This window comes from Amycolatopsis circi (genome assembly GCF_003385235.1).
GTDB classification, from domain to species: domain Bacteria; phylum Actinomycetota; class Actinomycetes; order Mycobacteriales; family Pseudonocardiaceae; genus Amycolatopsis; species Amycolatopsis circi.
Map to the genome: position 1 here is coordinate 1 of NZ_PQIA01000045.1, position 57,671 is coordinate 57,671.

At 69.0% G+C, this 57,671-nt stretch carries 53 protein-coding genes (1 of these 53 running past the window's edge); 16 read left to right on the forward strand and 37 right to left on the reverse strand.

All coding sequences use genetic code 11. The features are described from left to right. Window positions 1-724, reverse strand: a 724-nt coding sequence (locus D0D37_RS20445) for an RDD family protein (RefSeq protein WP_162834351.1), incomplete at its 3' end; no start/stop codon positions are given. Between the two features lie 66 nt (window positions 725-790). On the opposite strand from D0D37_RS20445, the gene D0D37_RS20450 reads away from it, so the two are divergent. After that, window positions 791-1,795, forward strand: a complete 1,005-nt coding sequence (locus tag D0D37_RS20450; protein WP_116202165.1) for a stage II sporulation protein M — start codon at window positions 791-793, stop codon at window positions 1,793-1,795. A 71-nt stretch (window positions 1,796-1,866) separates the two neighbouring features. Here the strand turns inward: D0D37_RS20450 and D0D37_RS20455 are convergent, their stop codons facing one another. From D0D37_RS20455 to D0D37_RS48020, 5 genes are read right to left on the reverse strand one after another with little or no spacing between them, the layout of a single operon-like run. Then, entirely contained in the window at window positions 1,867-3,147 is a 1,281-nt protein-coding gene (locus tag D0D37_RS20455) for a DUF58 domain-containing protein (RefSeq protein ID WP_116202166.1), read from the reverse strand. Beyond that, a complete protein-coding gene (locus D0D37_RS20460; protein WP_116202167.1) occupies window positions 3,148-4,098 on the reverse strand; it encodes an AAA family ATPase in 951 nt (316 codons plus the stop codon). Between the two features lie 11 nt (window positions 4,099-4,109). Further along, a complete protein-coding gene (locus D0D37_RS20465) occupies window positions 4,110-5,249 on the reverse strand; it encodes a DUF4350 domain-containing protein (protein ID WP_116202168.1) in 1,140 nt (379 codons plus the stop codon). Then, window positions 5,246-5,881 carry a DUF4129 domain-containing protein gene (locus D0D37_RS20470; RefSeq protein WP_116202169.1) on the reverse strand — a complete coding sequence of 212 codons (636 nt, stop codon included), beginning with the start codon at window positions 5,879-5,881 and terminating at the stop codon, window positions 5,246-5,248. The genes D0D37_RS20465 and D0D37_RS20470 overlap by 4 nt, the downstream gene beginning before the upstream one ends. Beyond that, window positions 5,875-7,407, reverse strand: coding sequence for a hypothetical protein (locus tag D0D37_RS48020; RefSeq protein ID WP_244223588.1), 1,533 nt, complete (start codon window positions 7,405-7,407; stop codon window positions 5,875-5,877). Before D0D37_RS48020 ends, D0D37_RS20470 begins: the two co-directional genes overlap by 7 nt. A 198-nt stretch (window positions 7,408-7,605) precedes the next feature. Here D0D37_RS48020 and D0D37_RS20480 point away from each other — a divergent pair, with 198 nt between their 5' ends. Then, window positions 7,606-8,793 (forward strand): neutral zinc metallopeptidase, encoded by a 1,188-nt coding sequence (locus tag D0D37_RS20480; protein WP_244223589.1) that lies wholly within the window; start codon window positions 7,606-7,608, stop codon window positions 8,791-8,793. A gap of 255 nt (window positions 8,794-9,048) precedes the next feature. On the opposite strand, the gene D0D37_RS20485 is transcribed toward D0D37_RS20480, so the two are convergent. Together D0D37_RS20485 and D0D37_RS20490 are read right to left on the reverse strand one after the other, a co-directional pair. Next, window positions 9,049-9,468: a hypothetical protein gene (locus tag D0D37_RS20485; RefSeq protein WP_116202205.1), complete on the reverse strand. Its 420-nt coding sequence runs from the start codon at window positions 9,466-9,468 to the stop codon at window positions 9,049-9,051. Between the two features lie 357 nt (window positions 9,469-9,825). Beyond that, entirely contained in the window at window positions 9,826-10,908 is a 1,083-nt protein-coding gene (locus D0D37_RS20490; RefSeq protein WP_116202170.1) for a potassium channel family protein, read from the reverse strand. 106 nt (window positions 10,909-11,014) lie between these two features. Here D0D37_RS20490 and D0D37_RS20495 point away from each other — a divergent pair, with 106 nt between their 5' ends. After that, window positions 11,015-11,398: a DoxX family protein gene (locus tag D0D37_RS20495; protein ID WP_116202171.1), complete on the forward strand. Its 384-nt coding sequence runs from the start codon at window positions 11,015-11,017 to the stop codon at window positions 11,396-11,398. 3 nt (window positions 11,399-11,401) lie between these two features. On the opposite strand, the gene D0D37_RS20500 is transcribed toward D0D37_RS20495, so the two are convergent. Both D0D37_RS20500 and D0D37_RS20505 read right to left on the reverse strand, forming a co-directional pair. Further along, the gene (locus D0D37_RS20500) at window positions 11,402-14,776 is read right to left on the reverse strand and encodes an ATP-dependent helicase (protein WP_116202206.1); all 3,375 of its coding nucleotides are present in this window, start codon (window positions 14,774-14,776) and stop codon (window positions 11,402-11,404) included. Next, window positions 14,773-17,946, reverse strand: a complete 3,174-nt coding sequence (locus D0D37_RS20505) for an ATP-dependent helicase (RefSeq protein WP_116202172.1) — start codon at window positions 17,944-17,946, stop codon at window positions 14,773-14,775. Before D0D37_RS20505 ends, D0D37_RS20500 begins: the two co-directional genes overlap by 4 nt. A 116-nt stretch (window positions 17,947-18,062) precedes the next feature. Between D0D37_RS20505 and D0D37_RS20510 the strand changes: the two genes are divergently transcribed. Together D0D37_RS20510 and D0D37_RS20515 are read left to right on the forward strand one after the other, a co-directional pair. After that, a complete protein-coding gene (locus tag D0D37_RS20510) occupies window positions 18,063-18,392 on the forward strand; it encodes an MGMT family protein (protein WP_067585909.1) in 330 nt (109 codons plus the stop codon). A gap of 236 nt (window positions 18,393-18,628) precedes the next feature. After that, window positions 18,629-19,450, forward strand: a complete 822-nt coding sequence (locus D0D37_RS20515; protein ID WP_116202173.1) for a siderophore-interacting protein — start codon at window positions 18,629-18,631, stop codon at window positions 19,448-19,450. Here D0D37_RS20515 and D0D37_RS20520 read toward each other — a convergent pair. Together D0D37_RS20520 and D0D37_RS20525 are read right to left on the reverse strand one after the other, a co-directional pair. Continuing rightward, window positions 19,447-20,253, reverse strand: coding sequence for a uroporphyrinogen-III synthase (locus tag D0D37_RS20520; RefSeq protein ID WP_116202174.1), 807 nt, complete (start codon window positions 20,251-20,253; stop codon window positions 19,447-19,449). The two genes, D0D37_RS20515 and D0D37_RS20520, sit on opposite strands and share 4 nt — an antisense overlap. Window positions 20,254-20,472: 219 nt before the next feature. Next, window positions 20,473-21,450, reverse strand: coding sequence for a helix-turn-helix transcriptional regulator (locus D0D37_RS20525; RefSeq protein ID WP_116202175.1), 978 nt, complete (start codon window positions 21,448-21,450; stop codon window positions 20,473-20,475). A gap of 62 nt (window positions 21,451-21,512) precedes the next feature. Between D0D37_RS20525 and D0D37_RS20530 the strand changes: the two genes are divergently transcribed. From D0D37_RS20530 to D0D37_RS20540, 3 genes are read left to right on the forward strand one after another with little or no spacing between them, the layout of a single operon-like run. Further along, on the forward strand, window positions 21,513-21,908 hold the full coding sequence (locus D0D37_RS20530; protein WP_116202176.1) for a DUF3224 domain-containing protein: 396 nt from the start codon (window positions 21,513-21,515) through the stop codon (window positions 21,906-21,908). An 11-nt stretch (window positions 21,909-21,919) separates the two neighbouring features. Then, entirely contained in the window at window positions 21,920-23,038 is a 1,119-nt protein-coding gene (locus D0D37_RS20535) for a winged helix DNA-binding domain-containing protein (RefSeq protein ID WP_116202177.1), read from the forward strand. Window positions 23,039-23,059: 21 nt separating this feature from the next. Beyond that, window positions 23,060-24,010, forward strand: coding sequence for a squalene cyclase (locus tag D0D37_RS20540; protein WP_116202178.1), 951 nt, complete (start codon window positions 23,060-23,062; stop codon window positions 24,008-24,010). On the opposite strand, the gene D0D37_RS20545 is transcribed toward D0D37_RS20540, so the two are convergent. The 11 genes from D0D37_RS20545 to D0D37_RS20595 all read right to left on the reverse strand — a co-directional run bounded on the left by D0D37_RS20545 (window position 24,007) and on the right by D0D37_RS20595 (window position 38,656). After that, entirely contained in the window at window positions 24,007-24,612 is a 606-nt protein-coding gene (locus tag D0D37_RS20545; protein WP_425266960.1) for a formylglycine-generating enzyme family protein, read from the reverse strand. The genes D0D37_RS20540 and D0D37_RS20545 overlap by 4 nt on opposite strands. 16 nt (window positions 24,613-24,628) lie before the next feature. Continuing rightward, entirely contained in the window at window positions 24,629-25,756 is a 1,128-nt protein-coding gene (locus tag D0D37_RS20550; RefSeq protein ID WP_116202180.1) for a uroporphyrinogen-III synthase, read from the reverse strand. After that, entirely contained in the window at window positions 25,753-26,085 is a 333-nt protein-coding gene (gene nirD, locus D0D37_RS20555; RefSeq protein ID WP_425266959.1) for a nitrite reductase small subunit NirD, read from the reverse strand. Before nirD ends, D0D37_RS20550 begins: the two co-directional genes overlap by 4 nt. Continuing rightward, window positions 26,082-28,586: a nitrite reductase large subunit NirB gene (gene nirB / locus D0D37_RS20560; protein WP_116202181.1), complete on the reverse strand. Its 2,505-nt coding sequence runs from the start codon at window positions 28,584-28,586 to the stop codon at window positions 26,082-26,084. The genes nirD and nirB overlap by 4 nt, the downstream gene beginning before the upstream one ends. Window position 28,587: 1 nt before the next feature. Continuing rightward, window positions 28,588-29,925, reverse strand: coding sequence for a nitrate/nitrite transporter (locus tag D0D37_RS20565; RefSeq protein ID WP_244223590.1), 1,338 nt, complete (start codon window positions 29,923-29,925; stop codon window positions 28,588-28,590). A 26-nt stretch (window positions 29,926-29,951) separates the two neighbouring features. Continuing rightward, complete coding sequence (locus tag D0D37_RS20570; protein WP_116202183.1) at window positions 29,952-31,376, reverse strand: FAD-dependent oxidoreductase; 1,425 nt, start codon at window positions 31,374-31,376, stop codon at window positions 29,952-29,954. Then, on the reverse strand, window positions 31,373-33,409 hold the full coding sequence (locus D0D37_RS20575; RefSeq protein ID WP_116202184.1) for a molybdopterin oxidoreductase family protein: 2,037 nt from the start codon (window positions 33,407-33,409) through the stop codon (window positions 31,373-31,375). The genes D0D37_RS20570 and D0D37_RS20575 overlap by 4 nt, the downstream gene beginning before the upstream one ends. Before the next feature lie 115 nt (window positions 33,410-33,524). After that, window positions 33,525-34,322, reverse strand: coding sequence for a TIGR02569 family protein (locus D0D37_RS20580; RefSeq protein WP_116202185.1), 798 nt, complete (start codon window positions 34,320-34,322; stop codon window positions 33,525-33,527). An 817-nt stretch (window positions 34,323-35,139) separates the two neighbouring features. Beyond that, window positions 35,140-36,321, reverse strand: a complete 1,182-nt coding sequence (gene moeZ, locus D0D37_RS20585) for an adenylyltransferase/sulfurtransferase MoeZ (RefSeq protein WP_116202208.1) — start codon at window positions 36,319-36,321, stop codon at window positions 35,140-35,142. Between the two features lie 98 nt (window positions 36,322-36,419). Further along, a complete protein-coding gene (locus D0D37_RS20590) occupies window positions 36,420-37,589 on the reverse strand; it encodes a DUF3152 domain-containing protein (RefSeq protein WP_116202186.1) in 1,170 nt (389 codons plus the stop codon). 80 nt (window positions 37,590-37,669) lie between these two features. Continuing rightward, the gene (locus D0D37_RS20595) at window positions 37,670-38,656 is read right to left on the reverse strand and encodes an alpha/beta hydrolase (protein WP_162834353.1); all 987 of its coding nucleotides are present in this window, start codon (window positions 38,654-38,656) and stop codon (window positions 37,670-37,672) included. Between the two features lie 108 nt (window positions 38,657-38,764). Here D0D37_RS20595 and D0D37_RS20600 point away from each other — a divergent pair, with 108 nt between their 5' ends. Together D0D37_RS20600 and D0D37_RS20605 are read left to right on the forward strand one after the other, a co-directional pair. Then, window positions 38,765-39,388, forward strand: coding sequence for a TetR/AcrR family transcriptional regulator (locus D0D37_RS20600; RefSeq protein WP_067585865.1), 624 nt, complete (start codon window positions 38,765-38,767; stop codon window positions 39,386-39,388). A 4-nt stretch (window positions 39,389-39,392) separates the two neighbouring features. After that, window positions 39,393-40,067, forward strand: coding sequence for an alpha/beta fold hydrolase (locus tag D0D37_RS20605; protein ID WP_244223591.1), 675 nt, complete (start codon window positions 39,393-39,395; stop codon window positions 40,065-40,067). A 1-nt stretch (window position 40,068) separates the two neighbouring features. Here D0D37_RS20605 and D0D37_RS20610 read toward each other — a convergent pair whose 3' ends face one another. The 3 genes from D0D37_RS20610 to D0D37_RS20620 form a co-directional block, all read right to left on the reverse strand. Beyond that, window positions 40,069-41,649, reverse strand: a complete 1,581-nt coding sequence (locus D0D37_RS20610) for a P-loop NTPase family protein (protein ID WP_116202187.1) — start codon at window positions 41,647-41,649, stop codon at window positions 40,069-40,071. 111 nt (window positions 41,650-41,760) lie between these two features. Beyond that, window positions 41,761-42,663: an alpha/beta fold hydrolase gene (locus tag D0D37_RS20615; protein WP_116202188.1), complete on the reverse strand. Its 903-nt coding sequence runs from the start codon at window positions 42,661-42,663 to the stop codon at window positions 41,761-41,763. After that, complete coding sequence (locus D0D37_RS20620) at window positions 42,660-43,568, reverse strand: AurF N-oxygenase family protein (RefSeq protein ID WP_116202211.1); 909 nt, start codon at window positions 43,566-43,568, stop codon at window positions 42,660-42,662. Before D0D37_RS20620 ends, D0D37_RS20615 begins: the two co-directional genes overlap by 4 nt. A 101-nt stretch (window positions 43,569-43,669) precedes the next feature. Between D0D37_RS20620 and D0D37_RS20625 the strand changes: the two genes are divergently transcribed. Further along, window positions 43,670-44,482, forward strand: a complete 813-nt coding sequence (locus tag D0D37_RS20625; protein ID WP_116202189.1) for a TetR/AcrR family transcriptional regulator — start codon at window positions 43,670-43,672, stop codon at window positions 44,480-44,482. Window positions 44,483-44,496: 14 nt separating this feature from the next. Next, entirely contained in the window at window positions 44,497-44,817 is a 321-nt protein-coding gene (locus D0D37_RS20630) for a DUF4873 domain-containing protein (RefSeq protein ID WP_116202190.1), read from the forward strand. Between the two features lie 87 nt (window positions 44,818-44,904). On the opposite strand, the gene D0D37_RS20635 is transcribed toward D0D37_RS20630, so the two are convergent. Further along, complete coding sequence (locus D0D37_RS20635) at window positions 44,905-45,135, reverse strand: DUF3107 domain-containing protein (RefSeq protein WP_009072973.1); 231 nt, start codon at window positions 45,133-45,135, stop codon at window positions 44,905-44,907. 103 nt (window positions 45,136-45,238) lie between these two features. Continuing rightward, window positions 45,239-45,922 (reverse strand): ferritin-like fold-containing protein, encoded by a 684-nt coding sequence (locus D0D37_RS20640; RefSeq protein ID WP_208720060.1) that lies wholly within the window; start codon window positions 45,920-45,922, stop codon window positions 45,239-45,241. 501 nt (window positions 45,923-46,423) lie between these two features. On the opposite strand from D0D37_RS20640, the gene D0D37_RS20645 reads away from it, so the two are divergent. Next, entirely contained in the window at window positions 46,424-48,046 is a 1,623-nt protein-coding gene (locus D0D37_RS20645) for a DEAD/DEAH box helicase (protein ID WP_162834358.1), read from the forward strand. Window positions 48,047-49,140: 1,094 nt separating this feature from the next. Further along, window positions 49,141-50,406 carry an Rv3212 family protein gene (locus D0D37_RS20650; protein ID WP_244223594.1) on the forward strand — a complete coding sequence of 422 codons (1,266 nt, stop codon included), beginning with the start codon at window positions 49,141-49,143 and terminating at the stop codon, window positions 50,404-50,406. A gap of 5 nt (window positions 50,407-50,411) precedes the next feature. Here the strand turns inward: D0D37_RS20650 and D0D37_RS48025 are convergent, their stop codons facing one another. The 7 genes from D0D37_RS48025 to D0D37_RS20690 all read right to left on the reverse strand — a co-directional run bounded on the left by D0D37_RS48025 (window position 50,412) and on the right by D0D37_RS20690 (window position 54,802). After that, entirely contained in the window at window positions 50,412-50,636 is a 225-nt protein-coding gene (locus tag D0D37_RS48025; protein ID WP_244223592.1) for a hypothetical protein, read from the reverse strand. A gap of 347 nt (window positions 50,637-50,983) precedes the next feature. Next, window positions 50,984-51,289: a hypothetical protein gene (locus tag D0D37_RS20660; protein WP_116202193.1), complete on the reverse strand. Its 306-nt coding sequence runs from the start codon at window positions 51,287-51,289 to the stop codon at window positions 50,984-50,986. Between the two features lie 267 nt (window positions 51,290-51,556). Continuing rightward, entirely contained in the window at window positions 51,557-52,405 is an 849-nt protein-coding gene (locus D0D37_RS20670) for a RecB family exonuclease (protein ID WP_116202213.1), read from the reverse strand. A gap of 79 nt (window positions 52,406-52,484) precedes the next feature. Next, entirely contained in the window at window positions 52,485-53,117 is a 633-nt protein-coding gene (locus tag D0D37_RS20675) for a MarC family protein (RefSeq protein WP_116202195.1), read from the reverse strand. A 1-nt stretch (window position 53,118) separates the two neighbouring features. After that, entirely contained in the window at window positions 53,119-53,982 is an 864-nt protein-coding gene (locus D0D37_RS20680) for a PHP domain-containing protein (RefSeq protein WP_162834354.1), read from the reverse strand. A 66-nt stretch (window positions 53,983-54,048) separates the two neighbouring features. Next, window positions 54,049-54,609: a PH domain-containing protein gene (locus D0D37_RS20685; RefSeq protein ID WP_037353298.1), complete on the reverse strand. Its 561-nt coding sequence runs from the start codon at window positions 54,607-54,609 to the stop codon at window positions 54,049-54,051. Between the two features lie 22 nt (window positions 54,610-54,631). Then, window positions 54,632-54,802, reverse strand: a complete 171-nt coding sequence (locus D0D37_RS20690) for a hypothetical protein (protein ID WP_086024945.1) — start codon at window positions 54,800-54,802, stop codon at window positions 54,632-54,634. A 182-nt stretch (window positions 54,803-54,984) separates the two neighbouring features. Between D0D37_RS20690 and D0D37_RS20695 the strand changes: the two genes are divergently transcribed. Beyond that, a complete protein-coding gene (locus D0D37_RS20695) occupies window positions 54,985-55,386 on the forward strand; it encodes an NUDIX hydrolase (RefSeq protein WP_116202197.1) in 402 nt (133 codons plus the stop codon). A 269-nt stretch (window positions 55,387-55,655) separates the two neighbouring features. On the opposite strand, the gene D0D37_RS20700 is transcribed toward D0D37_RS20695, so the two are convergent. Both D0D37_RS20700 and D0D37_RS20705 read right to left on the reverse strand, forming a co-directional pair. Then, entirely contained in the window at window positions 55,656-56,768 is a 1,113-nt protein-coding gene (locus D0D37_RS20700; protein ID WP_116202214.1) for a DUF2332 domain-containing protein, read from the reverse strand. 32 nt (window positions 56,769-56,800) lie between these two features. Next, complete coding sequence (locus D0D37_RS20705) at window positions 56,801-57,304, reverse strand: MaoC family dehydratase (protein ID WP_116202198.1); 504 nt, start codon at window positions 57,302-57,304, stop codon at window positions 56,801-56,803. A gap of 330 nt (window positions 57,305-57,634) precedes the next feature. On the opposite strand from D0D37_RS20705, the gene corA reads away from it, so the two are divergent. Beyond that, window positions 57,635-57,671, forward strand: partial view of a magnesium/cobalt transporter CorA gene (corA, locus tag D0D37_RS20710; protein ID WP_116202199.1) — the 5' end (the start) only. It continues 1,052 nt past the right edge of the window; the window shows 37 of its 1,089 coding nt (coding positions 1-37); it begins with the start codon at window positions 57,635-57,637; its stop codon lies beyond the right edge, outside the window.

The following is a 57,671-nucleotide window of genomic DNA, read 5'->3' on the forward strand; positions in this document are numbered from 1 at the left end:
CGGCGAGCACCGCGGTGAGGAAGACCCACGGCGGCATCCCGTGCGGCAGCGGCACGCCGATCGCCGCCGAAATCTGCTGGGCCAAGCCGAAGCCGAGCGACGCGGCCGCTTCCGGGCGCAGCTCGTGGTAGCGGCCGAGGTACTGGCGGGCGGCCATGGCGAGGTCGTCGGTGAGGCCGCTGAGGTCGAAGTGCGCGGCCCACGCTTCCAGGCCCGGCGGGACCATGAGAATCGCCTGCGCGGACTGCGGCACGCGTTCGCGGATCACCAGGGTGCCCGCGAGGTAGTCGCCGACGCGGCGGCCGTTCGACGACGTCAGCGACACGATGACGGCCACCGCGCCGAGGAAGCCGAGCGCCCAGAAGTCGACGAAGAAACCGGCGAGCCCGCGGGTCAGCGCGTGCCGGAAGCTGATCGGGCCGCCGTCGAGGCGCACCACGCGCAGGCCGAGCGCGAGTTTGCCGAGCGAACGGCCGCGGCTGAGCGTTTCGAACAGCACCGGGTAGCCGATGACGACCAGCACGAACAGGGTCAGCATCAGCGCGAGGGTGAGCGCCGAGTCGAACGACCCGGCGGTCAGCATCAGCGCGACGAAGACCAGCAGCAGCAACGCGGCCTGGACGAGGACGTCGAGCAGCATCGCGACCGCGCGGCTGGCGAGCTTCGCCACCCGCAGGTCGAGGACGACGGCCTCACCGGTGACGAGATCGGACTCTTCCTGCACGAGGCCAGCGTAGAGCGCCGACGCGTGCGCCGGTGGCACTATCCTGGCGAGCGAGGGAGGTGGCCGGTGGACGTCGATGTGTTCGTCGCGGCGCACAGCGCTGAATGGAGCAGGCTCGGCGACCTCGCCGGGCGGCGCAGGCTGACCGGCCAGGAGGCAGACGAGCTGGTCACGCTGTATCAACGCGCCGCGACGCATCTGTCGATGATGCGCTCGACCGCACCCGACCCGGCCCTCCTGGCGAGGCTGTCGGCGCTGGTGGCCCGCGGCCGTTCGGCGGTAGCCGGTTCGCACAGCCCGGCGTGGCGCGAGGTCGGCCTGTTCTTCACCCGCCGATTCCCGGCCGCGGTGTACCTGAGCCGCCGCTGGTGGATCCCGGCGGCGCTGCTGTCGGTCGCGGTGATGGCGGTGCTGGCCGTGTGGATCGCGGGCGACCCGGAGGTGCGCGCTTCGCTGGTGTCGCCGGACGAGGTACACGCGATGACCGCACCAGGCGGCCAGTACGAGACGTACTACTCGACCGGCCCGGCGGCGTCCTTCGCGGCGAAGGTGTGGACGAACAACGCGTGGGTGGCGGCGACGTGCCTGTTCCTGGGCGTCGCGCTCGGCTTGCCGGTGATCGCCGCGCTGTGGATGAACTCCCTGAACGCCGGGATCGCGATCGGGCTGATGTCCTCAGCCGGCCGCGGCGATGTCCTGCTGGGACTGCTGCTCCCGCACGGCCTGCTGGAACTGACGGCGGTGTTCATCGCAGCCGGGACCGGTCTGAAACTCGGCTGGACCGCGGTGGACCCGGGACGGCGTTCGCGAAGCGCCGCGCTGGCCGAGCAGGGCCGCTCGGTGGTGGTGATCGCGCTGGGGCTGGCGTGCGTGCTGCTGGTGTCGGGCGTGATCGAGGCGTTCGTGACGCCGTCGGGCTGGCCGACGTGGCTGCGAATCGGCATCGGGGCGGTGGTGGAGCTGCTGTTCCTGACGTACGTGTTCACGCTGGGGCGGCGAGCCGCGCGGGACGGGGAGACCGGCGACGTGGACCGCCGGGCCGCCGGAGACGCCCTCCCCGAAGCTGGCTGACCCTGCTAGGCGAGAAGTCCGTGAGGGGAACCCTGAGGGACTCAGAGTCCCTCAGGGTTCCCCTCACGGACCTACAACCGGCCCGCCGCCTTGAGGGCTAGGTAGCGGTCGGCGAGGGCGGGCGGGAGGTCCTCCGGAACCGCGTCCACCACGCCCACTCCGTGCTTGGTCAACCGCGCCGTCGACGACTCCCGGTCAGCCAACGCCCGCTCCGCCGCGGCAGCGTCATAAACCGCCTCCGCCGACCCTCGCGAGGCCGCCATCTCCGCCACCCGAGGGTCCGCCACCGAAGCGACCAGCACTTCATGCCGAGCCGTCAACGACCCCAGCACCGGGAACAATCCCTCCTCCAACGGCGCCGGTTCCAGCCCGGTCAACAACACCACCAAAGCCCGCCGACGCGTCCGTCGCAGCACTTCCGCCACCATCCCCCGCGCGTCCGTCTCCACCAGCGACGGTTCGATCGTGGCAAGGGCGTTCACCAAGGACGGCGTCGAAGCATTCGGAACCGAAGCCCGCACCCGACGGTCGTAAGCCACCAGATCCACCCGGTCCCCGGCCCGGGAAGCCAGCGCGGCCAGCAAAAGCGCCGCATCCATCGCCGCGTCCAACCGTGGCGCGTCACCGACCCGTCCGGCCGAGACGCGGCCGGTGTCCAGCACCAAAACCACCTGCCGGTCGCGTTCCGGACGCCACGTCCGCACCATCACATCCGACGCGCGGGCCGTCGCGCGCCAGTCGATCGACCGGACATCGTCGCCGATGACGTACTCGCGCAGAGAGTCGAATTCCGTTCCCTGGCCCCGAATCAACACCGCATTGCGACCGTCCAGCTGCTGCAACCGAGCCAGTCGCGAAGGCAGATGCTTGCGGCTGTGGAACGGCGGCAGCACCCGAACGCTCCACGGCACCTCGTGCGAACCCTGCCGCGCGGCCAACCCCAACGGCCCCACCGAGCGCACGGTTACCCGCGCGGCGAGGCGGTCACCACGACGGGTCGGGAGCAGCGTGGTCGTCAACGCACGCCGTTCGCCGGACGGAACGGCCAGCGGATGCCGGTCATCGGCACCGGCGCTCGGCGGCCAGGCGTCGCGCAGCGAACCGCGGACGGTGCGCCCGCCGGGATTCGTCACGGTCAGCGTGACCTCGGCGGGCTCCCCGAGCCGGACGGAAGTGGTGCCGCTGCGCGAAAACCGCAGCGCCCGCACACTCCCGGCCAGGACGAGGTCCACGACGACCAGCACGAGCAGCACCGCGACCGCAATCGCGACGCCGGTGCCGGACGGGAACAGCAGCCCGACCACCAGCGCCCCTAAGAGCGCCAGCAGCCCGAGCCGCCCGGTGATCGCCATTTAGCGCGGCACCGGCACGGAGGCCAGCACGCGGTCGAGGACGCCGTCCGCGGTCACGCCTTCGAGTTCGGCTTCGGGCCGCACGTCGAGGCGATGCCGGAGCGCGGGCCGGGCGAGCGCCTTGACGTCGTCGGGCGTCGCGTAATCCCGGCCGGACAGCCAGGCCCACGCGCGCGTGACGGCGAGCAAAGCCGTTGCGCCACGCGGAGAAACGCCGATGCGCACCGCCGGGAGTTCCCGGGTAGCACGGCAAAGGTCGACGACGTAGCCGATCACTTCCGGCCCAACGGTCACCTTCGCGACCGCCTCCCGCGCAGCAGCAAGCTCCGCCGCCCCAGCGACCGGGCGCACGCCTGCCGCAGCGAGGTTGCGCGGGTCGAAACCCTGCGCGTGCCGCCAAAGAATGCCAATCTCGTCCTCACGCGACGGTGCCAGCATGGTCAGCTTCAACAGGAACCGGTCCAGCTGGGCCTCGGGCAACGGATAGGTGCCCTCGTACTCCACCGGGTTCTGCGTAGCGACCACCACGAACGGATCCGGCAGCGGACGCGAGGTGCCGTCGATCGACACCTGCCGCTCCTCCATCGCCTCCAGCAGCGACGACTGCGTCTTCGGCGGCGTCCGGTTGATTTCGTCCGCCAGCAGCAGATTCGTGAACACCGGGCCCTCGCGGAAGGAGAACTCGCCGCTGTGCGCGTCGTACACAATGGACCCGGTGACGTCGCCCGGCATCAGGTCCGGCGTGAACTGCACGCGCGTCGTCTTCAGGTCCAGCGACGCCGCCAAAGCGCGCACCAGCAACGTCTTCGCGACGCCCGGCACGCCCTCCAGCAGCACGTGCCCCCGGCAGAGCAGCGCGAGGATGAGCCCGGTGACGGCCGCGTCGTTGCCGACCACGGCCTTCCCGACCTCGGTGCGCAATGCGATCAGGGCCGCCCGCGCGTCCTGCATCTGTTCGGTACTCAAGAACGCTCCACCTCTCGTTCCACCGCGTCCAGTTCGTCAGCCAGCCGCACCAGCGCCGCCTCGTCGGACGGCGACGGGCCGTACAGCACCGCCCCGACCTCGTTCGGCGCCTGGCCGGTCCGCGCGCTCACCGTCTCCACCACCGCGGGCGGGCCGGCGTCGCGCGGCAATCCCAGTCTCTTCCGCAGCCGCGTCCTGGCCGCCTCGCGCAAGGTTTCCGCCGCGTGCCCGCTCGCGCCGCCCCGCCGGTACAGCCGGGCCCGGCCCTCCGCCGTTTCCGCCGACCGCACGACCACCGGCAGCGGTTCGCGCACCACCGGCCCGAGCCGCCGCGCACGCCACAGCGCGAAAAGCACGATCGCGATTCCCGCGGTCAGCGCACCGTATCGCCAGCCGGGCGGGATCAGGTCGACGAACGGCTTCTTCTCGCCGGCCAGCCCGGGGTCCTCTGTGGACGGTACATACCAGACCAGCTGCCGGTGATCGCCCAGCAACCGCATGCTGAACGAGGCGTTGCCTTCCTTGGCGATCTGGTCGTTGGTGAACGCGTCCGCGGCGCCTAGCACAGTCACGGTGCCAGTCCGGTCCGCCAGCTGCACGAAACTCGGTTCGGCACCGTCGCGGTAGCAGGTACGCGCCGTCTTGTCGTCGGTGCTGTAATGCCGTCCGCCGAGCGTGACCGAACCTGCGCTGACCGCCGCGCCGACCGTGCAACCCGGTTGCAGCGTACGGACATCTCCCTCGCCCGCCGGGGAAACTGTCGGCGCAGTCATGCCCAGCGCATTCGATCCAGGCGCGACGAGCACGAGGTGCGCGACCCGGCGTCGCAGGTCGGCCAACCCGTCCTTGGGCACCAATTGCGGGTTAGTGATCAGCAGAGTTCCACTGTCGGCGGCCTCGCGTGCCTCGGCGAGCGTATGCACGGCGCGGATCTGGACGCCTTCCTGCTCCAGCAAATGCGCGAGAGCGTGGCTGCCGCGTGGTTCGTAGGAGCCGGGATCGAATTCGCCGCTGGTCTGCTTGCCGAGGCTGAGCACGATGGCGATCGCGACGATCACGATCAGCAGGAGAAGCGCGAGCGGAACCCTGACACCACGCCAGATTCGGCGCAGATCCGGCGAAACGGCTGTGCTCATGCGTCCGCCAAAACCGGTCGGGCACGACGGACGCGTTCGTCCAATTCGGACAAAGTGCGGTAACCGGCTTCGGTGCCCGGCCGCCCGCCGTAGTGCACGTCGTCGAACTGCCGCGCGGCGGCCGTGAGTTCAACCGCCAGGTCCGGCAGGAACCGCCCGGCTTCGGCAACGGCTTCGTCCGCGGTCCGGCCGGAACGGGCGTCGAGCAGCGCGCGCTCTTCCATCCCCCGCACGAGCGCGCGGAACCGATCGCGCACCGCGTCGGCGAAATCACCGCGAGCAGCGGCTTCCTCGGCGGCTTTCCGGTACTCGTCCGCGGTTTTCCGCCGTCCGCTGAACACCTCGCCTGCCGTCTTCGCGGACCGGCCGACCTTGCCCACCCGCAGCCGCACGACCACGATCAGCACGATCAGCAACGCCAGCACCAGAAGCAGGCCGAGTGGTCCGCCGGGCACCCCGGACAACGCGTTGAACAGCTTGGCGATCATCCGCCCGAGCCATTGCCAGAACTGTTCGAGCGCACCGGGCTGCGCGGCCGCGTAACCCGGGTCGGTCAGTTCCTGGACCGCCCGCAGCCGGGCGGGGTCCCGGTCGATGTCGACCGGGACGTCGGCGAGAAAACCGATCACCACGCCTGCTGCGGCGGTTTCGGCGGCTGGATGCCCGCCGCCCTGGCCAATTCGATGTCCATGCCCTCGCGGCGCATCCGCTGGTCGATGTAGAGCACCACGGTGACCAGCGCGGTGAACGGCATGACGATCGTCTCCGCAATCACCTTGCCCACCGACTGCAGCACCAGGCCGCCGGTCGTCACCTTCGGGATTGTCGCCTGCGGGTTGAAGAGGCCGCTGAACGCGCCCGAGCCGAGGCTGAACGGAACGCTGACGATCGCCGAGATCAGCCAGCTGATCACGGCCGCCAGCAGCAGAATCCCGAACACCCGCCAGAACATCCCCGACACGAGCTGCCGCGACCGCGTGAACGCCTGTCCGATCGTGCCGCGTTCCAGCACCAGCGCGGGACCGGCGAGCGACCAGAACACATACGGCAGCACGGCGGGAAGCAGGCAGAACGCCGCGGCGACGATCGTGGCCAGCGTGTAAAGGATGGTGACGGCCAGCAGCGGCAGCAGGCGCGGCGCGGCTTCGCGCATCGCCGAACCGAAGTCGACCGGACGGCCGAGCACCGCCTTGCCCATCACCACGGTGAGGAAGCCGGTGAGGAAAGTCTGCGCCAGCATGGAGATCACGAGCGTCGGCAGCAGCGCGGTGAGCGTGGAGCCCAGGACGCTGTAGAGCGCGTCGAGCTGCTGTTGCTGCGTCGCGGCCGGGCCGAGCTGGGCGACCCGGTTGAAATCGGGCACCAGCCACAGCGACACGACGAGGTTCAGCCCCGCCGAGATCACCGCGACGACCGCGGCCACCCCGAGGATCAGCAACGGATACCGGCGGATCGCGGTGATCGCGCCGTCGAGGATGTCGCCGACGTTCAACGGGCGCAACGCGATCACGCCCGGTTTGCCCAGTCCGTTCGGGCTCCAGCCCGGGCCGGGACGGCCGTGGCCGCCGCCGGGGTACTGCGGAAGCGGTTGCTGGCCCGGGGATTGCTGGCCTGGGGATTGCTGGCCTGGGGATTGCCAGCCGCCTGCCGGAGGCGGGGTAGCACCTGGCGGCGGGAACGCGCCGGGCTGCGCCGGAGTGGTGCCAGCCGGGTTCTCGCCGCCGGGAGACGAGGACACCCCGGGCGAGGTCCCGCTGCCCTGCTGCGGCGTCGCGCCTGCCGGGTTTGCCCCGCTCGACTGCGGCGTCGCGCCAGCCGGGCTTTCCCAGCCCTGCGGCGGCGTCGCGCCAGCCGGAGACGCGCTTGCCGGACTTCCTCCGGTCGGCCGCGATGCCGCGCCAGCCGGGTTTTCGCTGGCAGACGACGGATTCGCGCCGGTCTGGCTTCCCCCGGCAGGCGAAGTCGCTCCGGACGAAGCGGCGTTTTCGCTGCCGGGCGACGAAATTCCGGCGCCGGAACCGGAGGGCGAGGACGAGGTGTCCGTTTCGCCGGTCTCCTGCGGAGTGGCGGCGGACGCGTCCGGGTCGGGGCTCGCGAAGCCCCGGCTCGGCGTTGGCGTGTCGTCCCCCGGCCCGGGCGAACCGGGTGAATTTGTCATCGGAGCCCCTCGTCTGCACGACCCTGCGGTTGCTGCCGTCACTCTTCCAGAGCCGTCCGCACCCGGCCAGACCTGGGGGGACGTCCGGACGAGGAGCCAGTCCGGCGAAGTGCTGCGGCGGGCCGGGCGTCCCCCGATATGCTGAACGGCAAGCCGGGGGACGCCCGGCCCGCGCCGAGACCCACCGGGACTGCCCTGATGACGCAACCGCCCTACGGCCAGGTGCCGCCACGCGGGACCGTTCAACCGCCGCCGGTGCCGGGTCAAGGACCGGTGCCGCCGGGCCAGTACCCGGGTCAGGCGCAAGGTCCGTACCAGGCCCAGCCGGGACAGGCGCCGTACCAGGGACAGCAGCCGCCGTATCAGGGTCCGCCGCCGCAGGGTCCGCCGTGGCAGCAGCCGCCGCCGTCCTATCCGGTGCCGCCGCGCAAACCGACCGGTCTGATCGTCGGGCTCTGCCTGGGCGCGGTCGCGGTGCTGGCGCTGGGCGTCGTCGCGATCGTTTCCCTGAACCGCGGGTCGGGGCCGAACAACGCGGGCTACCAGGCCGCGCCGCCGACGCCGTCGTCCGCCTACGAACTGCCTCCGACCAGCGGCTCGTCCACTGCTTCGAGTGCGCCGTCCAGCCCGTCGGAAAGCCCGAGCACCTCCGTCAGCGCGGGCCCGCACAAGATCCTCAAGCTGGCCGACCACCCGATCCTGCAGGACCGCAATGCCGGCCTCCAAAACCTCGCCTGCAACCTGCCGCCGTGGACGAGCACGCAGGACGGCGCGGAAGCGTTCTTCACCGCGGCGAGCAAATGCCTCGACGCGGCGTGGGGCCCGTTCCTCGAGTCCTACAACCTGCCGTTCACGCCGCCCGCGCTGCACTTTCCGACCGGCCCGAGCTTCGACACCGAATGCGGCACCATCCAGGTCGGCATCGCCACCGCGGCGTACTACTGCGAGAACAACCTGTATGTCCCGTTCAAGGGCCTGCAGACCGACCAGTACGGCAACAACCCCGGCGTTTACCTGGCGCTTTTCGCCCACGAGTACGGCCACCACGTGCAGGAAGTCGCGGGCATCATGGACGCCGCGTGGCAGAAGATCTACGCGGCCGGCCAGAACAGCCCCGAGGGCCTCGACATGTCGCGCCGCAAAGAACTACAGGCGCAGTGCTTCTCCGGAATGTTCCTGGGCGCGCACGTCGACCGCGGCGGCACGATCACCCGCGACATGTACAACAAGGCCTGGAACGACCAGGAAACCCGCGGGGACAACACTTCCCACAGCCACGACCACGGCACCAACGCGCATTACGCGCAGTGGTGGCGGGCCGGGGCGAAGGACAACCGGATCGCGAACTGCAACACCTTCGCCGCCTCTGCTGCGGACGTCAGCTGAGCTGGTCGCCACTGCGTTCGTAGTGGTTCGCCGAGAACGGTTGGGCCGGCACTACGGTTGCAGTGGTTTGCGTATCACTGCCGCGTTCAATGCAATATCGGCACTACGTCCGTCGTGGTTCGGCCTGCCTGGCTGAATTCTGGCACGGATTGGCGCTGCGGCCGTAGTGGTTCCGCAGCGCGACCGCATCCGGTGAGGTTTCTGGCGGTACGGCCGCAGTGGTCCGGTCAGCGGGACCGCGGCGGGTCGTGCGCGTCAGCTGAGCAGCGCGAGCTTGCCCGAACCGCGGATCACCAGGTAGGCGTACATCCCGCCGCAGAAGCAGGCGAACACCAGCAACGCGAGCGCGATCGGCGCGCGCAGGTCCTGCGAACCCGCCGAGGTGTCCGGTGTGGTGACTGAGACGACGCCGTTGTCCGGGGCGTCGTCCGGGACCAGCACCTGGAGGTGCTCGTCCTTGCCGTGCCCGCAGCTGTCGAGGGTGCCCTGCCGCGGTTTGCCGCCGAGCTGGAACGAGACCGATTCGGCCGCTCCCGGCACCGAACAGTCGACCGCCTTGGTGATCTGGGCGTCCACCGGCGCACCGGGGGACTTCACCTGGATGCCGAGCAGCCCCGGGCCGGCGAGCCACGCCAAGACCACGACGAGCACCCCGACCGCGACCGGGATGCCCACCTGCAGCCACCGTTTGACGGGGCTCTTATGCGGAGGGTCGGAAACCTGCACGACGCCATGCTTCCAGATGCCGGGGGCAAAACCCAGTGAGGTGCCCGCGCGCGGGGGACCCCGCCCGAGGCCGCGTGTGCCATCGCACCCATCACCGCACCCGCCGACCGGCCTGGCCCGGAAGCTGGCGAGACGGGGCTGTGTGGCTCCGTTCCCGCGAAAGTCCGTGAGGGGAACCCTGAGGGAATCAGATTCCGTCAGGGTTCCCCTCACGGACCTCGGCATCGCGAGCATCGCGCGCATCGCGCGCGCCAGGCCCGTTGACGGGCGCGAGAGGCCCCGGAACCAGTCCGAACCAAGCGAACCTCAGCGTTCGATGTGGTCGACCTGAGTGACCTTCTTGACGTACAGCAGCCGGTCCCCCGGCTCCAGCGCGTCCGCCTGCGGAGCGTCCACCCGGTACAGCACCCCGTCCCGCACTACTCCGAGCACGATGTCCGGCAGGTGCCGGGGCGAGCCGCCTTCCTCGCTCGGTTCGATGGCGCGTTCGGCGATCGCCAGGCCGGATTCCGGCGTCAGCAGGTCCTCGACCATGTCCACTACAAGCGGAGTGGATGTCGCCATCCCGAGCAACCGCCCGGCCGTCTCGCTCGACACCACGACCTGGTTCGCCCCGGACTGCTTCAGCAGGTGCACGTTCTCCGCCTCGCGCACCGACGCCACGATGTGCGCCTTCGGGGCCAGTTCACGCGCGGTGAGGGTGACCAGCACCGCCGTGTCGTCGCGGTTCGGCGCGACCACTACGGCGCGCGCGTGCTGTACGCCCGCGACGCGCAGGACGTCCGCCCGGGTCGCCGATCCGTGCACGGTCACGAGGCCGAGCGCGCTCGCCGCGTCCAGCGCCTGCTGGTCGGTGTCGACGACCACCACGCGGTTGGCCTGCACCTCCTCGTCGCCGAGCAGCGCGTTGACCGCCGAGCGGCCCTTCGTGCCGAAACCGACGACGACGGTGTGGTCACGCACCTTCGTCCTCCACTTCTGGATTTTGAACGCCTGCCGGGAGCGCTCGGTGAGCACTTCCAGGGTGGTCCCGACGAGGACGATGAGGAAGAGCACCCGCAGCGGCGTGATCACGATGACGTTCACCAGGCGCGCGGACGCGGTGGCCGGGGCGATGTCGCCGTAGCCGGTGGTCGAGAGGGAAACTGTCGCGTAATAGAGCGAGTCGAGGAGCGAGAGGCCGTCGCCGTTCGCGTCGCGGTAGCCGTCCCGGTCGAGGTAAACGATCAGCACCGTGGCAAGCAGCGCCAGCAGCGCGCCGATGATCCGCTTGACGATCGCCCGCATCGGGCTGACGGTCAGCTCCGGCATCCGGATCACGCCGACGAGTTCGTGGTCGGGCCGGTCGTTCAACCGGACGTTCAGGGGCAGCCGTTTCAAGGCCTTCATGCACCGGCTCCCCGCGCGCGTTCGGCGTCACTCACAGGCGGGAGGATAACCCAATCGGAGCACCCGCACACCCGTCGCGGCGATCATGCTGTGGCAGGCTTGCCGCATGTCCGAGCCCCGCGCGTCGCAACGTCCGGCCCATTTTCTCGCTGCTCTCCTGGCCGGGGCGGGGATCATGCACTTCGCCCGGCCAAAGCAGTTCGACGCGCTGGTCCCGAAGGAATTGCCCGGTGACCGGCGCACCTGGACCTACGCCTCGGGCGTCGCCGAGCTGACCGTCGCCGCCGGGATCGCCTTGCCGCGCACGCGTCGGCTGGGCGGGCTGGCGGCGGCGCTGCTGTTCGTCGGAGTTTTCCCGGGGAACGTGAAAATGGCGCTGGACTGTCAGCGGCGCGGCCGTCCGGCACGGGACCGTGCGGTGGCGTGGCTGCGGTTGCCGATGCAGTGGCCATTGGTGAACTGGGCGTTGACCGTGCGCGATCGGGCCTAGCTCTTACTCCCGCGGAACGTTGCGCAGCAAGGCACGCAGGCCTTCCGCGTCCAGCAGATCTGCCGGGCGCAGCGTGTGTCCAGGTCGGACATAATGGAACGCCGCGCGTACTCGTTCCACTGGGACTTTCTTCAGCGCCGCCCACGCCAATCGGTACGCGCCGAGCTGAACGGCCAATGCTGGCAACCGTTCTTCGGACGGGACGGAGCCAGTTTTCCAGTCCACCACTGTCCAGCCGCCGTCGGGATCCGCGTACACCGCGTCCATCCGGCCGCGCAGGGTGATGCCTTCGACGTCCGCGGAGAACGGCACTTCGACGGCTGCTGGGACTCGGTCGGCCCATTCGCTGTTCTCGAAAGCTTCTTGCAGGACTTCGAAATCCGTGTCCGGGGCCTCGCCGACGTCTGCCGCGCCGGGGAGGTCGTCGATCTCCAGCAGGCGGTCGCCGGAGAAGCGTTGTTCCAGCCAGCTGTGGAACGCGGTACCGCGGCGGGCAAACGTGTTGGGCGGCAACGGAAGCGGTCGGCGCAGGCGTTGCGCGAGAGCGTCCGCATCGGACGCCAGGTCCACCAGCTGACTCACGCTCAGCTGCGCTGGCAAAGCAACTCGATCCACTGTGGACTGTGAGCGGGCGCGTTCGGCGAGGAGGACGTCGGTGTCGGCGGTCCAGCCGTCCGGGTCTTCCGGGTCGATGACGTCTTCGTCGTCTTCGAAGTCGTCTGGCAGGTACTCTTCTTCGTCCTCGGGTTCCGGCGGCAGCGGGATTTCGTCGTCGTCGGCCGCGGGGAGAGGTTCTGATTCAGGCTCCGGCTCGGGTTCTTCTTCCAGGGTGGCCATTTCCGCCAGCAGCAGATCCACCCCAGTGGCCACGCCGGACCGCCGGTCGCCCAGCGGATCCACCGGCCACTTCGCCGTCCGCGAGTCCGCGACCAGCGGGTTTTCCTCGCCCTCCTCCGGTTCCTCCGCCCAGGCATCCACCACGCCCAGCGGCGGATCGGACTCGCCCATCACCTCGGCGATCTCGGACAGGAAGATCGACGGCCCTTTAGCCCGCGTGCTGCTTTCGTTCCACCAATGCCCGGAAACGAGCAGTGCCCGCTCAGAGCGGGTCAGCGCGACGTAACACAACCGTCGCTCCTCATCGGCTTCGCGCGCGACGAAACCTTCCTCGTGCAGTTCCAGCGCTTCCTGCACTTCCTTGCGGTCGTAGCCTTCCGCAACCTGCAGTTTCGGCAAGTCCGCCGCGTCACCGCGCAAATGTGCGGGCAGCGCAGTGGAAGTGCGCAGCCACGACGACGAACGACGCTTGCCCGGGAACACCTCAGCGACCAAATGCGGGATAGCCACCACTTCCCACTCCAGCCCCTTGGCGGAGTGCACAGTCAGCACCTGCACGCGATCCGGAACTACCTGCACCTCACCGGGAGTGAGGCCGTCTTCCGCATGTGCCGCGGTGTTTAGATAGTCCACAAAGGACAACAGGGTCGCAGTCGGTGCGGTTTCCGCGTAGTCAGTGACGACCTCAGCGAACGCGTCCAGATGCGCGCGGCCCGCCGATCCCGGCCGAGCGAGTGATTCGACATCCAACAGCATCGTGCGTTCGACATCCGCCACCAATTCCGGCAACGACTGATCCAGCCGACGACGCAACGCGGTCAATTCCGCGCCGATACGGCGAATTCGGCGATACCCCTCCGCGGAATAACGCTCGGGAGCGCCGGGTTCGTCGACGGCGTCGATCAGCCCGGCCTGCTCCGCGCGTTCGGCGACCAGCTCGGGTTCCTCGCCCTCCTGCGCGCGCGGCTCGGGCGAGGTGAGTTCGTTGGCCCGCCGCCACAACGCCGCGACGTCCGCCGCCGCGATCCGCCAGCGCGCACCGGTCAGCAGCCGCGCGGCCGCGCTGCCCGCGAGCGGATCCGCGAGCACCCGCAGTGTGGACACGAGGTCGGCGACCTCGGGCTCGTCCAGCAATCCGCCAAGCCCCACGACCTCTACCTGCAGCCCGCGCATCCGCATTTCCGCCGCAATCGGCGCCATGTCCGCCCGCCGACGCACCAGCACCGCAGCGGTCGGCGGCTTACCGGATTCCTCCTTCTCCGCGTGCCAGCGCTGCGCCATCGCGTCGGCGACCCATTCGCGTTCCGCGCGCACATCCGGCAGCAACGCGACCGCGATGTCCGCCGGACCGGCACCGTCGCGCGCGCGCAGCCGTTCGACGCCAAGTCCGCGCTGCCGCAACGGTTCCGAGATCGCGTTGGCTAGTTCCAGAATTTCCGGCGGATTGCGGAAGCTCGTGAGCAGACCGAATTCGTGCGCGGTTTCGAGTCGTTCCTCGCCGCGCCGGGGGAAGTCCGTGGTAAAGCGGGGCAGGTTCGCCGCGCTCGCGCCGCGCCAGCCGTAAATCGCCTGCGCGGGGTCACCGACCGCGGTGACCGGCATCGGCGGATGGTCAACGCCGCCGAACAATGACCGCAGCAACACTCGCTGGGCGTGCCCAGTGTCCTGATACTCGTCCAGCAGCACGGCCCCATAACGCTCGCGCTCCCCGGTGATCACCGCCGGATAGCCGTCCGCGAGCTGCGCGGCCAGCGACATCTGGTCCGCGAAGTCAAGCGCGCCTTCCGCCCGTTTGCGCCGGTGGTAATCCTCGACCAACGGCAGCAACGCGAGTCGAAACCGTTGCGCGGCCAGCACTTCCTGCAGCTTCACCGGCAGCGACGCACGCTGGCCTTTAGCGCGCGGAGCGTTTTCGATGACCTCGCAGAGCCACTCGGTGTACCGCGCGAGCTTCTCCGTCGAGATCAAATGCTCGCCAAGTTCACCGGCCAGCGCGAGCAGCTGCGCGGTGACGGTCGGCGGCACCCGGTCCGTGTCCAGGTCATTGTCCCAAGTGGACACCACCCGATGCGCCAGCTGCCACGACGAAGTCTCCGACAACAACCGGACGCCAGGCTGCACCGGAAGCCGCAAACCGTGTTCCGACAACAACCGTCCGGCATACGCGTGATAAGTCAGCACCGTCGGTTCGCCCGCGACCACTGTGGACCGCAACGCGCCCGACGGGTCGATCCGCTCCAGCAGGCCCGATCCAGCGAGCCGACGCAGCCGCGCCCGCACCCGCTCGCCGAGTTGACGCGCGGCTTTCCGGGTGAAGGTCAGGCCGAGCACTCGCTCCGGGCTCACGATTCCGTTGGCCACCAACCAGACCACGCGCGCGGCCATGGTTTCGGTCTTCCCCGCGCCCGCGCCCGCGACGACCAGCGACGGCTCGACCGGCGACGCGATCACGGTCGCCTGCTCGGGCGTCGGGCGGTGCAATCCCAGTGCGTCGGCGATTTCCGCGGGCCCGACGGGGTTGGCGAGCACTACCGGGCTCACGGTCCGGTCACCTGGCGGCCTTCCGGCCGCAGCGGGCAGCAACCGCGCGCCGGGCACCGGTCGCAGTCGGCGTTCTCGTGCGCCTGATAGTCCGGACCGACCGCGGCAGCCGCGGCGGACCGCACGAGTTCCAGCCACTCGCGTCCGCTGTCCTCGTCCATCGGCGGCTGATCCCGTTGGGTAGCCCCGGTTTTGTTGTTCCCTTTCGCGACGTACACGAGCTTCGCGCCACCGGGCGTGTTCTTGCCCTCGACCGCACCCAGCAGCACCGCCAGCTGATAAGCCGCAAGCTGCGGGTGCTTTTCCGCGTCCGTACCGGACACCGGGACCTTGCCGGTCTTGATGTCCACGATCACCGGGCGGCCGTCTTTGTCCATTTCGACCCGGTCGACGCGTCCGCGAAGCAGCACGCGCACCTCTTCGTCGCCCATCGGCAACTCGACCTCGATGTCCTGCTCGACACCGGCCTCGATCAGCTCCTTGCGCGACATCTCCAGCCACGACACGAAGTTGCGCAGCATTTGCTCCACACGGGACCGTTCGCGCCGGGAAAACCACGGCGCGCCAGCGTCCACGCGCACCCATGCTTCTTCCAGCGCGGCCTGGATCTGCTCTTCGGTGCTGCCGCCCGCGATCGCCTGCGCCAAACCGTGCACGAGAGTTCCGGTAACCGCCGCCAGTTGCGCCGGGTCGCTGCCGCCGTGCCGTTCGATGAGCCAGCGCAGCGGGCACTTCACCAGGATTTCCACCGTGGACGGCGAGATCCGCATCAGATCGCCCGGCCCGTGCACCGGATCCTCTGTGGACGCTTCCATCAACCCGTACCAGGTGTCCGGATGCGCCCCCGGAACCCCGGCCGCAGCCAGCCGGGCCAGTTGCTTCGCCGCCCGCTTCCGGCGCTCCGGATCGGCCTTGTCGTCGCACACGACCTCGCGCAGCTCGCCGACCAATTCGGCCAGCACGAGCGACCGGCCCGGCGGCTTCATTCGCGAGTCGAGCATGCCGTCGTCCGCGCCGTTCTCCTCAAGGTCGTCGAGGAATCGGGACGGCTGCTCGTCTTCCCCGGCCACTGCGGTCACCAGCAGCGTCCTGCGCGCCCGGCTCGCCGCGAGGTAGAACAGCCGCCGTTCCTCGGCGAGAATCGGCGCGATCGCGGACACCTTGTCGTGTTCGTCCACTCCGGACAGCAGGTCGACCAGACGTTCCACGCCCAGCAACGATCCGCGCAGCCGCATATCGGGCCACGCGCCCTCCTGCACTCCGGCGACCGCGACGACTGTCCACTCGCGACCCGCCGACGCGTGCGCGGTGAGCAACGAAACCCCTTCGCCCGGAATGGCTGCCGGAGCGAGCGTGTCCCCCGCGATGTTCTGCGACGACAGGTAATCCGCGAACGCCGCGACACTCGCCTTGGGCAACCGGTCGGCGTACCGGCCCGCCGAATCGAACAACGCCACCACAGCGTCCAGGTCACGGTCAGCCTGCGCACCCAGCGAACCACCGCGATCCACCAACCGCAGCAACCGTTCCTGCAGCCCGCTCGCCTGCCACAGCTCCCACAGCACCTGTTCGACACCGTCACCACGGCTCACCGCCTGGTGCGTGACGCTCAGCAGATTGCCGACCCGACGGACCGGCAGCGCTTCGTTGTCAGCGAGACCGACGAGAATGTCCCCGCCCCGCAACGCTTCCACGAGCAGTTCGTCACTCGACCGCTGTCCGCCGCCAGCCAACTCCAGCCGACGAAGACCACGCCGCAACCGCCGCAACGCCAACGGATCGGCCCCGCCAAGCGACGACGACAGCAGTATCTCCGCGATATCGACGTCCAGCAACTCCGGTTCCGCCGCGATCCGCAACACCGCCAGCAGCGGCCGTACCGCGGAATGCTTCGCCAACGGCAATTCCTCAGTGGCCGATCCGATCGGCACTCCAGCGGCACGCAAGGCACGTTGCAACACAAGGAAAGTTCGCGTCGGAGACCGCACCAGCACGGCCATCTCCGACCAGGGCACGCCGTCGACGAGATGTGCGCGACGGAGCTGGTCAGCGATCCAGCTGGCCTCCGCCGCCGGAGTCGGCATCAGCCGAACCCGCACTTTGCCGCCGCGTTTCCCTTGCGGCGTAACCAACTTCCGATGCGCCGAGGCACCCGGCAACGTGGCACCGAGCTTCGCGACCGCCACCCGCACCGTCGGGGCGAGCCGGTGCGACGTGGTGAGCATGACGGTCCGGTCGCCGTCATTGTCGGAATCGGCGAACAGTTTCGGGTCCGCGCCGCGGAAAGAAAACACTGACTGATCCGGATCGCCAGCCACCACGAATTCCTCCGCGGTGTGCCCGATCGTGCGGATCAGCTGGACCTGCAACGGATCCAGGTGATGCGCGTCGTCCACGAACAAATGCCGGACCCGGCCTCGCTCTCGCTCGCGCAGTTCCTCGTCGTCCTCCAGCGCGAGCAACGCCGACGTCACCAGCTCAGCGGCGTCGAGCGCGGGCGCGGCAGGCAGGCCGAGCGCGTTTCCGCCAGCCCCCTGCAGCTGGGTGACCTCCTCGTACTGCGCCCAGAAGTGCCCCGCGGCGACCCACTCCTCGCGGTCCTGGCGGTGTCCGAGTTCGGTCAGATCCTCCGGACCGAGCCCGCGCTCAGCCGCCCGCATCAGCAGGTCGCGCAGCTCCTCGGCGAATCCCGGCACGGTCAACGCCGGACGCAACTGCTCCGGCCACCCGGTCGCGCCCTCCTCCAGGTCGCCCTCCAGCAGCTCGCGCACGACGACGTCCTGCTCCGCCCCGGCCAGCAACCGCGGCGGCGGCAGTTCCTCGGCGCGAGCTTCCAGTCGCAGCAAGGAAAACGCGTACGAATGCACTGTGCGCACGAGCGGTTCACTCACCGTGCGCGGCAGCGGAGACTCCTGGTCCGGGTCCGAGGTGAGCCGCCGCGTGAGGTCGGCCCGCAGCGCGTCCGCCGCCCGGCGGGACGTCGTGAGCAGCAGCACGCTCTCCGGATCGGCCCCCTCCGCGATCCGGCGCGCGGCGGCGGTGGCGAGCAGCGCCGTCTTGCCGGTGCCCGGCCCGCCGAGCACGCGGCGGAATCCCGAGGGCGCCGACAGCAGCCGGCGAGCGTCCTCGTCCCAGGTGAACGTGGGTGCGACGGGGACCGGCGGGCGCACCAGCCGCGCCTGCCCGTTCCCTGCTCTCCGCACGTGCACATCAGCGATGGAACCATGCCCGCTCACCCGGGTGGCGCACCGGCACACCCCTCGGCGGGACTATCATCTGCCGGGTCATGAACGACGAACTGCACGAGCGGATACGCGCAGTCATCGCCGACGTACCCGCGGGGACAGTCGCGACGTACGGCGACGTCGCAGCGCTCTCCGGTGCTCCCTCTCCGCGCATGGTCGGCCGCGCCCTCGCCGAGGACGGCCACGACCTCCCCTGGCACCGCATCCTCCGCGCCAACGGGACTCCCGCGCCGCATCTGCTCCACGAACAGCTGGAACGGCTGCGCGCCGAGGGCGTGCTGGCCGACGGCGAGAAGGTGGACCTGCGGAAGTACCGCTGGCGTCCAGACGGGGACGAACCCGGCGAGGACGAACCGCCCGGTCTGTTCTAGAGCTTCCGCACGACGCCGCGACTCGGCAGGCGAGGCGGCTCTCCCGTCCGGCAAGGTCCGTGAAGGGCTCCTTGAGGGAATCTGATTCCCTCAAGGAGCCCTTCACGGACCTCCGCATCGCGGGCCCGGCCAGCATCGCCAATGGCGGCCGAGCACCGCCCGAGCCGGACAAACGTGGCGTCCGCCATCCTCCCCAGCCATAGCCCGGCACGCGAATTTTAGGTTAGCCTCACCTCATGAGCGTCCTCACCTATCACCCCGGCAAGGTCACCGCGGTCCGGCGGGTCACCCCGCACATGGCTCGGATCACGTTCGACTGCCCGGGTCTCGCGGCGGCGGGCCCGGCGGCGCCGGACGCGTACGTGAAGGTGTTCTTCCCGCTCCCCGGCGACGAGGAGCCGAACCTGCCGCCCGCCGAGACGGGCGAGGACGACGTCCTGTCCTGGTATCGCCGCTACCTCGCGATGCCTGACGACGTCCGGCCGCCGATGCGGACGTACACGGTGCGCGCGGCGCGTCCGGAGAGCGGCGAGGTGGACGTCGATTTCGTGCTGCACGAGGAGAGCGGCGGCCCGGCGTCGACGTGGGCCGGGCAGGCGGAGGTCGGCGGCCGGGTCGCGTTCCTCGGGCCGCACGGGCTGTACGACGTGCCGGACGGGACGACGTGGCAGCTGCTGGTCGGCGACGAGACAGCACTGCCGGCGATCGGTGGGATTCTTGAGCGGCTGCCGCAGTCGACGCGCGCTTCGGTGTACGTCGAGATCCCGGACCGCGCGGAGCGACAGACCTTCGAGACCAACGGTGCGGTCGAGGTGCACTGGGTGGTCCGCGGTGCGCGTACGCACGGCGAAGCGCTCGTCGACGCCGTACGCGCAGCCGAGTTGCCCAACGGCACGCCGTACGCGTGGGTCTCCGGCGAAGCAGGCGTCGTGAAGCTCGTTCGGCGCCACCTTGTCCGCGAACGTGGCTTCGACAAGACCGCTATCTGCTTCACCGGCTACTGGCGGCAAGGTCTCAGCGAAGAAGCCGCGGGCCGACAGCAGGCCGAAGCGTCCTAACCGAGCTTCGCGACCACCAGCTTCACCAACGCGCCTAGCCGCTGACGCTCCGGCTGTAGCGTGTCGATTCCGGCTGCCTCCAACGGCGCCGCGGTCACCGGACCAACGCACGCGCAGACGACCGTGCCGCCGCGCAGGGTTTCGCGCAGCTCCGCGCCGCGGCCGGATTCGTCCGCCAGAGTCAGGAAGTTCGTCGCGGCCGGGGCGCTGGTGAACACCAACGCGGCCAGTTCTCCGGACAGCACTTCGTGGATCAACGAGAAGACCGGCTCCGGATTCGGCGGCGTGTGCCAGCGGTAGGGCTGCACGGCGAGCACCGACGCTCCGGCCGCGGCGAGCGGATCGGTGAACTCCGGCAGCGGTGCGCCGTGCAGTTGCAACGCGACTCGCGCGCCGTCGACACCAGCTTCGGTGAGCGCGCCGAACAACTCGTCGTTGGTCTCGCCGGGCGCGGAGTACTCCTCGCGCAGCCCGACCCCACGCACCGCGCCAACCGCTTTCGGCCCGCGCGCGAAGATGCGCGACCCGGCCAGTGCGTCCAGCAGTGCGTCGCGAAGACCCCAGCCTTCGGCGGCGTCGAGCCAGCCGCGGAACCCGGCTCCGGTGGTGACCGCCGTGAGGTCGATAGGCGCGGCAAGGACGGCTTCGGTGCCTCGGCGCAGTTCCGGATCGTCGGCCAGCGGGACGATCGTGATCGTCGGCGCGTGCCGCACTTCCGCACCGTGCCGGACCAACGCGCCGATCAGGTCGTCCGCGCGCCGTTCGGCAGTGACGCCGATTCGCACGCCGTCCAGCTCACCCATCCGCTTGTCCCATCTCCGGCGAAGTTGTGCCGGGCAGCCAGCAGAACACCGCCAGCGAAATCTCCGCACCACGCCGCAACAACTCACCCGAACACTGCCCCGCCGTCGCCCGGCCCAGCTCACCCATCCGCCTGTCCCGCCTCCCGCGAAGATGCGCCGAGCAGCCAGCAGAACACCGCGCGCGAATCCGCGCCACGCCGCACTATCGCGCCGTCCAGCTCACCCATACGCCTGTCCCATCTCCCGGATCGCCCCCGCCAGTTCCGTCCGCAGGTCCTCCGGCGCGAGCACCTCCAAATGCGGCCCGAACCGCAGCAGTTCGCCGATCGCCGGTTCTCCCGGTTCGACCGGCAGCTCCATCGTCAACCATCCGTCGCCGTCCGGTTCCGCTCCGGCGGCGACTGCCTCGCGAAGCGCCCGGGCGCCGACACTGCCCGCGTAGAACGGTACGAGAGCTTGGGCTCGCGGCGAGAGGCGCACTGTCGCCTTTCGGGGGTACATCCGGCGTTCGAACTGCTCGGACCACTCCCGCCAGTAACCGGCGAGGTCGAAGTCCGCCGGTCGCTCGAACTCCTCGCCGAGGTCGGTCAGCTCGCGGATGCGCGAAATCCGGTAGGTGCGATCGGTCCCCTCGCACCGGGCGGCGAGGTACCAGTTGCCCGCTTTGAGGATCAGCCCGAGCGGCTCCAGCACCCGCTCGACCTCGCGTTGTCCCCACCGTTCGTACCGGACGCGGATCCGCCGCGCGGCCCACACCGCGTCGGCGACCGCGGACAGCGTCGGCAGGCTTTCGATGCCGCGATGCCAGCCGGGAACGTCGAGGTAGAACCGTTCCGCGACGCGGCCGGCGCGGCTGCGCAGTTCCTGCGGCAACGCCGCGTAAAGCTTCAGCTGCGCGGCCGCCAGCACCGTGCCGAGCCCCAGCTCCGCGGCCGCCACCGGCAGCCCGGCCAACGCCAGCGATTGGGCTTCGTCCTCGTTGAGGCCGGTCAGCCGAGTCCGGTAGCCGTCGACGAGCTGGTAGCCGCCGCTGCGGCCGCGGTCCGCGTACACCGGCACGCCCGAGGCCGACAGCGCGTCGATGTCCCGGTACACCGTCCGGACCGAAACCTCCAGCTCAGCGGCCAGTTCCTCGGCGGTCATCCGGCCGCGGTTCTGCAGCAGGAGAAGCACGGTGAGCAAACGGCCGGCACGCATGCGGCAAGTATGACCGAAATACCTGACACAAGATGGCAGGTATGGCTGATTAGGTAAGCGGCATGAACACGTTTGGCATGACGAAGTGGGAAGAGCACGTGGCGAGCGGCGAGGAGGGCAGCCCCCGCGTCGCGTATGTGCACGCCGCGATGGAGTATTCGGGCGTGATCCAGGGTGCGGCAACCGGCGATTACCTGCTGTACTACCCGGGCGAGGGCTACGACGGCGGCGCGACCACGTCGCCGGGCTACGACCGGTTCGAGGGCACTGTCGACGGCCGCCGCGGCACGTTCGTGGTCCGCCAGGAGTGGGGTTTCGACCCGAAGAGCATCCGCTCGGAATTCGAGGTCGTGCCAGGCTCCGGGACCGGCGAACTGGCGGGCATCACCGGCACCGGAACGGTGCGCGGCGTGCTGGGCGAGCCGACCGTGTCGTACACCTTCGACTACACGCTCTGAAGGAGGCCGGGATGCTGGAGGTGTCGCGCAAGCAGGCGTTGGCGTACCGGATCGCCGAGCAGGGGCTGCACCGCTCCGTCGCCGATCCGTACGACCTGCCGCTGCTGGACCTCGGTCTGCAGGACAGCATGCGCGACACCGCCGCGCTCTCGCTGACCGCCCGGATGCCGGAGCCGGTCACGCCCGAGTCTCTTGTGGACGATCAGCGGCTCGCCCTGGTGTGGTCGCACCGGGGTGCGCCGCATTTCCACCGGCGCACGGATCTGCCGGAACTGGTGTCCGCGTTGGTGCCGGTCGACGATCCGGACGCGCTGGCCCGGATGTTGTGGCAGAAGAAGGACATTCAGGCCGCTGACGTGTCCCCGGTGGACATTATTTTCACGACCGCGCGGGCGATTCGCAAAGTGGTCACCAAGCCGATGACCAAGGGCGCCGTGAGCGGGGAGATCACGAAGCTGTTGCCGCCCGCGTTCAGCCGGTGGTGCCGCGGCTGCAACGCGACCCATGTGCACGAACAGCTCATGCGGCTCGCTTCCCTGCATGGCGGTGCCCGGCTCGAAGCCGGGCAATCTCCGGCGACGCTCGCTCCGTTGGAGGATCGCGGACGCATGTCCACCCGTCCGGTTCCGGCGGCGGTTTCGCGAGTGATTGAGCAGTACTTGCGTTTCAACGGACCCGCGACGTCGGGTGACTCGGCTGGTTTCCTCGGCACCGCAAAGACTTGCGTAAGCGAGACTTGGCCTTCCGCGGTCACCGAGGTCAAAGTGGACGGTCGGCGGGTCTTTATCCCGACTGATCGGTTGCCCGCGTTGGAGAATCCGCCGTCGGCTGCCGGGGTACGCCTGTTGCCGCCGCTGGATCCGTACACTCAGGGCCGCGACAAAGCTGTCCTCGTTCCGGACAAAGCGCGGGCGAAAGAGGTGTGGAAAATCCTCGGCAGCCCGGGCGCGCTATTGGTCGACGGCGAGATCATGGGCACCTGGCGGATGAAAGCGTCCGGCAAACGGCTGACGGTCACGTTGACCGAATTCGATCCGCTTCGCCGTTCCGACCGCGAGACCGCCGAGGAGGAGGCGGCCCGGGTCGCCGCCGCGCGGGGCTGCCCGGACTTTTCCGTGACGTGGGCTTGACCGGCGGGATAAAGTCCTGACGTGCTGAAATGGCTGCTCGACTCAGACCCGACACTGCGCTGGCAGGTCGAACGGGACTTAGCGGACGCGCCGCCCGAAGTCTGGACGGCCACCCGGCACAAGATCGCGACCGAGGGCTTCGGTGCACAGCTCCTCGCGCGGCAGGATCCGGACGGACAGTGGGCCGGCGGCGCGTTCTTCCCGGCGCGATTCGAACCGGGCCCGGACGCCGGACAGCCGTGGACGGCCACCACCTGGTCGCTCAACATGCTGCGCGAATGGGGCATGGATTCGGCGGTGCTGCGCGCCAATCGCACGGCCGAATTGATCGCCGAGAATTCCCGGTGGGAATACCACGATTTGCCGTATTGGGACGGCGAGGTCGACGTCTGCATCAACGCCTGGACGCTCGCGAACGGCGGCTGGCTCGGCGTCGACGTCTCCCGGCTCGCCGAGTGGTTCCCCGAACATCAACTTGCCGACGGCGGCTGGAACTGCGAATGGGTCGACGGCTCGAAGCGCTCCTCCTTCCACTCGACGATCAACGCGGTCAAAGGCTTGCTCGCTTACGACATCGCCACCGGCGGCACTGACGCGACGCACGCCGCCCGCCGCGCCGGCGAGGAATACCTGCTGGAACGCCGTCTGCTGTACCGGCTTTCGACCGGCGAGCAAGTGGCCCCGTGGGTGGACCACTTCGCCTACCCGGTGCGTTGGCATTACAGCGCGATCAATGCGGTCGAACACTTCCGTGAAGCGGCGATCGTGGACGACATTCCGCCCGACCCGCGCCTCGCGGACGCGGTGGAACGGGTTCGCGCCGCCCGGCAGCCGGACGGAACCTGGCTGCAGGACGGACGGCTGAGCGGCGACATGTGGTTCGAGGTCGACGTTCCGGCCGGGGAACCGTCGAAGTGGCTGACGCTGTACGGAACCCGGATTCTGTCCTGGTGGGACTCCGCACAGTCCTAACTGGACCGTGCGACCCGAAAGCCGACGTCGTCCACGCGGAATGTCGGGTGGCTCCGGCGGCGCACCGACACTCGGACGCTCCAATGCTCGTCCGCCCAGCCGCCGCCCTTGAGGACGCGGTACTCGCCGTAGACCGCCGGGTCGTAGAGGTCCCAGCACCAATCCCAGGTGTTGCCGAGCAAATCGTAAGCACCCCAGGCGTTCGGACGTTTCTCACCGGACGGGTGCAGTCGTCCGCCGGAGTTCCCTTCATACCAAGCGATTTCGTCCAGGTTGCCGTACCTCGGGCCCTCGGTGCCCGCGCGACAGGCGTGTTCCCACTCGGCTTCCGTAGGCAGACGGTAGCCAGCCGCGGACCGGTCCCACTCCACCTCATCGCCAATCAGGTACGCGGGCGGCAGTCCGTCGCGTTCGGACAGTGTGTTGCAGAACCGCACCGCGTCCAGCCAGGACACTTCAACGGCGGGCAGATTTCCGCCGCCGTCGTATTGTTCTTGAGTGACCGGGATCGCGCCTAGCTCGAACGCGGGCACGTCGACTGTCCAGCTACGTTCTGTCCGCCGGTCGGTGAGCGTCACCGTTCCCGGCGGGATAGGGACCATCCGCACCGCGCCGAGGTTAGCCGATCGACGCTGGGGTGTCGCCGGGATTCACCGCCAGCCGGTAGCCGCGCTTGACCACCGTCTGCACCACGCCAGTGCCGCCGAGAGACGTCCGCAACCGACCGATCGCGGTCTCCACCGCGTGCGCTTCGCCGCCGGACGGAAGCTCGGCGGACAATTCCCGGCGCGCGACCACCCGGCCGGGTTGCCGCGCGAGAGCGCGCAAGAGCGCCATCGGGGCCGGGGCGATCTCGCGCCATTCGCCGTCCACGAGCGCGCCGGTGCCGCGGACCTGCAGCACATGACCGGCGGCATACAGCGTCGGGGAGGCGGTGACCAGCGAGTCGGCGACGGTTCGCGCCAGTGCACCGATCCGTGACCGTCTCGGTTGGACAGTCGGAATGCCCAGCGAAGCGAGCGGCGCGGCCGCGATCGGACCCACGCACGCTACGACCACCCGACTGCTTAGGGCCTCGATCAGCGCGCCGAGACGACCGGTCCGCCGCGCCATTGCGACGGTGGACGCGGCAGCGGGCGCGCTCGTGAACGGCAGAGCGTCGATCGTTCCTTCCAAGACCGCGTCCAACAGCCGGTCGAGCGGCGCCGGATCGGCCGGAGCCACCCAGCGGTACACCGGGATCTCGATCACTTCGGCACCCGCCTGCCGAAGTGTCTCGGCGAAATGCGGGAGTGGCTCGCCGTGCAACTGCAGCGCGATCCGCCGTCCGTCCACTCCGGACTTGGTGAGGTACTGCAGCAGCTCGGCGCTACTCTCCGACGCGGGCGAATAGTCCTCCGCCAACCCGGCTGTCCGCACCGCCCCGGCCGCCTTCGGACCGCGAGTCAACAGCGAAGCGTTCGACAGGTGATCGAGCACCTTCTCGCCGAGGCCCCACCCTTCCGCCGCCTCGATCCAGCCACGGAAGCCGATCCCCGTCGTCGCCACGACAATGTCCACAGGGGACTCCAGCAGCCGCATCGTCGCCGCGTGCAGCTCGGTGTCGTCGGCCAGCGGCACGATCCGGATCGCCGGTCCATAACGGACGGCCGCACCCTGGCGCACGAGCAGCGCGCCCAGCTCTTCAGCTCGGCGCGCTGCCGTGATTCCCACCGTGAACCCGGCCAGTGGCCGGACATCCGTCACGGTGATCCCACCTCGATCACCCCGTCCCGTACGCGAACCGGATACACCGGCACCGAAACCTCGTCAGCGTCGAGGCACTGTCCACTTCGGAGCGAGAACCGTTCCTTGTAGACCGGCGACGCGACCACCGGCTCTCCCCTGGCGTCGCCGACAATCCCGCGCGACAACACGGCCGCACCACTGCACGGATCCCAATTGGACAGTGCGTACCAACCTTCGCCGGCGTGGAACACCGCAACCTGCTGGCCGTCGACCAGCGCCGCGGCTCCGGAGAACTCCGGAATGTCCGCGGCCGCGCACACCGCGGTCCAGGATGAGGTCATCGTCATCGCCGCACCTCCGGAACTCCCAGCAGCACCGGGATCTTCTGCTCCCGCTCCTCGCGGAACGAGATGGACGGATCCGGGGTCCCCGGAGCGTTCACAAACGAACTGAACCGCGCCAGCTTGTCCGGATCCTCCAGCACCCCGCGCCATTCGTCGGTGTAGCCCTCGACGTGTTTCGCCATCGCCGCGTCCAGGTCCTCGCAGATGCCGAGGCTGTCGTCCACGATCACCGCGCGCAGGTGGTCGAGTCCGCCGTCCAGCTCCTCGATCCACGGTGCCGTTCGCTGCAGCCGATCCGCCGTGCGCACGTAGAACATCAGGAACCGGTCGATCGTGCGCACCAGCGTTTCGGTGTCCACATCAGACACCAGCAGTTCCGCGTGCCGAGGCGTCGCCCCGCCGTTGCCGCCGACGTAGAGGTTCCATCCGTGTTCGGTAGCGATCACGCCGAAGTCCTTGCCGCGTGCTTCAGCACATTCCCGCGCGCACCCAGACACTCCGGCCTTGATCTTGTGCGGCGACCGCAGCCCGCGATACCGCAGCTCCAGGTCGATCGCCAGCCCGACGCTGTCCTGCACGCCATAACGGCACCACGTCGAACCGACGCAGGATTTGACCGTCCGCAACGATTTGCCGTATGCGTGCCCGGACTCGAAGCCCGCGTCGACCAGCCTTCGCCAGATCTCCGGCAGCTGGTCCACAGTGGCCCCGAACAGGTCGATCCGCTGTCCGCCGGTGATCTTCGTGTACAGCCCGAAGTCCTGTGCGACCTGTGCGATCACCATCAGTTTCTCCGGCGTGATCTCGCCGCCGGGGATCCGCGGCACCACCGAATAGCTGCCGTTGCGCTGCATGTTCGCGAGGAATCGGTCATTCGTGTCCTGCAGCGGCGCCTGCTCGCCGCCGAGGATGTGCCCGTTGCCGAGCGTCGCCAGGATAGATGCCACCGCAGGCTTGCACACCGCGCAGCCGGTCCCGGTGCCGTAGCGGCTCACGACCTCACTGAACGTCGTCATCCGCGTCGCCCGGATGATCTCGAACAGTTCCGCACGGGACTGCGTGAAGTGTTCGCACAACGCCTTCGATTGCTCGACGCCGCACGCGTTCAGCAGCTTCGCCAGCATCGGCACACACGAGCCGCACGACGTCCCTGCCCGCGTGCACGCCTTCAACTTCCCGACCGAATCGCAGCCGTCCTCGGTGATCGCCCGGGTCAACGCGCCCTTGGAAACCCCGTTGCAGGAACAGACCTGCGCCTCGTCCGGCAACGCGTCCACACCGACCGCCGCGCCGCCACCGGCCGGTGCGAGCAACGCACCGGGGTCGGCGGGCAGCGGGCGGCCGACCAACGCCCGCAGCGTGTTGTATTCCGCCGCGTCGCCGACCAGAACCCCGCCCAGCAGCGTCCGGCCGTCGTCGGTCACCACGAGTTTCTTGTACGTCCCGGCCACGGCGTCGTTCACCGCGACTTCCAAAGCTCCCTCGGTGGCCGCGTGTGCGTCGCCGAAGCTGGCGACGTCCACGCCCATCAGTTTCAGCTTCGTCGCGGTGTCCGGTTCAGGGAAGCTCGCCGTGGTGCCGGTGAGTTGTGCCGCGACCACCTCAGCCATCGCGTATCCCGGCGCGACAATGCCGTAGACCCGGCCCTCGACCGCCGCGCACTCGCCGATCGCATAGACGGCCGAGTCGCTGGTCCGGCACGTCGCGTCGACCAGCACGCCGCCGCGCTCGCCAACGTCCAAACCGGACTCTCGCGCCAGGTCGTCACGAGGCCGAACGCCAGCGGAGAAGACCACCAGGTCGACGTCCAGCTCCGTGCCGTTGCCCAGCTTAGCCAGCAGCCGCGAACCATCAGCCTCGATCGCGTCCGTCGAAGTTCCCGTGTGGACGGTCACGTCCAGGTTGGCGATCAGCCGCCGCAACAGTCCACCGCCGCCATCGTCGACCTGCAACGGCATCAACCGCGGTGCCATCTCCACGACGTGCGGCGACAAGCCCATGTCCCGCAACGCCTTCGCCGCTTCCAGCCCGAGCAGACCGCCGCCGATGACCATCGCCGCCCGACGTCCGCGGCCCTGTCGTTCAGCCGCCGCACGAATCGCGTCGAGGTCTTCGATCGTCCGGTACACGAAGACGCCCGGCAGGTCCCGACCCGGCACTGGCGGCACGAACGGACGAGAACCGGTCGCCAGCACGAGCGAGTCATACGGCTGTACGTGCCCGGCCGCCGTCGTCACCGTCTTAGCTTCGCGATCCACCGAAACGACGACCTCACCGAGGCGAAGTTCGACCGCGTCGTCTCCGGCGTAGTCCGAACCCGGCAACGCGAGCGCTGCCGGATCCCAACTGTCCACATAGGAGGTAAGCGCGACCCGGTCGTAAGCGGGACGGCTCTCCTCGCCGAAGACGACAACCTGCCACTCGCCCGCCGCGTCCGCCGCGCGAAGTGCCTCCACAAACCGGTGCGCGACCATTCCGTGCCCGGCGACCACCACTGTAGGCATTTCAGACCTCCGCTCCTGCCAACGCCACCTGCGCGCGCACCGCCGGCTTGCGCAAGTAGCCGAACCACGTCACGCCCACGCACACCGCGTAGAAGTCCAGGAATCCGACGAACGCCGGAACACCGCTGTGCGCGGTGGCGAACGACTGCCGGAACGCGAGGTTGATGAACAACCCGCCCAGCGCGCCGAGCGCACCGGCCAGTCCGATCAACGCACCGGACAGCCGACGTGCGTTGCGCAATTCCGTCGCCTCGTCCGCACCGGCCTGAATCGCCGCCCGCGCCTTTACCTGGAAGATCGACGGAATCATCTTGTACGTCGAACCGTTGCCGACTCCGGTGAGCACGAACAAAACGATGAACGCGGCGGTGAACGTCGCCAGCGAGTCAGTCGAGGAGGCCAACACCAGCACCACGGTCGCCAGCGCCATCGCGCCGAAGGTCGCGAAGGTGACCCGGCCGCCGCCGATGCGGTCCGACAGCCAGCCGCCGATCGGCCGCGACAGCGAACCCAGCAGCGGACCGAGGAAGGTCACCGCGGCCGCCTGCAACGGCGTTCGGCCGAACTGGTTCTGCAGCACCAAACCGAAGGCAAAGCTGTAACCGATGAAGGAACCGAACGTGCCGACGTAGAGCAGCGACATTACCCAGGTGTGTCCATAACGGACTACCTCGCGCATTGCCTTGGTGTCACCGCGAACGCTGGCCAGGTTGTCCATGAACAATGCGGCGCATGTCGCGGCGATGACGATCAGCGGCAGGTAGATGTAGAGCACCAGCCGCGGTGCCGTTGCACCTGCGGTGCCGATGACGAGTAGCCCGACGAGCTGAATCACCGCAACGCCAAGGTTTCCACCACCGGCGTTGAGTCCGAGAGCCCAGCCCTTGTGCCGCTCTGGGTAGAAGGTGTTGATGTTCGTCATCGAGGAGGCGAAGTTCCCGCCGCCGACACCGCCGAGCGCCGCCATCAACAAGAACGTGCCGAGCGAGGTACCCGGGTGCAACACAATCGCGGTCAGCACGGTCGGAATGAGTAGCAGTAGCGCGCTGATGACAGTCCAATTGCGACCACCGAATCGCGCGATCGCGAAGGTGTACGGGATCCGCATGACCGCACCGACCACCGTCGGCGTGGAGACCAGGAGGAACTTGTCCGCCGCGCTGAACCCGTACGCCGGACCCATGAACAGCACCACGACTGACCACAGTGTCCAGATCGAGAAGCCAATGTGCTCGGAGAACACGGAAAACCACAGGTTGCGCCGGGCGACGCGCTTGCCGGTCGTGTCCCAGAACTCGTCGTCCTCGGGATCCCAGTGCTCGATCCAACGGCGGGTCATGGCGTCCTCCTCGTTGCCGGGGGCGGTCATTGCGCGGCCAGCCAGTCCGCGACCGCGCCGACCGTGTCGCGGCAGCTGCCGCATCCCGTGGTGGCGCGGGTGGTGCGGGCGAGTGCGGCAGCGTCGGTGGCGCCACCCCGCCAGGCTTCGATCAGCCGGCCTTTCGTCACCGCGTTGCAGCGGCAGATCACTGTGGACGAAGGAAGATCGGCCGGGCTCGCCGCTGTCGGCGCACCCGCGGGGAACGCGCGGCCGAGCAGAACCGCGAGCCGGTCTTCGGGAACTGGCGTGCCTCGGTCGTGCAGCTGAGTCACGGTCGCCGCCGCGTCCGGCAAGCCCAGCAGAATCGCGCCGGTCACGCGGTCGCCGCGGACGACGAGCTTTCCGTACCTGCCGCCGGACGGATCGTCGAAGGTCACGACCTCGGCGGCGGCGTCCTCACTGGTCACCTGCGTTTCGCCGAGCGCGGCGAGGTCGATGTCGCGGGCTTTGAGCCGGGTTACCGTGCGGGTGCCGCGATACCGCGCCGTGGCATCCGCGCCGGTGAGCAGATCCGCCAGCACCACGGCCTGCTCCCATGCGGGCTGTACCAATCCCGGCGGGGCACCTGGGTGCCGTGCGCAATCGCCCAGCGCGTGGATCCGGCCGTCGCTGGTCCGGAGCAGGTCGTCTACCAGGATCCCTCGGTCCACCGCGAGTCCGGCGGTTTCGGCGAGCGACGTTTCCGGCCGTACCCCGGCCGCGACGACCACGAGGTCAGCGGGTACGAAGCTGCCGTCGTCGAGTTTGAGACCATCTCCGGGAAGGTGCCGGGCGGCCGTTACCTCGAACCGGAACGTCACGCCCAACTCCGCCAATCGGCGGGCCAGCACTCGGCCCGCGCCGGAGTCCAGTTGCCGTTCCAGCACATGCGGCTGCGGATGCACCACTGTCACGTTCGCGCCGCGACCCGCCAGCCCTCGTGCAGCCTCCAGTCCGAGCAACCCGCCGCCGAGTACTGCGACCGGCGCGCCCGGACGAGCTGCGTCCACAATGCGCGCACAGTCGTCCAGCGTCCGGAACGCCACGACCTCAGGCCCGAGTTCAAGTCCCTCAACTGGCGGTAGCCAAGGCGCGGCTCCCGTCGCGAGGACTACTGAGTCGTATGGGAAATCCTCAGTCTCAGTGCAGACAACTCGCCGCGTCGGATCGATCCGCGTGACCCGAGTTCCGAGCCGCAGATCGACGTGCGCCTGCGCGGCCCACTCGGAATCGTGCAACCGCACTGTTTCCGGGCTCATCCCACCAGCGACCACAGTGGACAGAAGCACTCGGTTGTACGCCGGATGCGCCTCTTCACCGAGCACCGTAAGCCGTATCCGAGCCGCTTCCGGATCACGTCGCCGGATCTCGTCCGCGAGGCGCGCTCCGGCCATCCCGTATCCGATGATGACGACGTTCCGCGCGCTCATGCTTCCGCCCTCGCCAACGAGACCGCGCACACCTTGAACTCCGGCATCCGGCTCACCGGGTCGAGCGCCGGGTTGGTCACCAAGTTCGCCCGTGCCGCACCGGGAAAGTGGAACGGCATAAAGACCAGGTCCGCTCGCATCGACGGCACACACCGCACCAGCGCGACCGTCTCCCCGCGCCGCGACCGCACCACCGCACGGTCGCCGTCGGCCAGTCCAGACCTCGCTGCGGTGTCCGGATGCACCTCGACGAACACCTCCGGCACGACCGCCGTCAGCTCGGCGATCCGTCGGGTTTGGGCACCGGATTGGTAGTGCTGCAGCACTCGTCCGGTGGTCGCCTGCAACGGAAACACCTCGTCCGGAAGCTCGGCGGGTCCACTGTGGTCGACCTCGGCGAATCGCGCTCGGCCGTCCGGATGCGCGAACCCGTCGAGGAACATGCGCGGCGTGCCCGGGTGTTTGTCGTCCAGAACCGGCCAGTGCAATGCTTCCCCGGAGCGCAAACGTTGATAGGTCACGCCGGAGTAGTCCGCGGCGCCGCCCTTCGACGCGGCGCGCAACTCCTCGAAGACCTCCGCTGAGTCGTCCGGAAACCTCTCGGCTGGCTGTCCAATTCGGACTGCGAGATCTCGCAACAGTGACAGATCGCTGCGTACTCCGTCCGGCGGTTCGATCGATCGCTGCCGCAACAGAACCCGGCCTTCGAGGTTGGTCAACGTGCCCTCCTCCTCGGCCCATTGCGGCACCGGGAACACCACGTCGGCCAGCTCCGCGGTCTCCGACAGGACAAAGTCGGCCACCACGAGAAGATCCAGTGCAGCCAACCGGTCCTGCACTCGAGATGAGCGCGGCGCGGACACCACCGGGTTGCTCCCGAACACGAGCAACGCCTTGATCGAATCCCCCAGCGCGTCAAGCAACTCGACCGCGGACCGTCCTGGCCCGGGCAAGCTTTCCGCTGGCACACCCCAAACTCCAGCCACGTGTGCCCGCGCCGCCGGGTCGTCGATCTTCCGATAGCCGGGCAGTTGGTCCGCCTTCTGCCCGTGCTCGCGCCCGCCCTGGCCGTTGCCTTGTCCAGTCAGACAGCCAAACCCGGACCCGGCACGCCCGGGCAAGCCCAACGCGAGCGCGAGATTGATCCACCCGCCGACCGTCGCGGTGCCAGAAGCGTGCTGTTCCGTCCCGCGCCCGGTAAGCACATACGCGTTCGCGGCCCGGGCCAGCATTTCCGCCGCCCGCCGCTGGTCTGCGGCCGAGACGCCGGTCACCCGCTCGACTCGCTCCGGCCACCAGGTCGCGGCGATTCGCCACATCTCGTCGAACCCGGTCGTCCGGATATCCACATAGGACTTGTCCAGGTGTCCCTCGGCGACGACCGCGTGCAAAATCCCCAATGCCAGAGCAAGATCCGTTCCCGGCGCGGGTGCTAGGTGCAACGCGGCGCGCTCGGCCGTCGGTGTACGGCGCGGGTCGATGACGATCAGTTCCGCGCCCGCGAGGTGCTGCATGAACGGCGGCATCGTCTCGGCCGGGTTCGCTCCGGCGAGCAGGACGACGTCCGCGCCCGCGAGATCGGTGACGGGGAACGGAAGTCCGCGGTCGACGCCGAACGCGCGGATCCCGGCTGCCGCGGCCGACGACATGCAGAATCGGCCGTTGTAGTCGATTTGCGACGTTCCGAGCGCAATCCGGGCGAATTTCCCGAGCAGGTAAGCCTTTTCGTTGGTGAGGCCGCCACCGCCGAATACTGCGACCGAGTCCGCGCCGTGCGCCCGTCGCGAGTCCTGCAGCTGGCCCGCGACGAAATCCAGTGCCTCGCCCCAGGAAACCGGCCGCAGTTCGCCGTCTCGACGGAGCAGCGGCGAGGTCAGTCGTGCGCCGGATTCCAGCAAGGACCCGGCAGTCCAGCCTTTTTGACACAGGCCGCCCGCGTTGACCGGGAAATCCCTTGGGGTGACCCGGGTCTCAGCCAAGCGCATTCCGCACTGCAAGGCGCAGTACGGGCAATGTGTGTCGACGTGCGGCACAGGCGCTCCTCGGGTCGGCGATGACCCGACGGTAAGGACGCTGTGTTACCTCGACGTGCCGGAATGTTTCCGGGAGTTGACATTGCCCGCCGTCATGGCGGGAGCGCGCAGTGAGTCAGAGGATCGCGCTGACCTCGCGGGCAGCTGCGCGCAGGCCGTCCAGGGCGGCGTTGGTGGACTTGGGGTCCAGCGCGTGCGAGGCGAGGCGGAAGAGGATGGCGCGCAGGAGGAGCTGGGGCCATTCCGGGAGGTGCGCCCAGCGTTCCAGGAGGGCTCCGGTGGCTCCGCCCCAGATCAGGGAGTCGACTGCGGCGATCGCCGCGCCCCATTCGCCTGGGCGGTAGTACGGGACGAAATCGACTACGCCGGGGGCTGCGTCGCCGTCGAAGAGAAGGCCAGCCAGGAGTTCGCCGTGGGCAACTTGGTGCGGGAGTTTGATCGGGCGGCGCGCGGGGGCGAGGATTTCGAACCAGCGGCCGCCTTTTTCCTCGGGGAGGGGGCGGTCCAGTTCTTCCCAGGCGATTCGGTCGGCGATGGCGTCTCGGTCGTCCCGGGAGGAGAGGAAGTCGGGGCGGGGCAGGTCCGCTGTCGTCCGGTGCAGTCGTACTGCGGCGAGAACCGCTTCGTCACAGCGGTGTTCGGTGGTGCCTGGGACGTATCGCCAGGCGGACCAGTCTCCTACTATCCAGCGGCCGTCCCTGGAACGGACTGGTTTGGAGATGCGCAGGCCTGGGTCTTCGGCGAAGTCCAGGGCTCGGGCGGTCCATAGGGCTTGGGAACGGTCTTTGACGCGTTTGAAGACTACGTCGTCGCACTGCCAGGACTCGGAGTCCGGCAGCAGGGTGATGGCGTCGGCGTCGCTGCCGAACGCGGAGCAGACGCGTTCGGAGGGACGTTCGAGGGTTGACCGCACAAAGGGGGAGGTTACCCCGGGGTCGGGCCGGATCCTGGGGGACTCGCTGGTCATGGGTGGTTCTTGTGTGGGTGCTGCTCGTCGCCTGGCGGCGACATTGCGCACGGGTCTCGGCGGGGGCACCCCGAAGCTGATTGTGCTGACGGTCTGAGGGTGCTTGTCAAGGCTGGAAAGATGCCTTGACAAGCACCCTCAGACCGCAGAGAAGGCTTCGTATCGGGGTGCGGGGGTGGTGTGGGTGCACTGGTGAGTTGGATGCATTGGCTGCGGCTTGGCGGTGGGGCTAGCGCCCCGAATGTGGCGTTGGGTGAATGCGACGCGCCGAATCCCACATTGGGTGCGTGGATGCGCCGAACGCCGCATTGGGTGCGACGGGGCGGCGAGCGGGCGGGCCGTGAAGGGCTCCTTGAGGGAATCTAGGTCCAATGCCAGGGACTTAAGGCGGCGCTGCGGGTGCGGTTCGAAGTGTGCCTGTCCTGACCGCGGGGTTGGCGAGGCCGGCACAGGGTTTGCTGTCCGTGAGGGGAACCCTGAGGGACTCAGAGTCCCTCAGGGTTCCCCTCACGGACGCGCGGAAGCGGCTAAGTGGGCATAGGTCGGGCATTTCGGCGGCAGGGGCGTCCTTTGTGGACGGTAGGTAGGCGTGAGGCCACGCCGCTAAGTCCCTGGCATTGGAATCTGAGTCCGTGAGGGGCCCCTGGAGGGCCGGGTCCGTGAAGGGGCCCCTCACGGACCATCGCCGCCGCCAGAAAGCCGTGAAGGGCTCCTTGAGGGAATTAGATTCCCTCAAGGAGCCCTTCACGGACCGGCTAATGCCTCAGTAGGTCGGCAGGCTTGGGTCGATCTGCCTTGCCCAGGCCAGGACTCCGCCGCCCAGGTGGGTGGCGTCCTTGAAGCCTGCGGCGTGCAGGGCGGCCAACGCCTCTGCCGAACGGGCACCTGACTTGCAGTGCAGGACGATCGGCTTGTCCTGCGGCAGTTCCGCCAGTGCTTCGCCGGAAAGGATCCGGTCCTTCGGGATCAGCGTGGCGCCCTTGATGTTGACGATCTCGTACTCGTGCGGCTCGCGGACGTCGATCAGCGCGAAGTCCTCCCCTGCGTCGAACTTTGCCTTCAGTTCCGCCGGGGTCAGGGTGCTGCCCGACGCCGCCGAGGCGGCTTCGTCCGACACGACGCCGCAGAAAGCCTCGTAGTCGATCAGTTCGGTGATCTTCGTGGTCTCGGGATCCTTGCGGATCTTGACCTCGCGGTACTTCATCTCCAGCGCGTCATAGGAGATCAGCCGCCCGAGCAGCGGCTCTCCGATGCCGGTGATGAGCTTGATCGCCTCGGTCACCATGATCGAGCCGATCGACGCGCACAGCACGCCCAGAACGCCGCCTTCGGAGCAGGACGGGACCATGCCGGGGGGCGGCGGCTCGGGGTAGAGATCCCGGTAGTTGAGGCCCTTGCCGTTCGGGGCGTCCTCCCAGAAGACACTCACCTGGCCTTCGAACCGGAAGATCGAACCCCACACGTACGGCTTGCCGAGCAGCACCGCCGCGTCGTTCACCAGGTAGCGCGTGGCGAAGTTGTCGGTGCCGTCGACGATCAGGTCGTACTGGCCGAAGATCTCCAGCGCGTTCGCCGATTCCAGGCGCTCCGTGTGCAGGTGCACCTTGACCAGCGGGTTGATCTCGGCGATCGACTCCTGCGCCGACGCGGCCTTGAGCTTGCCGAGGTCGGACTGGCCGTGGATCACCTGGCGCTGCAGGTTGGATTCGTCGACGACGTCGAAGTCGATGATGCCGAGCGTGCCCACGCCGGCCGCCGCCAGGTACAGCAGCGCCGGGCTTCCGAGGCCGCCCGCACCGATGACCAGGACCTTCGCGTTCTTCAGCCGCTTCTGCCCGACCACCCCGACGTCCGGGATGATCAGGTGACGGCTGTACCGGGCCACCTCTTCCTTGGTGAGCTCGGCTGCCGGCTCGACGAGCGGCGGCAGTGCCGTGTCTGACATCGGGTCCTCCATACTCGCGCGGGTCGCGTAGTCGATCCCAGTATCCTCAACGCGCGCTGGCAAGAGGGACTTCCCTGCTCCCAGATGGTGAGACTCTGTTACTGGCCCGGCGGCGTCGGGTTCGGCCACGCGTTCGGCTTGCACACGTGGTGGTCCGCGGCGACCTTGCCCTTGTCGCCGCCGGGGATGTTGTTGAGCATCGCGACGTAGTCGTCGGCCACGCCGAACGACTGCTGCATCATCACCGGCGCGGGCTGGTCGTTTCCCGGGCAGCCCACGTGATTGTTGCCCAGCGCGTGCCCGACCTCGTGGTTGATGGCGTACTGCCGGTACCCGGTCATGTCGGACAGGTAGACCTTCGCGCCGCGCACCCAGCGGGACAGGTTGATCAGCACCCGGCCCATGCTGCGCCGGTAACAGGACGCCTCGAATTTGATCTGGAACCCGCACGCGTCCGGCCGGTGCGTGGTGTCCGGCGTGGTGAGGCTCACCCGGAAATCCGGGTTCGGATAGCTCGCGTCGACCCGCTTCAACCGGATCTCGCCGTTCCAGGTCCAGCTGCGCGGATCGGACAAAATGCCCTGCACGGCGGTGCCGAAGCTGTCGTCGCCGGCGTAGCTCGCCGGATCGATGCCGTCCTCGACCTCGACGGTGTAGGTGTAGAGCTTCCCGGCCTTGCCGACGACGTCGCTGGACCCCGGCACGATGTGCCAGGTGCCCTTGCCCGTCTGCGTGTAATTGCCGCCGGTGGGCAGGTCAGCGGTCGGCACGTTGAGGTTCACCGGCTGCGCGGGGTTCTCCGGGATGCCGCCATTGCCGTCGATCGCACCCGAGGACGTGTCGCCGGACGCGACCTCGCTGCTGCTGCCGGCGCCCGCGTCGGACGGGCCGGAGGCGGTGTTGACCGCGACCAGCACGGTGATCACGGCCAGGATCGGCAGCGCGTACACGCGCCAGCCGTAAGTCTTCACGAACCGGCCGAACGGGGACTGGTTCTTCTTCGGAGCCGGGCGCTTCTCGGAGCGTTCGTCCTTGGGCTTCCAGGCGGCGGCGAGCGGCTCCGCGCTGGTGCGGCGTCCGCCCGGCCGGTACCGGTCCTCGCCCACGCGCTGGGCGGGCTTGCGCGCGGGCCGGTACTGGCCGACGCGCGAAGAGTCGGACTCCGAATCGCCGGAGCCGGAGGACCCGGACGACGACGAACGCCGGGCCGACCCGGCGGTCGGGCCCCGCCGGTCCTTCGCTCGCGCGTCCTGCTTCAGCCGGTCCACCGACCCAGGGTGCCACACGACGGCGACCTTCCCGGCAGCGACTGGCGGGCTCCCCGGCGATCCGCGGTCCCCCGTTCGGGCTACCAGGAGCCCTTGTCCGCGCCCTCCCACAGACCGAGCACAGCACGCGCGACCACGTGCGGACGCTCCATCTGCGCGACGTGCCCGGTGCGCGGCAGGACCAGCAGCCGGGCGTGCGGAATCGTCTGCGCGGTCCGCAGCGCGCGCTTGACCGAGATCACCCGGTCGTGCAGTCCCCAGACCACCAGCGTCGGGGCCTCGACCTGCTTGGCGACCGACCACAACGACGCGGCGCCGAGCGCGGTCCACCTCCGGAAGATGCCGAACGTGCTGCGTTCCATCGCGGCCAGCGCCCACGGGAAGCCGGCGCGCGCGGCGTGTTCCTCGACCAGTTCGTCCAGCCGGGCGTCCGCGAACCGCGACGGATCGTGGAAGCACAGCTTGATGACCTGCGCGGCGCGTTCGCGGGCGGTCATCCCGGCCATCCGGCGGCGCACCCGGGCGCCGACCACCGGGAGGTAGGCCAGCGCCATCAGCGGATCGGACAGCCGGCGCGGGTCCGGGCGGCGGTCCGGCATCGCCGGGGAAATCAGGGTGAGAGTTCTCACCAGCTCCGGACGCCGCGCCGCGAGCAGCAGCGAGATCGCGCCGCCCATCGAGTTGCCGAGCAGATGGACCGGTTTTCCGAGCCGTTCCAGCCGGCTCGCGATGACCTCGGCGTGGTCGTCGAGGCTGTACGCGAACCCGTCCGCGGGCTCCGAATAGCCGAATCCGGGCAGGTCAACGGCCTGTCCAGCAGCGGTCGGGGCGAGCAGCGCGGCGAGGTCGGTCCAGTTCGTGGACGATCCGCCGAGCCCGTGCACGTACACCGCGGGCGTGCCGTCCGGGCCGGGCGTGTGCCGGATGTGCAGGCCGTCTTCGACCGTTCCCGGCCAGGCTGGCAGCGCCCCGTCGAGCGGCGGAAGGGGCGTAGTCGACAATGGCACCTGGGTCACCGGCGGGCGGACCGCCGCCGCGGCCGTGGGGCGGGAGGTCGTGGTCGTCACGAGTCCAGGATGCCTGACCCTTGGCATTTCGGGCGTACCCACGAGTAATGTCAGGTTCACTTCACGCGGTGGTGAACCCGCCCGGCGAAGGCTGCGGACGGAGGAAGAATGACGGAGATGGCGCGACTGCAACGAGGCGTCCGGTTGCCAAGGACCGAGCGCCGGGCCCAGTTGCTGACAGCCGCGCAGCGCGTCTTCGCCGAGCACGGCTACCACGCGGCGGCGATGGACGAGATCGCCGAAGAAGCCGGCGTCAGCAAGCCGGTGCTCTACCAGCACTTCCCCGGCAAGCTCGACCTGTACATCGCGCTGCTGGAAAGCCACGTCGACGACCTGGTCGGCCGGGTGCAGGGCGCGCTGAACTCCACCAGCGACAACCGCCAGCGCGTCCCGGCCACGGTCGGCGCGTTCTTCGACTTCGTGAACAACGACGCGGGCGCGTTCCGCATGGTCTTCGAGTCCGACCTGCGCGGCGAGCCCGCCGTGCAGGAGGCGGTGGACCGAGCGACCTCGGCCAGCGTCGAGGCCATCACCGAGACGATCACCTCCGACGCCGGTCTGGACGAGGAGAAGGCCCGGCTGCTGGCGGTCGGCCTGGTCGGAATGAGCCAGGTCAGCGCACGCTACTGGCTGCAACACAACCAGTCGATGAGCCGCGAGGACGCGGTGGCGTTGACCGCGAACCTCGCGTGGCGCGGCATCGGCGGCGGTTTCCCGCTCAAGGACAACTGACTCCGTGCCGATCGTGGCGGTGCCGGGCACGCTCTGCAGCCCGCGGATCTACGCACCGCTGGCGGCCGCGCTGCCGGAGGGACTGGACGCGGTCGACTGGATGACCGCGCCAGGCCCGTGGCGGATCGAAGACATCGCAGCGCGAGTCGCCGAGCGGATCGAGCAGCACGGAAGTCCGGTCACCCTGATCGGGCACTCCACCGGCGGCTCTATCGCGACGGTCGTCGCGGCGACCCGGCCGGATCTGGTGTCCGCGCTGCTGCTCGCGAACACCGGCGCGCACATGCGCGGCCACGGCGACGTCGACCGGATCCTCGCCACGATCGCCTCCGACTGGAGTCCTGACCTGCACGCGGCCGTGCTCGATCGGTCCTTCGCTACGCCGTTGCCGCCGGAGCTGCGCGCCGAGTTGCTCGACTACGCCGCCCGGGTCCCGGCCGAAGCCGCGCTGGAAGTCCTGACGAGCCAACGGGATCTGGACCTCACGCCGATGCTGGCGTCGATCCGCTGCCGAGTCACGGTGCTGCACGGAATCCACGACCGGGCCCGTACTCTCGCCGACGCCCAGCACCTCGTCGACCACCTGGCGGACAGCGAACTCGTCACCGTCCAGACCGGACACTCGCCGATCTGGGAGGACGTCCCCGCCACCGTCGCCGCGCTCGAACGGCTCCGCTAGCTCATTCGCGCGGTTTTCGCTGCCGTGGCACCGATCGGGCCGCTCCGGGCAGTTCGACCAGCAGCTGCTCGAGATGGTCCGGCAGCGCGCCGCGCGGCTCGCTCAGCCAGGCGTCGGATTTGCTTCGCCAGGACGGTTGTTCCTTGTCGGACAACAAGGCGACGTAGCAGCCGTAGTCGATGGCGAACCCGTCGTAGAGCGTTCCCGGCCGCTTTCGGCTGACGATGCCGCGCCGCACCAGGTGAACGAGCCGGGCGTCGTACAGATCGCGAACCGCCGGATCGTGCGCGCCACCGGCGTGCTCGAGCAGGAAAGTGCGGGAGCGCCGACGGCCTACTACCTCGTCGACCAGCCACCGAAGCGTCGTCAAGGCCGGTTCGTTCCCGGCGATCGCGGCGTATTTGTCCCGCAGATACCAATCCTGCGCGGCCTGCCGGACATGCCGGATGCCGATGGTCGCGGTGTTCGCGTGCTGCGCGGCCAACGCGGCGATGTTGATCGCGTCGCGGGGCACGCCTTCGGCCGCGCGCACGAGTTCGGGAAAAGCGGTGCGGCTGAACGCGGTGGCCACGAATTCCGCGGGGTCGTCGGTCATCGGCATCCGCGGTCGTACGTGGTTGAGGAACAACTCGGCGAAAAACTGTCTCGACTGGCTGCGGCCGTGGTCGAACAGGAGCACGTCGTCGAAGCTGACCGCGGAGGCCGCGTCCGCGCCGACCTCGATGCCGACGTAATCACCCTCGTTGCCTGGTTCGCGGAACTGAGACCGGCGTTCCATCGCGGCGATTTTGACCGTCGATCCGCGCGTCGGGAGCACGCTGCGGCGCAGCAAATCGGCCAGTAACGGTTGCAGCTCAAGGGGAATCGAACTCCACTCGTCCAGCAACAGCCACAGCCGAGCCGGTGCCAGCGCGGCCGTGATCCGCGCCAGCGCGCGGTTGAGCGGGCCGAAAATGACCTGGTGATGCTCGGTTCCGGTGCGCCGCAAGCGATCTGACGCAGTAACCGAACGGCGGCTGCTGCCCGACATCGTCACTTCACCACGCGGACCGCCCGGCCCCCAGGACGCCGACGCACCAGCACCCGTCGACTGTTCCGCGGAACCCCCGACAGTCGTCTCCCGCTCGACATTGCCGACGACCTCGACCGTCGTCGCCGCTTCGGTCAGCTCGTCCAGGCCCTGCAGCAAGCCTTCCTGGTCGGAAACCCTGGTCTCGATCGCCGTGGTCAGCAGCTGCTCGTGCACCGCTTCCAGCGTGTCGACCAGCAGCTGAGTGCCCCGCAGAGCCACCGGCACCTGCTGATTCGCGTAGAGACCGCTGGTGGAGCCGATCGTGCGCAAATCCAGGTACACCGCGACATCGTGGGTTTCTTCGACCAGATCGGCCAGGTACAGCAAGGCGTGCGTTTTGCCGGTGCCGCGGCGGCCGTAAAGGATCTGATGATCGGCGGAATGCAGCATCGCGGAGAACGACCCGGCCACCACGAAGGTTTTGGCCAGCGTATGCCGGTCCACGCTCTCCGCCCGCCGGGAAATCGCCATCAAGCTCCGGTTGACGTGCGCGCTCAGCGGCTGGCCCATGCCCGTCCTGTTCTGTCGGCGACCACCCAGCGTGACAGCGCCGGGCGGCCGGGGACAACCGACAGTCAGGTACTCGTGAGTGGCAATCCCGGTTCTAACCGGCATAAACACTCACGAGACCCGCAGCAGCGCCCCGATCCGCGTCGCCACTTCACCGGCCCGCTCCTGCGGCAACATGTGCCCAGCACCGGGAAAACGGACAAACTCCGCGTCCGGCAGCTCGTCCGCGATCACTTTCGCGTGCGGCAGCGGGCAAAGCCGGTCCTTCTCCCCTGCCAGCACCACGGACGGGGTACCGCGCAATGTCGCCAGGGCGACCCGGCAGTCATGCGTCGAAATCGCGTCCTGGAACGCCCCAAGACTCGCCGGATGCGCGCACAACAACTGATCCGCGACCAGCCGGACGTCCGTGCGGCGCGGACGGTCGCCGAAAACGAGGAACCGCGCGCCCGAACGCACCATCGCCGGGCTCAACGGCAGCCGCTCGCCCTTGCGGTGCGACAACGCTTTCGCCAGCCGACGCTCGAACTTCGCGGAGAACTGGCCCGCCATTCCGGGCAGCCCCAACGTGATCCGGTCCATCTGCCCCGACGACGTAGCCACGAACGCCGTCCCGACGACCCGGTCACGGACCAGCTCGGGATGCCGTTCGGCCAGCGCCATCATGGTCATGCCGCCCATCGAATGCCCGGCGAGCACCAGCGGACCCGACGGCACGCGAGCGGCGATCAGCTCGGCCAGATCGTCGGCCAGCCGCGGAATCGTCCCGGTTTCTTTGGTGGCTGACGCGGAACCGCCGTGCCCTCGCAGGTCGTAGCGCAGCGTCCGGACGCCAGGGCCGAGATGGTCGACGACGGCGTCCCACGTGCGGTGATCCTGCGTCCAGCCGTGCACCAGCACCAGCGTCACCTTGGCATCGGCCGGACCACTCGTTTCGACGTGCAGCGCACATCCGTCACTGGTCACGAACCGATGCTCACGGGCCGGATTCCGCAGCCGTTCTACGGTAGTCACTTGCCCTCCGGAAGCAGGAAAGACTTGCGCCAGAACGGTTTCCCCGGCAACCCGACCAGGCCGGACTCCTGCAGGAACGGCATGATCTTCTCCCCTGCCCAGGCGATCGTCGCGCGCCAATGCGGATTGTTCAGCGCCGTCTCGACGCCCTCGCGCGGCCGGATCCCGACCGCCTTGTAGACGTTCGGGTTGATGAACGCCCGCGTCACGAAGTAGGAGATCAGCGCGATGCTGAACTGCTGGTAGGCGACCTCCGCGCGGCCGAGTTTCGCCATCCCGCGAGTGACTTCCTCGCGGGCGAAGGTGACGTGCCGCGCCTCCTCCAGCACGTGGATCCGGTTCACCATCCGGACCAGCGGCTGGATTTCCTCGTCGTTCATCTGCTCGCGCTGCAGCCGGTCGAGCACCTCCTCGGCGACCAGGATCGCGCCGTAGCGCGCCGGGCCGTAGGAAATGGTCGGCATCAGCTTCGCGAACTGCCGCAGCACCGGCACCGGACCGTAGGTCGGGCAGCCGATCCGCGCGGACATCCTCGCGAACATCGTGGAGTGCCGGCATTCGTCGGCGATCTCGGTGAGCGCGAACTGCGCGTGCGCCGTCGTCGGGTCCTGTTGGTAGACCTCCTTGAGCAGCATCTGCATCAAGAGGATTTCGAACCACAGCCCGGTGGTCGCGATGCTGGCCATCTCGTGTTTGCCCAGCTCGATCCGCTGCTCCGGACTCAGCCGGTCCCACAGCGGAGTGCCGTAGAGCGACGAGCGCTCCGGCAGGATGTACCGCTTGCCCTCGACCAGCGGTGCGTCCCAGTCGATGTCGACGTCCGGGTCGTAGAACTTGTTCGCCGCCGACTTCAGCAACCGCTGTGCCGTCGCTTCCCGGTCGGTCACCTTGAGCGTCCGCGTCATCATCAGCCCCTTCCAGCGCCTGACTCGCCGTTGAATCGAGAAGCCGCGTCCCGCTGCTCCCGCAGAACATGTAACCTGCGGTAACAGTTACCTCTGGTAGCATGACCGGCGTGATCGAACGTGTCAAGCGCTCCAGCAAGCAGTCCGGCAAGCAGGCCGCCGACACCGAGACGGGCACCGGGGACGCCCGTCGCGATCGCTGGCGCAAGCACCGCATCGCCCGCCGCGCGGAGTTCGTCGAAGCGGCTCTGCGCGCGCTCGACGCGCACGGTCCAGACCTCGGGATGGAGGACGTCGCCGCGGAAGCGGGTGTCACGAAACCCGTGCTGTACCGGCATTTCGAGGACAAGGCCGACCTGTACGTCGCACTCGGCCAGCGCGGCACGGAGATCCTTTTCGAGCGGCTGATCCCGGCGATCAACGCGGAACTCGCGCCGGTGCCGCGCATCCGGATGGCGCTCGACGCGTTCTTCGGCGTCATCGAAGAACACCCGAACCTGTACCGCTTGCTGGCACACGGCGGACTGCCGGGAAAGACCACCGATTCGGATGTCGTCGCCGAGGACAAAGAGGTCATCGCGACCGCGCTGACCGCGCTGCTCGGCGACTACATGCGGATGTTCAACATGGACTCCGGCGCGGCCGAACCATGGGCGCACGGCATCGTCGGCATGGTCCAGAGCACCGGCGAATGGTGGCTGGACCGGCGCTCGATGGGCCGCGATTCGGTGGTCGAGTACCTCACCCAGATCATCTGGGCGGCGATCGACGGGCTCACCCGCCAGCAAGGCGTGGTGATCGACCCGAACCTGCCGCTCGAGGAGAACAAGGTCGTCCAGCTCGGACGCACCAAAGACAGCACTGACGACACCGCAGACGCCGCTGCGGACGCCGCTGGCACCGACGCAGGCTGACGAGAGGACCCCGGATGAGCGACGAAGACGGCTACACGGGCTCGGCGACGCTGGTCGTCGACGGCACGGAAATCACCGCGGACGTCGATCTGCGCGGCTATTTCCAGCCGATCGACGGTTACTACCACTGGTACGGGCGCGTCGCCGCGGACCCGAAGCTGACCGAAGCGGTCGGCGGGCGCAAGAAGGCGTGCGAAGTGCGGGTCGGCGAGCACACCGCCGAGGGCGAACTGTCCGATCCGGACCCGTGGGGCCGCTACCGGCTCACCGGCACGTCCACGCCGCCGTTCGCGGTCCCGAAGACCCTCGCCGAGGTCGAAGAAGCCACCGCCTGACCGGTCCCCGAAAAGCCGTGAAGGGCCCCTTGAGGGAATCTGATTCCCTCAAGGGGCCCTTCACGGACCTTTGAAGCTCGGCTGGGCTCAGTCGCCGACGCCGAACCCGACCTTGCGGACGTCGGACGGGGCGATCTCGACGTACGCGATGCGGTCGGACGGGACCAGGTACTTGCGGCCCTTCTCGTCGTTGAGGCGGAAGAGCCCGTCACCGGCCGTCAGCGCCTCGGCGACCAGCTTCTCCACCTCTTCGGGAGTCTGGCCACTGGACACCACCAGCTCGCGCGGCGTGTCCTTGATGCCGATCTTGACCTCCACGTGGGACCTCCGCTGAAAACTCGTTGTGACTACGCCCGGCAAGGCTAACCGAAGCGGGCCGCCCCGGTGGCGTGCGACCAGCGGGTGATTCGCGACCACTCGCTCAGCCCAGCCCCAGCGCCTGCATGCGCTTGGTGTGCCCTTGCTGCAACCGGCGGAACAGCGCGCCGATTCCCGCGAGATCGCCGGAGCCCGCGACGATCAGTTCGGCCAGGCCATCGCGTTCGGCCACCACGTACTGCGCCTGGGTGAGGGCCTCGCCGAGCAGCCGCCGTCCCCACAGCGCGAGCTTGTCGCGGGCCTTCGGATCGGCCTTGATCCCCGCCGCGACTTCGCGCTCGGCGAACGCCGAATGCCCGGTGTCGGCGAGCACGGTCAGCACCAGATCCTTGGTCTCGGGGTCGAGCCAATTCGCGATCTCGCGGTAGAGATCCGCCGCGAGCCCGTCCCCGACATACGCCTTGACCAGCGATTCCAGCCACGATTTGGGCCGCGTGGAGCCGTGCCACGCGTCCACCTGCGACACGAACGGGGCCATCGCGTCCTCGACCGCGACGCCGTTCGCGGCCAGATGCTTGGTCAGCAGATCGAGGTGCCCGATCTCGGCGGCCGCCATCGAGGCGAGCGCGGCGCGCCCGGCGAGCGTCGGCGCGCTGCGGGCGTCCTCGGCCATCCGGTCGAACGCGGACAGCTCCAGGTAGGCGATCACGCCGAGCAGGTCGACGACGCCTTCGCTGATCGCAGGCGGGGCGGTGGGGGGCGCGGCAGCTTCGGCGGGGTCGGTCACGGCGACGAGGGTATCGCCGAACCGCAGGCCCGCGCCGTGAAGAGACCGATCCCACGCCGCGCCGCCGCTCCCGGTATTCCCCGGAAAACACCTGACCAGGTACAGTGGGGTCGGATAAACAGAGCTTCGCCGAGCCGGACCGCCTTTTTCGCAAGCGTTCCAGGAGCGGCGGGAACCAGGCGAGCGGCCGGTGCCACCAGGGCGACCGGGGTTCGCCGCAAGTGTGCGTGCACGCCTCCCAGCGGCATTCCCGGGAGGGCGGCTCCGGCGCTGACGGCCTCCATCGCAGAGGCCGCGGTGCGAGTCAGGCCCCCGGTCGAGTGTCGAGTGACAACCGGCCTGTGCGCGCTGGTCACGAGAGAGGCGATCACCCTGACCGCAGAACAGTCCACAACCGAACAGACCGAAACCGCGCAGGCCACCGCCGCTGTCGTGCTCGAGCACAGCGAAAACGGACCGGCCGCGCTGGACACGTCGCACCCGCTGCAGGCGGGCGCCCCGGTGGCCGAGGAGTCGCCGACGTTCGCGTCGTTCGGAGTGAAACCGGAAATTGTCAAAGCGCTCGTCGAAGCGGGCATCGAGCGCACCTTCGCCATCCAGGCGCTGACCCTGCCGCTGGCCATGGCCGGCGACGACCTCATCGGCCAGGCCCGCACTGGCATGGGCAAGACGCTCGGCTTCGGCGTCCCGCTGCTGCACCGCGTCGAGGTGCCTGGCGACGGCACCCCGCAGGTGCTGGTCGTGGTGCCCACGCGCGAGCTGTGCATCCAGGTCGCGAACGACCTGAAGGGCGCCGGCAAGCACCTCGGCATCCGCACGCTGGCGATCTACGGCGGCCGGCCGTACGAGCCGCAGATCGAGGCGCTGCGCAAGGGCGTCGACGTCGTCATCGGCACGCCCGGGCGGCTCCTCGACCTCGCCGAGCAGCAGCACTTGGTCCTCGGCAAGGTCCGCGGGCTCGTCCTCGACGAGGCCGACGAGATGCTGGACCTCGGCTTCCTGCCGGACATCGAGCGGATCCTCCGGATGGTGCCCGACGAGCGGCAGACCATGCTGTTCTCCGCCACGATGCCGGGCCCGATCATCACGCTCGCGCGGACGTTCCTGAACCAGCCCACGCACATCCGGGCCGAGGAGAACGACGCCGGCGCGATCCACGAGCGCACCGCGCAGTTCGTCTACCGGGCGCACTCGATGGACAAGACGGAACTGATCGCGCGGGTGCTGCAGGCCGAGGGTCGCGGGCTCACGATGATCTTCAGCCGTACCAAGCGCACCGCCCAGAAGATCGCCGACGACCTGGTGGAACGCGGTTTCGCGGCCGCCGCGGTGCACGGCGACCTCGGCCAGGGCGCGCGCGAGCAGGCGCTGCGCGCGTTCCGCTCGGGCAAGGTCGACGTGCTGGTGGCGACGGACGTCGCGGCCCGCGGCATCGACATCGACGACGTCACGCACGTGATCAACTACCAGTGCCCGGAGGACGAGAAGACCTACGTCCACCGCATCGGCCGCACCGGCCGCGCGGGCCGCACGGGGGTCGCGGTCACCCTCGTCGACTGGGACGAGGAACCGCGCTGGAAGCTGATCTCGGACACGCTGAACCTCGACCTCGCGGACCCGCCGGAGACGTACTCGTCGTCGCCGCACCTGTTCAGCGACCTGGGCATCCCGGAGGGCACGAAGGGCCGGCTGCCGCTGTCGAAGCGCACGCGGGCCGGTCTGGCCGCCGAGAAGGAAGAGGACCTTGGCGGCAAGCGCCGGGGCCGTCGCGGTTCGTCCGGTCCTTCTTCGGCTGCTCCTTCCTCGCCCTCGGAGGAAGAGGCTCCGCGCAAGCGCAACCGGGCCCCGCGCAAGCGGACCCGCGGTGGCGCCCACTCCGCCGCCGCCATCGAAGCCGCTGACGCCGCCGCTCCGGCTTCCACTGGTTCGGACCAGCAGGAAGACCGCCCCCGGACCCCGCGCCGCCGCACCCGCTCGGGAGCCGACGCGACCGGCCCGGCGACCTCCGCCGGCAACGCCACCCCCGCGACGACGTCCGACTCCGGAGAAACCGGAGACCGCCCGGCACGCCGCCGCCGTCGCCGTCGTCCGTCCGCATCTGATACACCTGCGTCGGCAGACTGAGCGACACACCGGGAGTCAGTTACGTGAACGACCACGGGAACGGCGAAACGCCCCCCGAACCTGGCTCGAACGTAGCGGGCACTCCCGCGAATCCCGACGAACGCCCCCGGCCGGACCTTCCGGCCGGGGCGCACGTCTCGGACGAGGGTGCCGCTGGGGTCGGCCCGGAGTCGGCTTCTGCTGAGCGGGGTGCGATCCCGTCGGCTACGGATGCCGGTCTGGCGACTTCTGGTGGCCCTTTTGAGAAGGCCTCTACCGAACCGACTCCTCCGGCTGCGGACCCGGCTTCGGAAGGCTCCGGCAGTCGAGCTGATGCGACTTCCTCCGAGGCTGCTGCAGGTTCCGCTGCGCCAGCCTCAGGTTCTGCTGGAAGCGGTTCCGCCGCGTCGGCCGTTCCCGGCCCATCGGCCGCAGGCTCTGGCACGCCAGCCGCCGAAGAGACTTCCGCCGCGGCAGTCCCGGGCTCTGCCGGAAACATCTCCGCCGCGCGCAGCTCACAGGCCGCAGACCGTGGCGCGCCAGCGGCTGACAAGGGTTCCGCTGAATCAGACTGGCCTTCTGCAGGTTCCGCCACGCCAGTGCCAGGCTCTGCCGGAAGCGGTTCCGCCGCATCGGCCGTTCCCGGCCCACCGGCTGCAGGCTCGGTCGGGTCGGCCGCCGAAAAGGCTTCCGCCGAGCCCTACGCAGCCTCAGGTGCTGCCGGAAGCGGTTCCGCCACGTCGGCCGTTCCCGGCCCACCGGCCGCAGGCTCTGGCGCGCCAGCCACCGAAGAGACTTCCGCCGCGGCAGCCCCAGGCTCTGTTGGAAGCGCTTCCGCCACGTCGGCCGTTCCCAGCTCACCGGCCACAGGCTCGGTCGCGCCAGCCGCCGAAGAGACTTCCGCCGCGGCAGCCCCAGGCTCCGCCGGAAGCACCTCCACCGCGCGCAGCTCGCAAGCCGCCGACCCTGGCGCGCCCGCCGCCGAAAAGGCTTCCGCCGCAGGCACCAACGTCGAGATCCCGCCGGTCACTCCCGAGGAACAAACCGGCCCCATCGCGCGCGTCACTGATGCCGGGGTCACCAGCACCCCCGCCGAGCCCTACGGTTCCGAAACCATCCTCCCTCGCCAACCCGCCGCCGCGGATCACGTTGCGCAGCCGGGGAAAGCCCGCCGCTCGCCGTGGAATCGGGGGCGGGACCGGGTGATCGCGGGCGCGATCGTAGTCGTGGTCGCAGTGGTCACCGCGATCGTCGCCGGAACGAGCGACAACCTGCACACCAGCCGCGCGCTGGCAGATCAACCGCACGCCCTTCCCACGCCGCCGACCGCCGTGCCCGGGTCGATGACACAGCTGTGGCAGGCACCGAGCGCGGCGACGCCGATCCCGATCGGACAGTCCGACACCGTCACCACCGCGGACGGCGGCGAAGTCGCCGGACGCGATCCGCTCACCGGGCAGATCCGCTGGCACTACACCCGCGAAAACCTGCAACTGTGCACTGTGGACACTGCATGGGGCCGGGTGAACGCGGTGTACCACAAGACAATGGGCTGCAGCGAGGTCACTCAGCTTGACCCCGCCACCGGCCGCATCACCGCCCAGCGCAACGGCGACGCCGAACTGGGCACCCGCCTGGTCAACGACGGCAGCCACGTCACGACCACCGGCAAACACCTCCTCGACACGTGGCGCGACGATCTCGTGAAGAGCATGGAGTACGGCAAAGTCCCGTTCCTGCAAAATGCGAACAAGCAACCACGCCCCAATTGCACCTACGGCACGGTAGCAGCGGCCACCGACAAAATCGGCGTGATCGAACGCTGCCCCGGCGACCGCACCGACCGGCTCACCGTCTACCGGGCGACCGCCGAGCACGAGGACGAGCCGAAGGTCACCTACACCGCCCTGCTTGCCGGCAAGAGGGCCCGGGTGATCGCGATGTCCGGCGACCTCACGGGTGTGCTGCTGCCGGACCAGAAGCTGTACGTCGTGTACGGCGCGGACGGTTCGCAAAAAGCCGCCTACCCGATGGATCTCCCAGCTTCGGACGTAGCGAACGATCCGGTCGGCGGCACCGAGGCGACGACCCGTACCGCCGCCGGGATCTACTGGTACAGCGGCTCGAAAACCGTCGCGTTCTCCCGAGACGACCTGTCGCCACGCTGGACCCTGGACGGCACGCTCGGTCCCGGAATCACCTTCGCGACCCAACTGGTCGTGCCCATCCGCGGCGGCCTAGCCGTACTGAACGAAGCGAACGGCGCGACGCTACGCACAGTCGGCGTCGACCGCGGCGCGTACAGCGGCCCAGTCCGCCTGACCGCGCTAGGCCCGGTGCTGCTGGAACAGCGCGGCGCGAACGTCGCCGCTCTGCGCTGACTGACTCAGAACCACCACAACACGCTGAACGCCGCCACCGCGACGACCAGCACCCCAACCCCGGCAAACGCCGCCGCTTTCCCGACGCGACGGTCGGCGATTCGTTGCAGCGCAAGCATAATCACCGCTGCTACGGGATGCCCGACCAGCTTGAGCACGCCGGGCCCGGACGCGCCGTTCACGAGGCACAACACACCGACGACCAGCACCCCGACGGCCAGGACTGCCATTCCCGCGGCGACCGAACCGGTGAACCCTCGCCACCACCGCCCACGAGGCTTCCGCCTCGCGGACGACTCGCGGCGCTCAGGTTCCGCTTCGACGGACGCTTCATCCGCTTCCCCGCCGCCCGCCACGGGTGTTTCATGGATAACCGCAGCCTCGTGGCCCACCTCGGCACTGTTTGCCGCTGCCGAGACACGCATAACCGCAGCGGCACCGCTCACCGCACCGTTCCCGGCCGCCAAGTCATGGATAACCGCGGCATCACTCGCCGCCGAATCATGGCCGACCTCAGCACCATCGCTCTCGGCTCGACCGTTCGCCGCTGAATCATGGATAACCCCAGCGGTGCGCCTCACCGCCGCACGGTCATCGTCCGACTCTTGAAACTCCGCGTCGCGGCCAGCAGTCGCGCGGTCCTCCGCCACAGCCCCATCGGCCGCATCACCATCGCCCACGACCGCGCCGCTACCCATGCCTGCACCGTCGGCACGGCGGACCGCACCGCCAGAACGCGCACCGCCACTCGCCACCGCACGACCAGGAGCCACGCGATCCTCGCTCGCAGCCCCGCTCTCCACACCGCCACCGCGAACAGCCTCGCCATCAGCACGGCCACCGCGACCTCCCGCAGCACCACGGCCTTCGCCGACCCTGCCATCCCTCACCCTGGCAAGATCCTTCCCCGCGGCATCGCGAACACTCCGCTCCTGAGCGGCCGCCCCGCGCGCACTCCGATCCTCAACCGCAGCACCGCGAACTCCCGACCCCTCACCCCCAGCACCGCGAACTCCCGACCCGTCACCTGCGGCACCGCGACCCCGGCCAGCCCCACGAACCCGGGCATCAGCCGCCTCCTTGCGGGCCGCATTCTCAATGTCCGGTGACGCCACGATCCTCGGGTCCAATCCACGTTTCGGGAAATCCCCTACGGCGCAAGCAAATCCCACGGTTGCGCGGCAGGAGCGGTCTGCTGTCCCGCCACGCAGCTCGGGCGGAAGTCGCACCATGCGCAGCGGCGGTCGGGGCGGGCGGGGAACAACGTGTCTCCGTCGCCGCCTGCGTCAAGGGTATCTGCTGCCAACCGCAAATCCCCGGCGGTCTCCTCGGCGCGTTCCAGGTGCCGCTTCAAGGTTTCCGGCGTGTGTTCCGCCGCGGCGATCGTGCCGGACGGCAAATGGTGCAACTCGACCTTCGTGCACGGCATGCGCAAAGTGCGCGTCGCGGCCACGGCGTACATCGCCAACGCCTGCGAAGCCCTTGCCTCGTGTTCGTCCGGAGCCCGGCGACCGGTTTTGTAGTCCACGATCACCAGTTCGCCGCCGCGCTGGTCGATCCGGTCGGCTCGGCCCTCGATGATCATCGTCGGGCGGCCGCCGGTTGTGCTGACCGGCGCGGAGACCCAGCGTTCCAGGCCTACCGGGTCGTCGCTGACATCGTTGTCCTCTATGTACTCCGCGACCCAGCCCTTCGCTCGCGCACGGTAGCGCGCGGCCTGCTCGTCGTCGGCGAAACCGGCGTCTTTCCAGTGCTCCGACACCAGCGCGATCCCGCGCTGCGGCGTCCGTTTCGCCACTGGCAGGTCGAAAAGCGCCCGCAAGGCGTTGTGCACCACCGCACCCAGCGTGCTGTGCGCCCACGGCCCGGTGCGCTGCGGCGTCGGCCGGTCGAGATAGGTCAGCCGGTACCGGCGCGGGCAATCGTCGAAGTTGTTCAGCCGCGCTGGCGACACCTTGGTGAGCCGCTGCGGTTGCTCGACGCCGAAGTCGAACCCCATCTGTTCTTTCACGCCGCCCCCTTCCATCGACGCCCACGCTACGCACCCCCACCGACACTTTCCGGCGTGGGCCCGCGAGCTAGCCGGCGCCGGCGATGAAGCCCTGCACCGAATTCGCGACCAGCTCGACGGCGATGGCGGCGAGCAGCAGGCCGGCGATCTTCGCCAGGAGCGTGATGCCGCTTTCCTTGATCAGCCGGATGACCACGCCGGAGAACCGCATGCACGTGTACAGCACGAAATGCACGGTCACGATCGCCAGCGCGAGCGCGATGTAGGCACCGACATGACCGTCGGCCTGGCGGACGAACACGATGGTCGCCGCGATCGCGCCAGGACCGGCTAGCAGGGGCGTGCCAAGGGGAACGAGGGCGACGTTGACGTCCTCAGTCGCTTCCGGCTCATTGCTGCCTGCCTTGCCGGTCAGCAGTTGCAACGCGATCAGCAACAGCAGCAAGCCGCCCGCGCCCTGCAGCGCGGGAATGCCGATGCCCAGATACGCCAGGATCGCCTGCCCGGCCACCGCGAACAGCGAGATGACCAGCAGCGACACCAGCACTGCCTGCCGGGCCGCTTTCACGCGCGTGGCCATCGGTTTGCGGCCGACCAGGCTCAGGAACACCGGCACCGTGCCGGGCGGGTCCATGATCACGACGAGGGTGATCGTCGCGCTCATGAAGAGCTTCGCGTCGAAGAAATCCGAGACGGCCATCTCAGCCCTTCACCACTTGGAAGCCGGTCGCCCGCCCCACCAATTCCTCCAGCTGGTCCGGCTCGGTCGTTTCCTGGCCGAGCCCGATGGTTTTGTTCGTGCCGTGATAGTCGCTGGACCCGGTCCGGATCAGGCCCAGCTCGTCGGCCAGCTCGCGGGTGCGCACCCGGGTGGCCGGATCGTGGTTGGGATGGTTGACCTCGACGCCGGTCAGTCCGCGGGCCGTCAGATCGCGCAGGGTGTCCTCGCTGATCGTCGCGCCGCGGCTGAACGCGAAGGGGTGCGCGATCACGGTAACCCCGCCGGCCGCAGTGACCATGTCGATCGCTTCCTCGACCGGAGTGTCGCGGCGCGCGACGTAGTAGCCGCGGCGGCTGTGCAGGTAGTCGCCGAACGCCTCGTCGACGGAGCTGACCAGACCCGCGCGGACGAGCGCCTGCGCGAGGTGCGGGCGTCCCGCGGGCGAGTCCTCGGGCAGCAGGCCCAGGATTTCGTCGGCGTCGACCGGGAGGCCGTCGGCGGCCATCCGCTCGGCCATCCGCCGCAGCCGGGTGCGCCGTTCGACGCGCAGCCGCGTCTGTTCCGCGACGATCGCGGGCGCGGTCGGGTCGAAGAGGTACGCGAGCAGGTGCACGCTGATCTCGTAGCCGGTGTCCGGGTCGATCGAGACCGTCGACAGCTCCGCACCCGGCACGAGCGTCATCCCGGCGGGCAGGGCCGCGGCGGCCGGTTCCCAGCCCGCAGTGGTGTCATGGTCGGTGATCGCGACGACGTCGAGACCGGCACGCGCGGCAGCGCCGACAAGCTCGGCAGGGCTGTCGGTACCGTCGGAGGCCGTGGAGTGGGCGTGCAGGTCGATGCGCATCGGACCTATTCTCGACGATGCGCTGCGTCACCTCGGCGCCGGGACCAGTGCCGACGCGCTCCGACGTCAGCCGACCGGCTTCTTGCCCCGCGCCGCGCGCTGCGCCTTGATCATCGAGAACCGTTCGGCCTGCTTCTGCTTGTCGCCGAACACCAGCTCGGAGATCGTGTCGTAGAACTCCTCGGGCCGCGGCAGGTAGTCGATCCGGTTCAGCGCCTGGATCTGGCCGGCCGATTCGACGACCATCGTGCCGTAGCCCAGCATCCGGCCCCAGGCCGAGCGCTGGTAGGTGAGGTCGGTGACCTTGCTGATCGGCATCATCAGCACCTTGGTGGTGAAGACGCCGGTGGTCATCACGAACCGTTTGTCGGTGACGACCAGCCGCTCGACCCACCATTCGATGATCACGTAGGCGAACCGCAGCACCACCGCCAGCGCGACGTACCAGAGGATGTTCTGCACCACCCACAGCGAGGGCGGCAGCAGGTACGACACCAGCACGCACACGATCAGCAGCGCGGCTGCCTCGAACGTGTCCCAGAGGAGCACCGCCCAGTGGCGGCGGATCCGGATGACCCGCCGCTCGGTGTCGAGGAGGTACTCGTCAGGGTCGCGTGGCGCGAACATGGTCCGAGGGTATCCCCTGTCGTCAGTGGAAGACGTTGCTGACGAACGTGATCACCGATTCGGCCGAGCTGCGGAGGAACTCCACAATGTTGCTGACAAGTCCCGCAGCATGTCCCGGCTGGGCGATCACGAAGAACAGCACCAACGCGATACCCACGAGTCCCGCAAGCTTCTTCGCGTTCACAGCGATCAATCCCGTCTCTTCCATGACACCCGGAAAACTGACTTTCTACGTTGTACCGCACTGACCACCCACGCGGGAGGAAAGTCCCGCGCATGGGTCAGCCAGCCGCTCGAAGTGTACCGTACGGCTACTCTCCGTGTACAGGTTCCCGCGCGCTAGGGGGCACGGCGGGGGTCGGTTACCTTCGCGGCATGGACGGTCTCCAGCGCTGCGTCGGCGGCATTGTGTTCGACGACCAGGGCAGACTCCTGCTCATTCGGCGCGCGAACGAACCGGGCAAAGGCCAGTGGTCACTGCCTGGCGGGCGGGTCGAACCGGGCGAAACGGACCACGAAGCGGTGGTCCGGGAACTCCGCGAGGAGACCGGACTGGACGTGAGACCGCACACATTGGCCGGTTCGGTCCTCCGCGACGTCTTCGACATCTACGACTACGAATGCACGTGGACCGGCGGAATCCTCACCGCGGGCGACGACGCCTCCGACGCGCGGTGGGTCAACTCGGCCGAACTGGTCAATTTAGACGAAGCGGGCCACCTGGTGGACCAGCTCCTGGTGACCCTGCGTGACTGGAATCAGTTGCCGACCGCGTGACTCAGCGCGATTGTTTCCGCATTGCCGCGGGGCCCGTCCGCGATTCGGAACGCATTGCGGAGTTGTCGGAAAGTTTCCCCATCGTTCAAGCATCCGCGATGAGCACGGAAAATGCGCGGAACGCGTATTCGATATCGCCGGACGCGCATCGGTTCGGGCGTCCGGGCGGTGTGACTGATGGGGTGAATGTGACACAGGTTACGCAGGGTGCAGAGGGGTGTCGTGCGTGGCTAGGCCGGTTAGAACCGGCCTAGCCGCGCACGAGGCAGCTACGGCAGCCAGGTCATCCGCTGCCCGTGCGGTGCCGTCCGGGCCAGCGCGCGGGCCTCGGGTTTCCCGTCGATCCAGGTCGTGAGACCCAGCACCGCCGTCGCGGGCTCGCCCGCAGCCGAGTCAACCGAGGACAGGTCTTCTCGTCCAGGCAACACCGTTTCCAGCCCGGCCCGGTAAAACTCCTGGCTGACCCACCACACCGGCCGAGTCGAGGACAGCCGCGCCAGCTCGGCCACGAAGTCCGCCCGCCGGTCCCCGAGATACGCCAGCGCGTGGCTCGTCAGCACCACCAGCGGCAGTTCCTCCGGCAACCGCGCGGCCACGGACGACAGGTCGTCCACCGCGTCCCCGGCGATCAGCTCCGGCACGTGCTTCCGCTGTTCCGCGGCAGCCGTCCGCAGCAGCCGGATCCGGTCGACCTGATCGGCCCAGACGCACGCCTCGAGCCACGCCAGCTCGTCCTCGTCCGAGAGGTCCACCGGAGCGCGGTCCAGGCCCGCTCGGGCCGCGACAGCGACCTTCTTGGGCAGCTTGGGCAACTTCGCACCGGCCGCGACGTCGATCGCGCAGTGCAGCCCGACAGCGGCCTTCGCCGGGCCAGCCGTGAGCTGTTCGCCGCCGTCGCATTGGTACCGATAGCCGAACCGGTCGAGCCCCAGCAGCAATCCCGCGCTGCAGCCGACCTCGAGCAGCGCGATCTTGCCGCCCGCTTCCTTCGCCGCCGCCGCGACCGCCGGGTACAGCAGCGCGGCTCGGCGCACCTCGTTCGTCTGCGTATAGCGGGTCGAGATGATCTCGCGGGCCTGATCCGCGCGCTCCAAAAGGAACGAGCGGAACAACGGCCACGTCTCGCTGTCGACGCCGTCGAAACCGCCGACCGACGGGTAATAGCGCGACAGCGGATGGATCGGGTCCGCCTGCACCAGCCGGTGCGCCGCCGCGAACAGCAAAGTGCCGCGTGCTTCGCCACCGCGCGCGTCAGTCAGCAGTGCGGCGATGTCGTCGTCCTCGGCAGCGTGCGTGGCGAGGTGGTCATACAGCGGCGAAACCCCGCGTGCCTCCGTCTCGGCGAATCTGCGCAGCGTCTGCTTGATCTTCTCCAGGGCGATGGCCACCCGTGCTCCTCTTCGCGGCGGATCGATCACTCGTGCGGCGTCGGACGGCCGGGCTGTTCGCCGCCGCGGCTGTCGCCGTAGGACCGCTTCGGCACCATCACTTTGCGCCGGAAAACGCACACGATGGTGCCGTCCTGTTTGTACCCGCGCGTCTCGACGTACACCACTCCCCGGTCGTCCTTGGACTTCGACGGGGTCTTGTCGAGCACCTCGGTCTCGCCGTAGATCGTGTCGCCGTGGAACGTCGGCTTCACGTGCTTGAGCGATTCGACCTCGAGGTTCGCGATGGCCTTCCCGGACACGTCCGGCACCGACATGCCGAGCAGCAGCGAGTAGATGTAGTTGCCGACCACGACGTTCTTGCCGAAATCGGTGGTCTCGCCCGCGTAGTGCGCGTCCAGGTGCAGCGGGTGGTGATTCATCGTGATCAGGCAGAACAGATGGTCGTCGTATTCGGTGACGGTCTTGCCGGGCCAGTGCTTGTAGACCGCGCCGACCTCGAACTCCTCGTAATACCGGCCGAATTGCACGCTTGCGCCTCCTGTCCGGGTAACACCTGCCGAACCAGGTGCGACACGTATCCGTGGTGAGGAGTACCCTCGACCATCGGTGATCGCGCGTCAACGCGACCCCTGCCACGTCGCACGCCCTCGCGTGCCCCGGCCGTAAGGAGGTGAGGAACCGCCCATGAGCAGTGGTGATAGTCCGCTCCCTAGTACTACGTGCGTTCCCGCCCCGCCGGCCGGCCTTTTCCGCTCCTGGTAGGCCCGCGTCCGGGAACTCACGGTGCCGCCGGACGGACCCCCGCGGTCCGCCTGGCCGTCGTCTTCGTGCTTCACGACGCCTGCCCAGGAGAACCCATGCCTGCCATTCCCTCGCTAGGCGGCCTTCGCGGCC

Coding starts and splice junctions, on each gene's coding strand:
- D0D37_RS48025 (WP_244223592.1), bottom strand. CDS start 50,636: ATGGCAGTCCTGGCCGTCGGGGTGCTGGTCGTCGGTGTGTTGTGCCTC.
- D0D37_RS20455 (WP_116202166.1), bottom strand. CDS start 3,147: ATGGCGATCACCGGGCGGCTCGGGCTGCTGGCGCTCTTAGGGGCGCTG.
- D0D37_RS20695 (WP_116202197.1), top strand. CDS start 54,985: ATGGACGGTCTCCAGCGCTGCGTCGGCGGCATTGTGTTCGACGACCAG.
- nirB (WP_116202181.1), bottom strand. CDS start 28,586: ATGCCTACAGTGGTGGTCGCCGGGCACGGAATGGTCGCGCACCGGTTT.
- D0D37_RS20670 (WP_116202213.1), bottom strand. CDS start 52,405: ATGGGGTTCGACTTCGGCGTCGAGCAACCGCAGCGGCTCACCAAGGTG.
- D0D37_RS48020 (WP_244223588.1), bottom strand. CDS start 7,407: ATGACAAATTCACCCGGTTCGCCCGGGCCGGGGGACGACACGCCAACG.
- D0D37_RS20630 (WP_116202190.1), top strand. CDS start 44,497: ATGAGCGACGAAGACGGCTACACGGGCTCGGCGACGCTGGTCGTCGAC.
- D0D37_RS20620 (WP_116202211.1), bottom strand. CDS start 43,568: ATGACGCGGACGCTCAAGGTGACCGACCGGGAAGCGACGGCACAGCGG.
- D0D37_RS20610 (WP_116202187.1), bottom strand. CDS start 41,649: ATGGGCCAGCCGCTGAGCGCGCACGTCAACCGGAGCTTGATGGCGATT.
- D0D37_RS20510 (WP_067585909.1), top strand. CDS start 18,063: ATGAACGACGAACTGCACGAGCGGATACGCGCAGTCATCGCCGACGTA.
- D0D37_RS20460 (WP_116202167.1), bottom strand. CDS start 4,098: ATGCAGGACGCGCGGGCGGCCCTGATCGCATTGCGCACCGAGGTCGGG.
- D0D37_RS20465 (WP_116202168.1), bottom strand. CDS start 5,249: ATGAGCACAGCCGTTTCGCCGGATCTGCGCCGAATCTGGCGTGGTGTC.
- D0D37_RS20600 (WP_067585865.1), top strand. CDS start 38,765: ATGACGGAGATGGCGCGACTGCAACGAGGCGTCCGGTTGCCAAGGACC.
- D0D37_RS20530 (WP_116202176.1), top strand. CDS start 21,513: ATGAACACGTTTGGCATGACGAAGTGGGAAGAGCACGTGGCGAGCGGC.
- D0D37_RS20520 (WP_116202174.1), bottom strand. CDS start 20,253: ATGGGTGAGCTGGACGGCGTGCGAATCGGCGTCACTGCCGAACGGCGC.
- D0D37_RS20545 (WP_425266960.1), bottom strand. CDS start 24,612: ATGGTCCCTATCCCGCCGGGAACGGTGACGCTCACCGACCGGCGGACA.
- D0D37_RS20480 (WP_244223589.1), top strand. CDS start 7,606: ATGACGCAACCGCCCTACGGCCAGGTGCCGCCACGCGGGACCGTTCAA.
- D0D37_RS20565 (WP_244223590.1), bottom strand. CDS start 29,925: ATGACCCGCCGTTGGATCGAGCACTGGGATCCCGAGGACGACGAGTTC.
- D0D37_RS20495 (WP_116202171.1), top strand. CDS start 11,015: ATGTCCGAGCCCCGCGCGTCGCAACGTCCGGCCCATTTTCTCGCTGCT.
- D0D37_RS20570 (WP_116202183.1), bottom strand. CDS start 31,376: ATGAGCGCGCGGAACGTCGTCATCATCGGATACGGGATGGCCGGAGCG.
- moeZ (WP_116202208.1), bottom strand. CDS start 36,321: ATGTCAGACACGGCACTGCCGCCGCTCGTCGAGCCGGCAGCCGAGCTC.
- D0D37_RS20515 (WP_116202173.1), top strand. CDS start 18,629: ATGAGCGTCCTCACCTATCACCCCGGCAAGGTCACCGCGGTCCGGCGG.
- nirD (WP_425266959.1), bottom strand. CDS start 26,085: ATGACGATGACCTCATCCTGGACCGCGGTGTGCGCGGCCGCGGACATT.
- D0D37_RS20680 (WP_162834354.1), bottom strand. CDS start 53,982: ATGCGCATCGACCTGCACGCCCACTCCACGGCCTCCGACGGTACCGAC.
- D0D37_RS20660 (WP_116202193.1), bottom strand. CDS start 51,289: ATGGCAGGGTCGGCGAAGGCCGTGGTGCTGCGGGAGGTCGCGGTGGCC.
- D0D37_RS20625 (WP_116202189.1), top strand. CDS start 43,670: ATGACCGGCGTGATCGAACGTGTCAAGCGCTCCAGCAAGCAGTCCGGC.
- D0D37_RS20490 (WP_116202170.1), bottom strand. CDS start 10,908: ATGAAGGCCTTGAAACGGCTGCCCCTGAACGTCCGGTTGAACGACCGG.
- D0D37_RS20675 (WP_116202195.1), bottom strand. CDS start 53,117: ATGGCCGTCTCGGATTTCTTCGACGCGAAGCTCTTCATGAGCGCGACG.
- D0D37_RS20685 (WP_037353298.1), bottom strand. CDS start 54,609: ATGTTCGCGCCACGCGACCCTGACGAGTACCTCCTCGACACCGAGCGG.
- D0D37_RS20525 (WP_116202175.1), bottom strand. CDS start 21,450: ATGCGTGCCGGCCGTTTGCTCACCGTGCTTCTCCTGCTGCAGAACCGC.
- D0D37_RS20535 (WP_116202177.1), top strand. CDS start 21,920: ATGCTGGAGGTGTCGCGCAAGCAGGCGTTGGCGTACCGGATCGCCGAG.